The organism is Streptomyces sp. NPDC002306, from assembly GCF_053593435.1.
On the sequence record NZ_JBSFCK010000006.1, the window covers coordinates 282,044 to 338,317 of the forward strand.

52 protein-coding genes (2 of these 52 only partly in view) are annotated in these 56,274 nt (G+C 73.1%); 24 read left to right on the top strand and 28 right to left on the bottom strand.

Annotated features, from left to right (window positions below; genetic code table 11):
* Positions 1–948: the 3' portion of an O-antigen ligase family protein gene (locus tag ACWCQK_RS15205; RefSeq protein ID WP_451155709.1), read on the top strand. Its footprint begins 51 nt before the window's first position; only the last 948 of its 999 coding nucleotides appear in the window; its start codon lies beyond the left edge, outside the window; its stop codon occupies positions 946–948.
* Positions 949–965: 17 nt separating this feature from the next.
* Here ACWCQK_RS15205 and ACWCQK_RS15210 read toward each other — a convergent pair whose 3' ends face one another.
* Positions 966–1,511 carry a hypothetical protein gene (locus ACWCQK_RS15210; protein WP_451155577.1) on the bottom strand — a complete coding sequence of 182 codons (546 nt, stop codon included), beginning with the start codon at positions 1,509–1,511 and terminating at the stop codon, positions 966–968.
* A gap of 129 nt (positions 1,512–1,640) precedes the next feature.
* Positions 1,641–2,426: a glutamate racemase gene (locus tag ACWCQK_RS15215; RefSeq protein WP_451155578.1), complete on the bottom strand. Its 786-nt coding sequence runs from the start codon at positions 2,424–2,426 to the stop codon at positions 1,641–1,643.
* A 39-nt stretch (positions 2,427–2,465) separates the two neighbouring features.
* Between ACWCQK_RS15215 and ACWCQK_RS15220 the strand changes: the two genes are divergently transcribed.
* Positions 2,466–3,719 carry a glycosyltransferase gene (locus ACWCQK_RS15220; RefSeq protein WP_451155579.1) on the top strand — a complete coding sequence of 418 codons (1,254 nt, stop codon included), beginning with the start codon at positions 2,466–2,468 and terminating at the stop codon, positions 3,717–3,719.
* A gap of 19 nt (positions 3,720–3,738) precedes the next feature.
* On the opposite strand, the gene ACWCQK_RS15225 is transcribed toward ACWCQK_RS15220, so the two are convergent.
* On the bottom strand, positions 3,739–5,064 hold the full coding sequence (locus ACWCQK_RS15225; RefSeq protein ID WP_451155580.1) for a TerD family protein: 1,326 nt from the start codon (positions 5,062–5,064) through the stop codon (positions 3,739–3,741).
* A 293-nt stretch (positions 5,065–5,357) separates the two neighbouring features.
* Between ACWCQK_RS15225 and ACWCQK_RS15230 the strand changes: the two genes are divergently transcribed.
* Together ACWCQK_RS15230 and ACWCQK_RS15235 are read left to right on the top strand one after the other, a co-directional pair.
* On the top strand, positions 5,358–5,792 hold the full coding sequence (locus ACWCQK_RS15230) for a DUF6643 family protein (RefSeq protein ID WP_451155581.1): 435 nt from the start codon (positions 5,358–5,360) through the stop codon (positions 5,790–5,792).
* A 41-nt stretch (positions 5,793–5,833) separates the two neighbouring features.
* Positions 5,834–6,670: an MOSC domain-containing protein gene (locus ACWCQK_RS15235; protein ID WP_451155582.1), complete on the top strand. Its 837-nt coding sequence runs from the start codon at positions 5,834–5,836 to the stop codon at positions 6,668–6,670.
* A gap of 37 nt (positions 6,671–6,707) precedes the next feature.
* Here the strand turns inward: ACWCQK_RS15235 and ACWCQK_RS15240 are convergent, their stop codons facing one another.
* Positions 6,708–7,463 (bottom strand): nucleotidyltransferase, encoded by a 756-nt coding sequence (locus ACWCQK_RS15240; protein ID WP_451155583.1) that lies wholly within the window; start codon positions 7,461–7,463, stop codon positions 6,708–6,710.
* Between the two features lie 194 nt (positions 7,464–7,657).
* Here ACWCQK_RS15240 and ACWCQK_RS15245 point away from each other — a divergent pair, with 194 nt between their 5' ends.
* Both ACWCQK_RS15245 and ACWCQK_RS15250 read left to right on the top strand, forming a co-directional pair.
* Positions 7,658–8,263 (top strand): Rv1733c family protein, encoded by a 606-nt coding sequence (locus ACWCQK_RS15245; RefSeq protein ID WP_451155584.1) that lies wholly within the window; start codon positions 7,658–7,660, stop codon positions 8,261–8,263.
* A 125-nt stretch (positions 8,264–8,388) separates the two neighbouring features.
* Positions 8,389–10,830 carry a right-handed parallel beta-helix repeat-containing protein gene (locus ACWCQK_RS15250; protein ID WP_451155585.1) on the top strand — a complete coding sequence of 814 codons (2,442 nt, stop codon included), beginning with the start codon at positions 8,389–8,391 and terminating at the stop codon, positions 10,828–10,830.
* Here the strand turns inward: ACWCQK_RS15250 and ACWCQK_RS15255 are convergent.
* Positions 10,800–13,160, bottom strand: coding sequence for a hypothetical protein (locus ACWCQK_RS15255; protein WP_451155586.1), 2,361 nt, complete (start codon positions 13,158–13,160; stop codon positions 10,800–10,802). The two genes, ACWCQK_RS15250 and ACWCQK_RS15255, sit on opposite strands and share 31 nt — an antisense overlap.
* Before the next feature lie 286 nt (positions 13,161–13,446).
* Between ACWCQK_RS15255 and ACWCQK_RS15260 the strand changes: the two genes are divergently transcribed.
* Complete coding sequence (locus tag ACWCQK_RS15260) at positions 13,447–14,277, top strand: DeoR/GlpR family DNA-binding transcription regulator (RefSeq protein WP_451155587.1); 831 nt, start codon at positions 13,447–13,449, stop codon at positions 14,275–14,277.
* A 72-nt stretch (positions 14,278–14,349) separates the two neighbouring features.
* Positions 14,350–14,820, top strand: coding sequence for an SRPBCC family protein (locus tag ACWCQK_RS15265; RefSeq protein ID WP_451155588.1), 471 nt, complete (start codon positions 14,350–14,352; stop codon positions 14,818–14,820).
* A 118-nt stretch (positions 14,821–14,938) separates the two neighbouring features.
* On the opposite strand, the gene ACWCQK_RS15270 is transcribed toward ACWCQK_RS15265, so the two are convergent.
* Complete coding sequence (locus ACWCQK_RS15270) at positions 14,939–16,063, bottom strand: PLP-dependent cysteine synthase family protein (protein WP_451155589.1); 1,125 nt, start codon at positions 16,061–16,063, stop codon at positions 14,939–14,941.
* Positions 16,064–16,440: 377 nt separating this feature from the next.
* On the opposite strand from ACWCQK_RS15270, the gene ACWCQK_RS15275 reads away from it, so the two are divergent.
* Both ACWCQK_RS15275 and ACWCQK_RS15280 read left to right on the top strand, forming a co-directional pair.
* Positions 16,441–16,764: a hypothetical protein gene (locus tag ACWCQK_RS15275; protein ID WP_451155590.1), complete on the top strand. Its 324-nt coding sequence runs from the start codon at positions 16,441–16,443 to the stop codon at positions 16,762–16,764.
* A 179-nt stretch (positions 16,765–16,943) separates the two neighbouring features.
* Positions 16,944–17,465, top strand: a complete 522-nt coding sequence (locus ACWCQK_RS15280; protein WP_451155591.1) for an ATP-binding protein — start codon at positions 16,944–16,946, stop codon at positions 17,463–17,465.
* 518 nt (positions 17,466–17,983) lie between these two features.
* Here the strand turns inward: ACWCQK_RS15280 and ACWCQK_RS15285 are convergent.
* The 3 genes from ACWCQK_RS15285 to ACWCQK_RS15295 are packed head-to-tail and all read right to left on the bottom strand — an operon-like array spanning position 17,984 to position 21,599.
* Positions 17,984–20,545: an ABC transporter permease gene (locus ACWCQK_RS15285; protein WP_451155592.1), complete on the bottom strand. Its 2,562-nt coding sequence runs from the start codon at positions 20,543–20,545 to the stop codon at positions 17,984–17,986.
* Complete coding sequence (locus ACWCQK_RS15290) at positions 20,542–21,312, bottom strand: ABC transporter ATP-binding protein (RefSeq protein ID WP_451155593.1); 771 nt, start codon at positions 21,310–21,312, stop codon at positions 20,542–20,544. The genes ACWCQK_RS15285 and ACWCQK_RS15290 overlap by 4 nt, the downstream gene beginning before the upstream one ends.
* Positions 21,309–21,599, bottom strand: coding sequence for an SHOCT domain-containing protein (locus tag ACWCQK_RS15295; protein WP_451155594.1), 291 nt, complete (start codon positions 21,597–21,599; stop codon positions 21,309–21,311). The genes ACWCQK_RS15290 and ACWCQK_RS15295 overlap by 4 nt, the downstream gene beginning before the upstream one ends.
* A 329-nt stretch (positions 21,600–21,928) precedes the next feature.
* Between ACWCQK_RS15295 and ACWCQK_RS15300 the strand changes: the two genes are divergently transcribed.
* Entirely contained in the window at positions 21,929–22,918 is a 990-nt protein-coding gene (locus ACWCQK_RS15300; RefSeq protein WP_451155595.1) for a hypothetical protein, read from the top strand.
* A 118-nt stretch (positions 22,919–23,036) separates the two neighbouring features.
* On the opposite strand, the gene ACWCQK_RS15305 is transcribed toward ACWCQK_RS15300, so the two are convergent.
* The 3 genes from ACWCQK_RS15305 to ACWCQK_RS15315 all read right to left on the bottom strand — a co-directional run bounded on the left by ACWCQK_RS15305 (position 23,037) and on the right by ACWCQK_RS15315 (position 26,238).
* The gene (locus ACWCQK_RS15305) at positions 23,037–23,753 is read right to left on the bottom strand and encodes a tetratricopeptide repeat protein (protein WP_451155596.1); all 717 of its coding nucleotides are present in this window, start codon (positions 23,751–23,753) and stop codon (positions 23,037–23,039) included.
* Positions 23,754–23,991: 238 nt separating this feature from the next.
* Positions 23,992–25,239, bottom strand: a complete 1,248-nt coding sequence (locus ACWCQK_RS15310; RefSeq protein ID WP_451155597.1) for an ROK family protein — start codon at positions 25,237–25,239, stop codon at positions 23,992–23,994.
* Between the two features lie 345 nt (positions 25,240–25,584).
* Entirely contained in the window at positions 25,585–26,238 is a 654-nt protein-coding gene (locus ACWCQK_RS15315) for an alpha-ketoglutarate-dependent dioxygenase AlkB family protein (protein ID WP_451155598.1), read from the bottom strand.
* Positions 26,239–26,306: 68 nt separating this feature from the next.
* On the opposite strand from ACWCQK_RS15315, the gene ACWCQK_RS15320 reads away from it, so the two are divergent.
* Positions 26,307–27,443 carry a methyltransferase gene (locus ACWCQK_RS15320; protein ID WP_451155599.1) on the top strand — a complete coding sequence of 379 codons (1,137 nt, stop codon included), beginning with the start codon at positions 26,307–26,309 and terminating at the stop codon, positions 27,441–27,443.
* A 255-nt stretch (positions 27,444–27,698) separates the two neighbouring features.
* Here the strand turns inward: ACWCQK_RS15320 and ACWCQK_RS15325 are convergent, their stop codons facing one another.
* Both ACWCQK_RS15325 and ACWCQK_RS15330 read right to left on the bottom strand, forming a co-directional pair.
* On the bottom strand, positions 27,699–28,547 hold the full coding sequence (locus ACWCQK_RS15325; protein ID WP_451155600.1) for a class II fructose-bisphosphate aldolase: 849 nt from the start codon (positions 28,545–28,547) through the stop codon (positions 27,699–27,701).
* A 116-nt stretch (positions 28,548–28,663) separates the two neighbouring features.
* On the bottom strand, positions 28,664–29,557 hold the full coding sequence (locus ACWCQK_RS15330) for an SIS domain-containing protein (RefSeq protein WP_451155601.1): 894 nt from the start codon (positions 29,555–29,557) through the stop codon (positions 28,664–28,666).
* 248 nt (positions 29,558–29,805) lie between these two features.
* On the opposite strand from ACWCQK_RS15330, the gene ACWCQK_RS15335 reads away from it, so the two are divergent.
* The 4 genes from ACWCQK_RS15335 to ACWCQK_RS15350 all read left to right on the top strand — a co-directional run bounded on the left by ACWCQK_RS15335 (position 29,806) and on the right by ACWCQK_RS15350 (position 35,050).
* Complete coding sequence (locus ACWCQK_RS15335) at positions 29,806–30,585, top strand: DeoR/GlpR family DNA-binding transcription regulator (RefSeq protein ID WP_451155602.1); 780 nt, start codon at positions 29,806–29,808, stop codon at positions 30,583–30,585.
* 278 nt (positions 30,586–30,863) lie between these two features.
* Positions 30,864–32,702, top strand: coding sequence for a glycoside hydrolase family 15 protein (locus tag ACWCQK_RS15340; protein WP_451155603.1), 1,839 nt, complete (start codon positions 30,864–30,866; stop codon positions 32,700–32,702).
* Between the two features lie 311 nt (positions 32,703–33,013).
* Positions 33,014–34,186, top strand: a complete 1,173-nt coding sequence (locus ACWCQK_RS15345) for an MFS transporter (protein ID WP_451155604.1) — start codon at positions 33,014–33,016, stop codon at positions 34,184–34,186.
* A 72-nt stretch (positions 34,187–34,258) separates the two neighbouring features.
* Positions 34,259–35,050, top strand: a complete 792-nt coding sequence (locus ACWCQK_RS15350; protein ID WP_451155605.1) for a maleylpyruvate isomerase family mycothiol-dependent enzyme — start codon at positions 34,259–34,261, stop codon at positions 35,048–35,050.
* A 144-nt stretch (positions 35,051–35,194) separates the two neighbouring features.
* Here ACWCQK_RS15350 and ACWCQK_RS15355 read toward each other — a convergent pair whose 3' ends face one another.
* Entirely contained in the window at positions 35,195–35,599 is a 405-nt protein-coding gene (locus tag ACWCQK_RS15355; protein WP_451155606.1) for a MarR family winged helix-turn-helix transcriptional regulator, read from the bottom strand.
* A gap of 86 nt (positions 35,600–35,685) precedes the next feature.
* Here ACWCQK_RS15355 and ACWCQK_RS15360 point away from each other — a divergent pair, with 86 nt between their 5' ends.
* A complete protein-coding gene (locus ACWCQK_RS15360; protein ID WP_451155607.1) occupies positions 35,686–37,173 on the top strand; it encodes an MFS transporter in 1,488 nt (495 codons plus the stop codon).
* 268 nt (positions 37,174–37,441) lie between these two features.
* Complete coding sequence (locus tag ACWCQK_RS15365; RefSeq protein WP_451155608.1) at positions 37,442–37,717, top strand: DUF6332 family protein; 276 nt, start codon at positions 37,442–37,444, stop codon at positions 37,715–37,717.
* A gap of 53 nt (positions 37,718–37,770) precedes the next feature.
* On the opposite strand, the gene ACWCQK_RS15370 is transcribed toward ACWCQK_RS15365, so the two are convergent.
* The 3 genes from ACWCQK_RS15370 to ACWCQK_RS15380 form a co-directional block, all read right to left on the bottom strand.
* Positions 37,771–38,436 (bottom strand): response regulator, encoded by a 666-nt coding sequence (locus ACWCQK_RS15370; protein ID WP_451155609.1) that lies wholly within the window; start codon positions 38,434–38,436, stop codon positions 37,771–37,773.
* Positions 38,433–39,659 (bottom strand): sensor histidine kinase, encoded by a 1,227-nt coding sequence (locus ACWCQK_RS15375; RefSeq protein ID WP_451155610.1) that lies wholly within the window; start codon positions 39,657–39,659, stop codon positions 38,433–38,435. The genes ACWCQK_RS15370 and ACWCQK_RS15375 overlap by 4 nt, the downstream gene beginning before the upstream one ends.
* Positions 39,660–39,895: 236 nt before the next feature.
* Complete coding sequence (locus tag ACWCQK_RS15380; protein ID WP_451155611.1) at positions 39,896–40,681, bottom strand: TetR/AcrR family transcriptional regulator; 786 nt, start codon at positions 40,679–40,681, stop codon at positions 39,896–39,898.
* Positions 40,682–41,053: 372 nt separating this feature from the next.
* On the opposite strand from ACWCQK_RS15380, the gene ACWCQK_RS15385 reads away from it, so the two are divergent.
* A complete protein-coding gene (locus ACWCQK_RS15385) occupies positions 41,054–41,503 on the top strand; it encodes a nitroreductase family deazaflavin-dependent oxidoreductase (protein ID WP_451155612.1) in 450 nt (149 codons plus the stop codon).
* A gap of 13 nt (positions 41,504–41,516) precedes the next feature.
* On the opposite strand, the gene ACWCQK_RS15390 is transcribed toward ACWCQK_RS15385, so the two are convergent.
* Positions 41,517–42,806 carry a geranylgeranyl reductase family protein gene (locus ACWCQK_RS15390; protein ID WP_451155613.1) on the bottom strand — a complete coding sequence of 430 codons (1,290 nt, stop codon included), beginning with the start codon at positions 42,804–42,806 and terminating at the stop codon, positions 41,517–41,519.
* Between the two features lie 181 nt (positions 42,807–42,987).
* Here ACWCQK_RS15390 and ACWCQK_RS15395 point away from each other — a divergent pair, with 181 nt between their 5' ends.
* On the top strand, positions 42,988–44,343 hold the full coding sequence (locus ACWCQK_RS15395) for a M20/M25/M40 family metallo-hydrolase (RefSeq protein ID WP_451155614.1): 1,356 nt from the start codon (positions 42,988–42,990) through the stop codon (positions 44,341–44,343).
* A 92-nt stretch (positions 44,344–44,435) separates the two neighbouring features.
* Here the strand turns inward: ACWCQK_RS15395 and ACWCQK_RS15400 are convergent, their stop codons facing one another.
* The 3 genes from ACWCQK_RS15400 to ACWCQK_RS15410 all read right to left on the bottom strand — a co-directional run bounded on the left by ACWCQK_RS15400 (position 44,436) and on the right by ACWCQK_RS15410 (position 47,264).
* Positions 44,436–45,479 carry an NUDIX hydrolase gene (locus tag ACWCQK_RS15400; protein ID WP_451155615.1) on the bottom strand — a complete coding sequence of 348 codons (1,044 nt, stop codon included), beginning with the start codon at positions 45,477–45,479 and terminating at the stop codon, positions 44,436–44,438.
* A 293-nt stretch (positions 45,480–45,772) separates the two neighbouring features.
* The gene (locus tag ACWCQK_RS15405; protein ID WP_451155616.1) at positions 45,773–45,967 is read right to left on the bottom strand and encodes a hypothetical protein; all 195 of its coding nucleotides are present in this window, start codon (positions 45,965–45,967) and stop codon (positions 45,773–45,775) included.
* Between the two features lie 343 nt (positions 45,968–46,310).
* Positions 46,311–47,264 (bottom strand): ROK family protein, encoded by a 954-nt coding sequence (locus ACWCQK_RS15410; RefSeq protein WP_451155617.1) that lies wholly within the window; start codon positions 47,262–47,264, stop codon positions 46,311–46,313.
* A 170-nt stretch (positions 47,265–47,434) separates the two neighbouring features.
* Here ACWCQK_RS15410 and ACWCQK_RS15415 point away from each other — a divergent pair, with 170 nt between their 5' ends.
* Entirely contained in the window at positions 47,435–48,499 is a 1,065-nt protein-coding gene (locus ACWCQK_RS15415) for a LacI family DNA-binding transcriptional regulator (protein ID WP_451155618.1), read from the top strand.
* Positions 48,500–48,506: 7 nt separating this feature from the next.
* The gene (locus ACWCQK_RS15420) at positions 48,507–49,298 is read left to right on the top strand and encodes a hypothetical protein (RefSeq protein ID WP_451155619.1); all 792 of its coding nucleotides are present in this window, start codon (positions 48,507–48,509) and stop codon (positions 49,296–49,298) included.
* Between the two features lie 153 nt (positions 49,299–49,451).
* Here ACWCQK_RS15420 and ACWCQK_RS15425 read toward each other — a convergent pair whose 3' ends face one another.
* Complete coding sequence (locus ACWCQK_RS15425) at positions 49,452–50,756, bottom strand: DUF6986 family protein (protein ID WP_451155620.1); 1,305 nt, start codon at positions 50,754–50,756, stop codon at positions 49,452–49,454.
* A gap of 180 nt (positions 50,757–50,936) precedes the next feature.
* Between ACWCQK_RS15425 and ACWCQK_RS15430 the strand changes: the two genes are divergently transcribed.
* On the top strand, positions 50,937–51,878 hold the full coding sequence (locus tag ACWCQK_RS15430; RefSeq protein ID WP_451155621.1) for an endonuclease/exonuclease/phosphatase family protein: 942 nt from the start codon (positions 50,937–50,939) through the stop codon (positions 51,876–51,878).
* Positions 51,879–51,959: 81 nt separating this feature from the next.
* On the opposite strand, the gene ACWCQK_RS15435 is transcribed toward ACWCQK_RS15430, so the two are convergent.
* The 4 genes from ACWCQK_RS15435 to ACWCQK_RS15450 all read right to left on the bottom strand — a co-directional run bounded on the left by ACWCQK_RS15435 (position 51,960) and on the right by ACWCQK_RS15450 (position 55,060).
* Positions 51,960–52,922, bottom strand: coding sequence for an electron transfer flavoprotein subunit alpha/FixB family protein (locus ACWCQK_RS15435; protein WP_451155622.1), 963 nt, complete (start codon positions 52,920–52,922; stop codon positions 51,960–51,962).
* Positions 52,923–52,974: 52 nt separating this feature from the next.
* Positions 52,975–53,763: an electron transfer flavoprotein subunit beta/FixA family protein gene (locus ACWCQK_RS15440; protein WP_451155623.1), complete on the bottom strand. Its 789-nt coding sequence runs from the start codon at positions 53,761–53,763 to the stop codon at positions 52,975–52,977.
* 219 nt (positions 53,764–53,982) lie between these two features.
* The gene (locus ACWCQK_RS15445; protein WP_451155624.1) at positions 53,983–54,492 is read right to left on the bottom strand and encodes a flavin reductase family protein; all 510 of its coding nucleotides are present in this window, start codon (positions 54,490–54,492) and stop codon (positions 53,983–53,985) included.
* Positions 54,493–54,694: 202 nt separating this feature from the next.
* Positions 54,695–55,060: a thioredoxin family protein gene (locus tag ACWCQK_RS15450; protein ID WP_451155625.1), complete on the bottom strand. Its 366-nt coding sequence runs from the start codon at positions 55,058–55,060 to the stop codon at positions 54,695–54,697.
* Positions 55,061–55,439: 379 nt separating this feature from the next.
* Between ACWCQK_RS15450 and ACWCQK_RS15455 the strand changes: the two genes are divergently transcribed.
* On the top strand, positions 55,440–56,168 hold the full coding sequence (locus ACWCQK_RS15455) for a lysophospholipid acyltransferase family protein (protein WP_451155626.1): 729 nt from the start codon (positions 55,440–55,442) through the stop codon (positions 56,166–56,168).
* A 99-nt stretch (positions 56,169–56,267) separates the two neighbouring features.
* On the opposite strand, the gene ACWCQK_RS15460 is transcribed toward ACWCQK_RS15455, so the two are convergent.
* On the bottom strand, positions 56,268–56,274 hold the 3' end of the coding sequence (locus tag ACWCQK_RS15460; RefSeq protein ID WP_451155627.1) for a B3/B4 domain-containing protein. The gene runs 689 nt beyond the window's last position; the window shows 7 of its 696 coding nt (coding positions 690–696); its start codon lies off the right edge, out of view; the stop codon is at positions 56,268–56,270.

The following is a 56,274-nucleotide window of genomic DNA, read 5'->3' on the forward strand; positions in this document are numbered from 1 at the left end:
GACGGCCGCCCGGAGGGCGTGCTGCTGGCCGTCCTCGCCGTGGCCGCCGGCTTCGCCGCGGGACGGATCTTCGGGGCACTGCTGCCGGTGGCCGCGCCCTTCGTCGGCGCGCTGGCCGGGGTGTGCCTGGCGGTGACCCTGCCGCAGCTCGCGGCGCCGCAGCTCGTCACCCCGCTCGGGCACGCCGGGGCCACCGCCGCGCTGCTGACCCTCTCGGCCGGCGCCGCGTGCTGCGCCGCCTGGGCCGCACCCACCGTGGCGGCACGGCTGGCACTGCGCCTCGCGGCCGCCGCGATCGCCGTGACCGCCGCGGTCCTCGGCTCGGTCACCGGCGTCGTCACCTGTACCGCGGTGCTGCTGTGCTCGCTCGCCGCGGGCCGGATGCGCCACCGCGGCCCGGGCATCGCGGGACTGGCCCTGGCCGCCGCCCTGGTGACGGGGCTGACCTGGGCGGTCGCCGGAAACGCGCTGCCGGACGGGCTCGCCGCGTCCCTGGAGGGTCAGCTCACGTCACACCGGGTCGCGCTGTGGCACGACGCCCTGCACCTGGCGCACCAGGACAGCGCGCTGGGCGTGGGCCCGGGCCGCTTCGGGGACCTCAGCACGACGGCGGCCCAGTCGACGCCCGCCGACGGCAAGCCGCACTCGGCGCCGTTGCAGCAGGCGGCCGAGCAGGGTGTGGCCGGGGTGGCGCTGCTCGCGGCCGCCTTCGGCTGGCTGCTGTTCGCGCTGTGGCGCTCGCCGCGCCCGACGCCCGTCGCCCTGACCGCGGGCGCGGCCCTGACGGCGCTGGCGGCCATCGCGGCGGTGGGTGACGCGCTGAGCTTCACCACGGTGTCCGTGGGCGCGGGCCTGCTGGCGGGCCTCGCCACGGCGCGGCCGCTGTTCCAGGAGCCCGTGCGGAGCGCGCCGGACGTACGCGCGCGTGGTGAGCGGTCGAGTCCGTGACGGCGGCCGGGTGACCGTCAGTGCAGCGGACCGTGCGCGTTGGGGCGCAGCCGGTCGCGGATGACCCGTACGGCTGCCTCGGCGTCGTCCACGGTGATGGTGAACGTGTGACCGTCCCACAGGCGCAGCACCACGCCCTCGCCACGGCGGACGACGACCGCGGTGCCCTTCTCGGGCAGCCAGCGATAGCCCCAGCCGCCCCAGTGGCGCGGGGTGACGAGGGGGGCGAAGTCGGCGCCCTCGACGTGCGACAGCGGGATGCGGCGGCGCGGCACACCGATGTGGCCGCAGCGCACTTCGAGGGACTCCTTGTCGAGCTTCAGGTCGACGTGCACGAAGGCGAGGGTGCCGAAGAGAACGAGCAGCCCGGCCGCGATGCATCCGACCACGGCCATGACGAGCGCGGCCGAGCCGGACGTCCACGCGGAGTCGACGGCCAGCTGGATGCCGAGCGCCAGGCAGGCGGCGCCGCTGAGCGCCAGTAGCCACTGGAAGCGGTTGGTCGCGCGCCCGGTCCAGATGTCCGGGTGCGGGACCTTCTCGTCGTGGGGGTGGTCCCTCATGGCTATGAGGTTACTCAGGTTTCGCTGCGCGGGTAGCTCGTCGCACAAGGTGACTCCGCCACCCGGGGGTCCCGCGCGGCGAAGACGTCCGGCCGGCGGCCGGGGATCACGAAGCCGGATCGGCCGGAGTCACGAAGCGGGGCTGACCGCCGGCAGCATCCGCCCCTCGGCGTACGCCAGCGCGGCCGCGGGCAGGGTGCCCGCGCGCCCGCTGAGCAGCACGGTCAGGGAGCCGACCGGCGGGGCCTCGGGGGCGGGGAGCTCGCCGATGCGGCGCAGCGCCTGCGCGGCCACGGCACCCGCGGAGCCGTGCAGGACGAGCGGGGGACGGCCGGGGCGCTGCACGGCGGCCCTGATGCGGTCCGCGACCAGCTCGTAGTGGGTGCAGCCGAGGACCACGGTCGTCACGTCCGCGGGGGTCAGCGCGGCGGCCGCGGTGACGGCGGCCTCGATGGCCGCCTCGTCCGCGTGTTCGACGGCCTCGGCGAGTCCCCAGCACGGCACCTCGGCGACGGCCACACCATCGGCGAAGTCCCGGATCAGTCCCCGCTGGTACGGACTGCCGGTGGTGGCGGGCGTGGCCCAGATCGCGACGGGACCGCCGCCGGCCGCGGCCGGCTTGATCGCGGGGACCGTTCCGACGACCGGAACACCCGGTTCCAGGCGAGCGCGCAGGGCGTCCAGGGCGTGCACGGTGGCGGTGTTGCAGCCGACGATGAGAGCGTCGGGCCGGTGGACGGCGGCGGCCTCCGCGACGGCCACGGCGCGCCCGGTGAGGTCCTGCGGAGTGCGCGGCCCCCAGGGCATGCCGTCGGGGTCGAGCGACAGCACGAGATCCGCGTCGGGCCGCAGGCGCCGCACCGCGGCGGTGGCCGCCAGCAGACCGATTCCGGAGTCCATGAGCGCGATCTTCACCCGGCCACGATAGACGATGGGCTCCGGCGCACCGGTGGCGTGGGGCAGACTGCGCGGGTGAGCGCCATCGTGTGGACCGCCGCCGCCTCTCTCGCCGCCTGGCTGTGGCTGCTGCTCTTCCAGGGGTTCTTCTGGCGCACGGATGTCCGGCTGCCGCGCCGCCGGGATCCGCGCGTGTGGCCGTCCGTCTGTGTCGTCGTACCGGCGCGCGACGAGGCCGAGGTGCTCCCCGCGAGCCTGCCGTCCCTGCTCGCCCAGGACTATCCGGGCCGGGCCGAGGTCTTCCTCGTCGACGACGGCAGCCGCGACGGCACCGGTGACCTGGCGCGCGAGCTGGCGGCGCGGCACGGCGGCCTGCCGCTGACCGTGAGTTCGCCGGGCGAGCCACCCGCGGGCTGGACCGGCAAGCTCTGGGCGGTGCGTCACGGCATCGGCCTGGCACGCACGCGTGACCCCGCCTACCTGCTCCTGACGGACGCCGACATCGCCCACGCCCCGGACAGTCTGCGGCAGCTGGTGGCCGCCGCGGACAGCGCAGGCTTCGACGTCGTCTCGCAGATGGCCCGGCTGCGGGTGGAGAGCCTGTGGGAGCGGCTCGTCGTGCCCGCGTTCGTCTACTTCTTCGCCCAGCTGTATCCGTTCCGCCGGATCGGCAAGGAGGCCGAGCAGCGCGGGACGACCGGGACGACCGGGAAGGCGGGTAGGACGATGAAGAGGAAGGGGACCCGCACGGCGGCCGCCGCGGGCGGCTGCGTCCTGCTGCGTGCCGAGGCGGCGGAGCGGGCCCGGATCCCGGACGCCATCCGGCACGCCGTGATCGACGACGTGGCGCTCGCGCGGGCCGTCAAGCGGAGCGGCGGCCGGGTCTGGCTCGGGCTGGCCGACGGCGTGGACAGCGTGCGTCCCTATCCGCGCCTGCACGACCTGTGGCGGATGGTGTCCCGCAGCGCGTACGCGCAGTTGCGGCACAACCCCCTGTTGCTGGCCGGCACGGTCGCCGGACTGGCGCTGGTGTACCTGGTGCCGCCCGTGGCGGTGTTGGCCGGTGCGGCCACGGGCAGCGCCGCGGCCGCCCTCGCGGGCGGCGCGGCCTGGCTGGTGATGGCGGGAACGTACGTACCGATGCTCCGTTACTACCGTCAGCCGCTGTGGCTCGCTCCTCTGCTGCCGTTCACCGCGTTCCTGTACCTCCTGATGACGGTCGATTCCGCGGTGCAGCACTACCGGGGGCGAGGTGCCGCCTGGAAGGGCCGCACCTACGCCCGCCCGGACGCCGTCCCCGACGAGGGCTGACCCGGCGCCCGCCCGCCGCCTACTTCCGGCCGGGGGTCCAGTCCATGCCCCATCCGTAGGCGTGGTCGACGGTCCGCTGCGGGCTCACCCCGCGCTGGGGCACCAGGTAGCGGGCCTCGCGCTGGACGACCAGGTCGCCTCCGTTGTTGGTGATGAGCGCGAGCGCGCACACCGTGGAGGGGACGGTGCACTCGTCGAGCGAGAAGTCGATCGGGGCCCCGAACTGGGGGGTGAGGGTCACCGTCGCGTGCAGATCGGCGAAGGAGCGGGCGCCCTCGTAGATCGTCACGAAGACGAGGACGCGCCGGAAGTCCCGGGCGTGGTCGAGATTGATCGTCAGGTTCTCGCCGCTCGCCGACGCCCCGGTGCGGTCGTCGCCGTCGAGATGGATGTACGGCGGCTGCCGCAGGGCCCCGAACGCGTTGCCGAGCGCCTGGACGACCCCCTTGCGGCCGTCGGCGAGTTCGAAGAGGGCGCACAGGTCGAGGTCGAGGTCCGCGTGCATCGCGACGGCCCGGCCGCGCTTGCTGCCCCACCCGGAGAACTGCTTGCGCACCTCCCAGTTCAGGTTCACGCGCATGGCACCCGAGGTGCCGCCCTGCTTGGTCAGCGAGACCGACGGGGAGGCCTTCGTGAGCGTGACCTTGGTCAGCCGGACCGGCTGGACGGGCGGCGCCGGGTGCTGCGGCGGGAGGGGCGGCGGAGCGGGGTGGACCGGCTGCACCTGGGGCGGTGGCGGAGCGTGGTGGACCGGCGGCGGGACCGTCACCGGCGGGGCCACCGGTGGCGCGGGGGCGACCGGGCCGGCCGCCGGTGCCGCGCGCTGCGGCTCGTCCACGGCGATGCCGAAGTCCGTCGCCAGGCCCTCCAGGCCGCTGTCGTAGCCCTGGCCGACGGCACGGAACTTCCAGGCGCCCTGCCGGCGGTAGAACTCCCCCAGCACGAACGCCGTCTCGACGGTCGCTCCCGTGCTGTCGAAGCGGGCGACGACCGTCCCCTGCGCCGCCTCCCGGACCTCGATGTACAGGTCCGGGACCCGCCCGAACGTGCCCCCGTCCGAGGAGGCGGCGAGGACCACGGTCTCGACCGCGGGCTCCACGCGCGCGAGGTCCACGAGCAGCGTGTCGGTCACCCGGCCGCCGCCGTCCCGCTTGCCCTCGTGCCGGACCGCGCCCGAGGAGTGCGCGGGCTGGTTGTAGAAGACGAAGTCCGCGTCGGAGCGGACCTTCCCGCCCACGAGCAGCAGCGCCGACGCGTCCGCGTCGGGCACGCCGGGGCCGGACCGCCAGCCCAATTCGACGCGCAGCGCCGTGGTCGGCACCGGCGCATTCGATCCTTTCGGCATTGACATGTCCGCCCCCATCGCGAGTCGCCGTGCCGGTCCACCCGGCACTCCATTGGCTGCCTACAGGGTCAACCTATTCCGAGGGGCCGAGAAGTCCCACGAACAGCACAGGAACACGCGAGGTCAACCGCTGGTAACCCGCTGGGCACTTGGCTTTTACGGGATCTGAACCCTGCTTGGCGCCCCTTTTTCCCAAGTTCGCTCGCATTGGGGATACCGGGTCACTGCGGACACGGAAAACAACCCTCTTATCGGTCTCCCCAACCAGCACATCGTGGGCTTAACTTATGGCCATGACCTCCCCCCGCTCCACCTATGGCGGCGGCTACTACTCCGCCTCCTTCCCGGACACCCCGATCTACGACTCGCTCGTGGCCGAGCGGGGCACCCCGCAGATCGCCCCGATCCGGGTTCCCGCCGCGTACGACATGGGCAGTCACCTCCCCGCGCTCCCCTCGGCGCTGCCCGCCCTCCCGGCCGCCCCGTCCCACCAGTCCTACGGATACCCGCAGGCGCAGCAGCCCTCCCCGTTGCAGCAGGCGCCCACGGCGTACATCCCGCAGCAGGCGGCGGCGCCGCGCGGCTACCCCGGTCCGCAGGCGCAGCAGCCGCGTCCGGCCCAGCCCGGCATGGGCTACGAGGCGATGCGCCCCGCGGCTCCCCGGCCCGCCCCGGCTCCGTACCAGGACCCGTACAACAACCAGCAGCAGTACCGCGGCGGCTACTGAGCCGTCCGGGCACTGTCCGTATTGCCTGGCACGATGGAGTCATGGGCAATACGGAGCTGCAGTCGATCCACGTTCATCCGGTCAAGGCGTTCCGGGCTCTGTCGCTCCGGGAGGCCGTCGTGGAGCCCTGGGGGCTGGCCGGTGATCGACGCTGGGCGCTGATCGACGACGGGGGAACGGTCGTCACGCAACGCCGGTATCCGCGCCTGGCACTGGCCGCCGCCGAGCTCGTGCCCGGCGGCGTCAGGCTGTCCGCGCCCGGTCTCGAACCGCTGACCGTCCCGGTCCCGGAGCCGATCGGCACGACGACCGTCGAGATCTTCCGCGACAAGGTGGAGGGCGTCCTCGCCGTCGCCGCCGCCCACGCCTGGTGCAGCGCCTTCCTCGGCACCGACGTACGTCTCGTACACATGGACGACCCCGGCACGCGCCGCCCGGTCGACCACGACTTCGCGCTGCCCGGGGAGACCGTCTCCTTCGCCGACGGCTTCCCGCTGCTGGTCACCACGACCGCCTCGCTCGACGCCCTGAACGCACTGATCGCGCGGGACGGCCACGCCGGCGAGGGCCCGCTGCCCATGAACCGCTTCCGGCCGAACGCCGTGGTGTCGGGAACCGCCCCGTGGGCCGAGGACGACTGGTCGCGTGTCGCCATCGGCGAGGTCACCTTCCGGGTCGCCAAGATGTGCGGCCGGTGTGTCGTGACCACCACGGACCAGACCACCGCCCAGCGCGGCAAGGAGCCCCTGCACACCCTCGGCCGCCATCGCCGCATCGACGGCAGACTGGTCTTCGGCCAGAACCTGGTGCCCCAGTCACCGGGCACGATCCGGGTCGGCGATCCGGTCACCATCCTCGACCAGCGTCTTTCGTCCTGAACAGGTCGGCCGTGGACGGCGGAGTGGTTCGGCCCGGTCAGGGGCGCGCGGCCGCCAGCACGCGCTCGATCGCGGGGGCGAGGAAGGCGCGGGTCAGTTCGGCCCGGCGGGCCGGCCACCGGTCGGACGCGGACGGCGGGCCGCCGTAGCGGCGCTGTCGGATGTCGTGCACCACGTCCGCGGGGGCGCCCAGCGCGGTCAGTTCGTCGAGGGCCTGCGCCTTGCTGATCAGTCTGCCGGTCCGCAGCGTCACGGCGGCCCGCGCGAGCGTCAGCAGACCGAGGTCGACCCAGACCTCGCGCAGCCAGCGCTCCGGGTGGTCCAGGGCAGGCCGCCAGAAGCGCGCCAGGTCCTCGGCGACGAAGTCCGTGAGCTCCCGGTCGGTGACCGGCGGCAGCAGGACCGCCGGGCGCGGCCCGTGCAGCACCGTGCCGAAGGCGTGCAGCTCCCGCCGGGTCACCGGGGTCACGGGACGGCGCATCAACTCCTCGTGCGCCCAGGTGAGGTGAGCGGCGCCGTGGTCGCCCCACTCGTCGGCCGCGACATAGCTGCAATGCAGCTTCGCCGCCAGGGGGTGGGTCGCCGCCAGCTTCTCGTGCGCCGCGACGAGCCGCTCCTCCAGCTCCGGCGGACACCGGCGCTCGACGACCGCGACGAGGTCCAGGTCGCTGCGCCCCGGCTGGTAGTCGCCCCCGGCCAGGGAGCCGTGCGCCCAGACGCAGACCAGCGAGGGCACGGGTACGACCGCGCCGAGGAACAGGTCGAGCAGTTGACGGGTCGACGCATCTGTCACACCGCCAGTGTGCCGCCCGCGGTGGAGCACCGGGAACGTTTCGGGAACCCCGCGCGGGAACCCGCTCGTTGGGATTTCGTGCGGAGTTCATGAGACGTCCCGGTCAGAGGTGATTTCGCTCTCTCTTGGGCCGGACTCACGCGTGAACGGTTCCGCGGGGGGTTATCACGGAGCGGGAAAGGGGGTGCGGGCCGGTGCGAACAATCGGCGGACTCTGGCGGTGGCGGCACAATCCGCTGCGCCGCGTGACCGACCTGGTCGAGGCCTGGGTGGCCCTGGTGGCCCTGCTGTTCGTCCTGGTCGTCGCGCCCGTGACCGGCTCCCTGGTCGGCGGCGTCGCCCAGGACGCCCTGCAACAGGCGGTCCGCGACCAGCGCACGGCCCGGCACCAGGTGACGGCCACCGTGGTCCGCGGGTTGAACCGCTCCTCGCTGGAGGCCGATCCGGAGACCTCCACCGCGCGCGACGCCCGCAGTCATGTGCTCGCCGACTGGCGGGCACCGGACGGCACCACACACCGCGGCCCGGTCCTGGCGAGCGTCGACACCCCGCACGACGGCGACCACTTCACGATATGGACGGACGCGCACGGCGGCGTCGTGGCCCGCCCGCTGGACTCCGCGACGGCGACCACACACGCTGTCCTCGCCGGGTTCGGCGCGGCCATGCTCACCGCGGGGCTCGTCGAGGCCTGCCGACGGCTGGTCGTCTGGCGCATGGTCCGCCGTCGGTACGCGCGTTGGGACCAGGCCTGGGACCGAGCGGGCCCGGACTGGGGGCGGACCGGAACCGGCAGCTGACGGCGCTTCGTCACGCCGACCGCCTTCCGTCTCTGGTCAACCCATCGCCCGCGCGCACGCTACGGTGGACCGGCCGGGTCTTCGGCAACAACCCGCGTACGACGAGGTGGGGGCACAGCAACGCCATGGCACAGGGCACGGTCCAGGTGACGCACACCGGCACATCGAGGTGGCGGCGCCGCACAGGTGAGTACGCCTCGCTCGCCGCCGCCCTGGAGGCCGCGGCCGAGGGGGACGTCCTCACCATCGCTCCGGGCACCTACCGGGAGAATCTCGTCGTCCAGCGGGCGGTGACCCTGCGCGGCCCCGAGGGCTCCGCGGGGTCGGTGCGGATCGCGCCCCTGGACGGAGTGCCGCTGACCGTGCGCGCCTCCGCGGTGATCCAGGATCTCTACGTGGAGGGCCAGGACGCGGCGGCGCCGGCCCTGCTGGTCGAGGAGGGCACGCCGGAGCTGCGGGACGTCCGGGTCGTCACCCGGTCCGCGGCCGGCATCGAGGTGCGCGGGGACGCCCGGCCCACCGTGCGCCGCTGCACCGTCGACAACCCGGCGGGCATCGGCATCGCCGTGGTCGACGGCGGCGGCGGGGTGTTCGAGGACTGCGAGGTCGTGGCGGCCGGCCAGTCGGGGGTGGCGGTGCGCGGGGGCGGTCATCCCCGTCTGGAGCGCTGCCGGATCCACCACACCTCGGGCTCCGGTCTGACCGCCACCGGCGACAACTCCGCGCTGGAGGCGGTGGGGTGCGAGATCTACGAGGTGCGGGGCAGCGGCGTGCAGATCACCGCGCGGGCCACCGGCCACCTCACGGACTGCGATGTGCACCGCACCACCGCCGACGGAGTCACCCTGGACACCGACGCGGTGCTGACCCTCGCCGACTGCCGGATCCACGACATCCCCGAGAACGCGGTCGATCTGCGCTCCCGTTCCGTGCTGACGCTGACCCGGACGACGGTGCGCCAGTTCGGCCGCAACGGGCTGTCGGTGTGGGACCCGGGCACGCGGGTGGACGCCAATCAGTGCGAGATCTTCGACAGCACCGGCGACTATCCGGCCGTGTGGGTCAGTGACGGCGCCACCGTGGTCCTCGACTCCTGCCGGGTGCACGACGTGCCGGACGCCCTGTTCGTCCTCGACCGCGGCTCACGCGCGGACGTCGTCGACAGCGACCTCTCCCAGGTCCGCAACACGGCCGTGTCGGTGAGCGACGGCGCCACCGCGCAACTCGACGACTGCCGCATCCGGGACGCCGCGACCGGGGCCTGGTTCCGTGACCACGGCAGCGGCGGCACCCTCAGCAACTGTACGCTGGACGGCACGCAGACCGGTGTGATCGTCACCAAGGGCGCCGACCCCACCATCGAGCGGTGCACCGTCGACTCCCCGGCGGAGGCCGGCTTCTACGTCTCGGCGGGCGGCCGCGGCAGCTTCCTCGGCTGCCGGGTCACGGGCAGCGCGGGCTACGGCTTCCATGTCCTCGACGGCTGCCGTACGACGCTGAAGAAGTGCCGTACGGAGCGCTGCGCGCGCGGTGGTTACGAGTTCGCGGAGGGCGGTCCGGACTCGGCGTCCGGCACGGGACCCGTGGTCGAGGACTGCACGAGCGACGAGAGCGCGAGCCTGCGCACCCCGACGGCCGCGCCGGAGCCGGTCGTCCAGACGGCGGCCCAGACCCCTGGCCTGCTCGGCGCGATCCCGGGGCAGCGCGTCACCGAACAGGAGCCGTCGGTGCCCGTCGCCGAGCCGGCGAAGGAGGCCCGCACCTCGACGGCCGTCCTCGGTGAACTCGACGCGCTGGTGGGCCTGGACAGCGTCAAGCGCGAGGTGCGCGCCCTCACCGACATGATCGAGGTGGGCCGGCGCCGCCGGGAGGCGGGCCTGAAGGCCGCCTCGGTCAAGCGGCACCTGGTCTTCACGGGCTCCCCCGGCACCGGCAAGACGACGGTCGCCCGCCTCTACGGCGAGATCCTCGCCTCCCTCGGTGTGCTGGAGAAGGGCCACCTGGTCGAGGTGTCCCGCGTCGACCTGGTCGGCGAACACATCGGTTCCACGGCGATCCGTACCCAGGAGGCCTTCGAACGGGCCCGCGGTGGTGTGCTGTTCATCGACGAGGCGTACGCGCTGTCGCCGGAGGACTCCGGCCGTGACTTCGGCAAGGAGGCCATCGACACGCTGGTGAAGCTCATGGAGGACCACCGGGACGCGGTGGTGGTGATCGTCGCGGGTTACACGGCCGAGATGGAGCGGTTCCTCTCCGTCAACCCCGGTGTCGCGTCCCGCTTCTCGCGGACCATCACCTTCAGCGACTACGGCCCCGAGGAACTGCTGCGGATCGTGGAGCAGCAGGCCGAGGAGCACGAGTACCGGCTGGCTCCGGGCACGGCCCAGTCACTGCTGAAGTACTTCACGGACCTCCCGAAGGGACCCGCGTTCGGCAACGGCCGGACCGCCCGCCAGACCTTCGAGGCGATGGTGGAGCGGCACGCGGGCCGGGTCGCGCAGGTCACGGAGCCGAGCACGGACGACCTGACCCTCCTCTACGCGGAGGACCTGCCCGAACTCTCCTGAACGGCGCCGTTCGTGTGGCGCGGGCCCGGCAGGTCCGGCCGCAACCGGGCCAGCAGCCGCTCCCGTTCCACCGCGAACACCGGGTCCGCCTGGTAGTCGGAGTGTCCGAGGATCGGCGCCGGGAGCGGGTGCCGGTCGGTGCGGCCGTACGCCATCGGGTCCTTGAGGGGTTCGAGGTCGACGTCGGGGCCGCAGTCGCCGGGCAGCCGGACCGGGCCGCCGATGGGGTCGGTGAGCCGGTGGAGGTTGCGCCAGCAGGCGACCTCCCGGTGCAGGGAGCCGAGCGCGGACGGTCCGAAGTGGGCCGGGAACCAGCGGCCGTAGAGCCGCTCCAGCGGGGAGCCGTAGGTCAGCAGGGCGACCCGGCCGCGCTCGGACGGCTTGAGCTGCCAGACCGCGGCGGCGGCGAGCACGCTGCCCTGGGAGTGTCCGGAGATGACCAGGCGGCCGCCGGTGTCGCGGGTCCAGGTGGCCATCCGCCAGGTCAGGTCGGGCACGGCGCGCTCGGCGTAGCAGGGCGGGGCGAAGGGGTGGGCGGCGCGCGGCCAGAACGTGCCGACGTCCCACAGGATGCCGATGGTGCGCCGGGCGGCGGCGTCCTTGTAGGCGCGTCGGCCCCAAGTGACGAAGAGCAGGAAACCGAGGCCGATCAGCCAGGAGCCGAGTGCCTGCGCGGCGTCGGCGGCGCCGTGCACAAAGGCGGGAGCGGTCTGGGCGGCGACGGCCGGGGTCTTCCCGGTGGTCAGGGCGCCGACGAGGGCCGCGGTGCCCAGGAGCAGCGTCGTGGCGGAGGTGACGGCGAGGACGAGGGGACCGCGGTCGGTGAGGGAGGCCATCGCGCGGGCGCCGGCGATGCGGCGGGTGCGTGCCGTGTCCTTGGTCTCGCCGGGGTAGTCGCGGCCGACCTCGTCCAGCCCGGCGCGGCGCAGCCGCGCGGTGCGCCACCCCAGGCGGCCGCAGAGCACGAGCAGGACGACGAGCATCGGAGGGATGACGGACGCCTGCCAGGTCAGCAGGACCGGCGGACCGGCGATCGAGGCCCTGGTGCCGTCCAGCCAGTCGGCGACCCGCTGGGACACTCCGCCGGACATCACGCCGCCGAGGGCGCAGGCCAGCATCGCGACGGCGGGTCCGCCGAGGCCGCGCATCGCGGCCCGCGGTTCGGGCCGGGTGCGGTGCAGGAGGTGGGCGACCCCGGCCAGTGCGATGACGAGCAGGCCCTGGACCAGGGCGAGGGCCCCGAAGGTCGCGTCGCCGGGCAGCCGTCCGTGCGAGCGCCAGTGCGGGCGCTCCCAGCCGGCGTACCCGAGGGCGAGGGCGAGCAGGGTGAGGGCGGCCAGCGGCAGCCGGTGCACGAGGTGCGCGTCGAGCTCGCGGTCGAGGCGGTGCTCGCTGCGGCCCCGGCGGCAGACCACCCACACCACGGCGGCCGCCCCGGCGGCCAGCGCCCCCGACACCAGCCACCCGGCCACGTCCAGGGCGGCCGGTCCGCCCGGCGCGCGGTCGAAGCGGGCGGCCGGGGATGCGACGGCCGCGGCGACCGTGAGCAGTCCGGCGGCGGTGTGCGCGGCGCGCAGCCGGGCCACGAGTCGGCGTCCGTACCAGAAGCCTGGCCGGCCCAGCGCGGTGCGCCCGGTCTCCTCCTCGGGCTCGGCCGGCTGGAAGAGCGGCTGTTCGGATTCGTACGCGCTCCAGGTGCGGTGGGAGAGATACCACAGCAGGACGGTGACGGCGGTGGGCACCGCGGCGGCGAGGGCGAGTCTGCGGCCGGGACGGCTCCACCAGCCGCCGTCCGAGACGGTGGGCGCCAGGAAGCCCAGCCAGGAGTGGCGCGCGGCGCACGCGGGTGTGCCCGCGCACTGCCAGGCCGCGAGGTCGAGGGCGACCTCGCAGGCGGCCGCGACCAGCAGCACGGTCAGGGTCAGTCCGGCCAGTCGCACCAGCAGTCCGTACAGGCGCACCGTGCGGGTACGGCCGCGCACGCCGGGGCGCATCCAGTGGGCGAGGTTGACCACCATGAACGGCAGCAGCAACAGCCACAGCGCGCGGGCGCCGTTGCCCGAGGTGAGGTTGGACCAGACGTAGGCCTCGGGCACCGGGCCGCCCCGGTCACCGGGGCCGCTCTCCGCGTCGACGTCGTCGGCGCGCCGGTACACGGCCGCCGTGTCGTCGCCGGTGATCCGCACCGTACGCGGGTCGTTGAGCATCTTCTCGGGCGTGGCGCCGCCCACGCCGTGGACCAGGAGTTCCAAGGCGGCGCCTCTCTCCGCGGGCCGCTGGGCGGGGGTGGCCGCCCCGCCGGCAGAGGCTCGTTCCTGCGCGCGTTCCACTGTTCGCACTTCCCCCGTGACACACCGTCGGCTGCTCTGCGTGCGGGCACAAGGATCTCCGTTCCGGGCGTGGTGTACACCTCCCGTCACGGAATCTCCCCGATACGTGCGAGAACGCGGCGACACCACCCGCTCAATGACATGACCGCGTCGGAGCAGGCGGTGGCGCGACGGGGGTCACCCCGTGCGAGGATGGGACGCCCACGCACCCCGGACGGCAGGAATGTCCTCGTCGGAGCGGGTGTGCGGGGCTGAAGGCGGCCGAGGCGAAAGGACCGGAGCGTACGTGAGTGAGAATCAGAACCTCCTCGCGGAGCAGCGGCGCGCCCTGATCCTGGACGAGGTCCGGCGCCGTGGCGGGGTCCGGGTCAACGAGCTGACGCGCAAGCTCGGTGTGTCGGACATGACGGTGCGCCGCGACCTGGACGCGCTCGCCCGGCAGGGCGTGGTGGAGAAGGTGCACGGCGGCGCGGTCCCGGTGGTCGAGGCGAGCACGCACGAGCCGGGTTTCGAGGCCAAGTCGGCGCTGGAGCTGAGCGCCAAGGAGGACATCGCGCGGGCGGCGGCCGAGCTGGTGGCGCCGGGTTCGGCGATCGCGCTCTCGGGCGGTACGACGACGTACGCGCTGGCGCACCAGCTGGTGGACGTGCCGGATCTGACGGTGGTCACCAACTCGGTGCGGGTGGCGGACGTCTTCCACGTGGCGCAGCGGACCTCGGGCCAGCGGCAGGGCGCGGCGACGGTGGTGCTGACCGGCGGGGTGCGCACGCCGTCGGACTCGCTCGTGGGGCCGGTGGCCGACCAGGCGATCGCGGCGCTCCACTTCGACGTGCTGTTCCTCGGTGTGCACGGGATATCGATCGAGGCCGGCCTGTCGACCCCGAACCTGGCGGAGGCCGAGACCAACCGGCGTCTGGTGCAGTCGGCGCGGCGGGTCGTCGTGGTCGCCGACCACACCAAGTGGGGCACGGTGGGCCTGAGTTCGTTCGCGGCGCTGGAGCAGGTGGACACCTGGGTGACCGACGCCGGGCTTGCGGCCCGGGTCCGCGCCGACATCTCGGAGCACGTTCGGCGCCTGGTGGTGGCGGGCGAGCCCGACGAGGATACAGACATCTGACGGTACGTCAGCTAGGGTTCTGTCGGCTCAACCGCCCGCTCTCCTTCGCCTGTTGACCTGAGGGGCTTGTCGATGGCTCGTCGTCTGCGCCCGGTGGGGCTCGACTTCGTCGAGACCGCGCCGGTCCGTATGGTCTTCGCGCGGGATGTCGCCGCCGCCCCCGGTCCGCTCTTCCGGGCGCTCGCCGAGGACGTGCCGGGCTGGGTCGCGTGGTTCTCGGCGGTGACGCTCGCCCGGCCGACCGACGACGGCGCGGGACGGGAGATCCGGCTCAGGGGCGGCACCCGCTTCGAGGAGACCGTCCTCGCGGCGAAGGGCCCCGAGGTCTACGCCTACCGGGTGGACGCGACCAACGCGCCGGGTGCCCGGGCACTGGTCGAGGAGTGGCGGCTGACGCCGACGGACACCGGCACCCGCGTGCGGTGGACCTTCGCCGCCGACGGTACGGCGAGCTTCCGCTGCGTCCTGCGGCTGGCCCGGCCGGGGCTCGGGCGGGCCTTCCGGAACGCGGTCACCTCGCTGGACGGACGGCTGGCGCGGTAGCCGGCGGCTCCTGGCTCGGTGGCTCGCGGCTCCTGGCTCGGCATGGAGCGGCCGGCCCGGTCACGCGGCCGGCCCTGCGGTGGCGTCGCTCCCGGACCGGCGAGTGTGCGGCGGCCGGTCAGTGCGGCCACACGCCCGTCTCCAGCAGCGAGTCGATCGCGGCCGTGTAGGGCTCGATGTCCAGGCCCTGTTCGGCCAGCCACGCGTCCGCGTAGTACTTGTCGAGGTAGCGGTCCCCGTGGTCGCACAGCAGCGTCACCACGCTCCCCCGGTGCCCCTGCGCCACCATCTCGGCGACGATCTTCAGGGCGCTCCACAGCCCGGTGCCCGTGGAGCCGCCCGCCTTGCGGCCGATGGCCCGCTCCAGGGCCCGCACGGCGGCGACGCTCGCCGCGTCGGGGACCTTCATCATGCGGTCGACCGCGCCGGGCACGAAGCTCGGTTCCATCCGCGGCCGGCCGATGCCCTCGATGCGCGAACCGCAGTCGCAGGTGACGTCCGGATCGCCGGTGGTCCAGCCCTCGAAGAAGCAGGAGTTCTCCGGGTCGGCGACGCAGATACGGGTGTCGTACTGCATGTAGTGGACGTAGCGCGCGAGGGTCGCCGACGTGCCGCCGGTGCCGGCCGTGGCGACGATCCACGCGGGTTCCGGGAACCGCTCCAACTCCAGCTGCCGGAAGATCGATTCGGCGATGTTGTTGTTGCCGCGCCAGTCCGTGGCCCGCTCGGCGTAGGTGAACTGGTCCATGTAGTGGCCGCCGGTCTCCGTCGCGAGGCGTGCGGACTCCTCGTACATCCGGCGCGAGTCGTCGACGAAATGGCACTGGCCGCCATGGAATTCGATCAGTCGGCACTTCTCCGCGCTCGTCGTGCGCGGCATCACGGCGATGAACGGCACGCCGATCAGCTTCGCGAAGTACGCCTCGGAGACGGCCGTCGAGCCGCTGGACGCCTCGATCACCGGGCGGCCCGGCCGGATCCAGCCATTGCACAGACCGTAGAGGAAGAGTGAGCGGGCCAGGCGGTGCTTGAGGCTTCCGGTGGGGTGGGTCGACTCGTCCTTGAGATACAGGTCGATCCCCCACCGTTCCGGCAGCGGAAAACGCAGCAGGTGAGTGTCGGCCGAGCGGTTGGCGTCCGCCTGGACCTTGCGGACGGCCTCTTTCAGCCAGTCCCGGTAGCTGGTGTCGCTGCGGTCGACGTCGAGGGTTTCGCCGGTCCGGGTCTGCTGGGTGGCGCTCACGGCGGTGCTCCTTACGGTCCACGCCGACGGCGCGTCGCGCGGCCGACCTCCCGATCATAGGCATCTTCCGCACCACTTCTCACCTGCATAAACACAGCTTTGGGCCACCCAAAGGACAGCTGGGGAACGGGCGTACGGGCGCGCGGGGCGGACACCGGGGGGCGCATTCGGGCGAGTGCTCCGGGTGGCCGCCGCTCGGGCCTGGTGCGTACTGGTGCTCACCGCGGTACGCGGGCAGACTTCAGCGGGCGGGACGGAAGGTCCCGGACGGGGGCGGACACTGGATCACGGAATCGGGCTGGATCACGCCACGGGGTGGGTCACCCACGCGGGAGCGCGGTCCAACCGGACCCACGCGCACAAGGGGGCGGAACGGCATGGCGGAGCCGGAGTTCACGGCGACGGGCGTGCGGATCGGGAAGAGACTGCGCTCGCTCACCCGGGCCGGGCAGGTCCGGATCAGCGGCGGCAGGCTGGAGTTGCTCACGAGTTACGGCAGCGAGATCGACAGCGCGCCGGTGCAGGCGGTGCGGGCGTCGAAACCCTGGTTCGGGCCGGAGGACCGCGCCTCGGCGGACGTCAACGGCACGCGGTACTCGCTCACCCTGGGTGACCACGACCCCGCTCCCGGCGAGCCGGGGCCGCCCGCGGCACGCCGGTTCATCGAGGCCGTGCGCAGGGCCGCGGGGCGTGGCGGCTGAGTCACCGCGAGTTGCGGCGGCGGACCCCCTGGGCCACGCTGGTCTCACGTCACTCTGGGTTTACCGGCGATAACGCTGCGAACCAGCCCGCCGGACATGACAGCAGGCGGCCCTTTCACACAGTCCTGCTGGATCCGAACTCCGTGTTCTTCCGGACCTCACGTCGGGGAGTCGCAGCCGTGATCAGTCACCCAAGCAGGCACTGCACGGTGGAGCTCCAAGCCCTGCCGTCGCGGATCGGCCAGGTCCGCAGAATCGTATCTGCGCAGTTGCGCTACTGGCATATGGATCCCCTCATAGACCGCGCCGCGCTCGGTGTGACCGAGCTCTTGACGAACGTCCACCGCCACGCCCAGCCCGACAAGACATGCACCGTCGAGATGGAACTGGTGGTCGACCGGCTCACGGTCTCGGTGCACGACCACGACCCCCGTCTTCCGGTGGTCGACGAAGCGGAACCCCTGGCCACCTGCGGGCGCGGGCTCGCGCTGGTGGCCGCCGTGAGCGAGAGCTGGGGCGTCCGGCCGGACGGTGAGTCCGGCAAGGTCGTCTGGTTCACGCTCCCGACGTCCCCTCCGCCCGCGCGCCCGGCGCGCCGTACGGTCGCGGACAAGCCCGCGCACCGGTTCACGGAGGTCGAGGTCACGACCGACGACCTCAGGCCGGCCCACGCTCCCGCCCGGTCGGCCGTCGCCGGCTGACCGAGCGGTGATCGGTGGGTGCGTCCGCCGGTGATCGGTGGGTGCTTCACCGGTGACCGGGCCGGGGCCGGTGCCTGTCCCCCTCATCAGGGCAGGCGTTACGACCGGCTGACGCCTCCCGTCGGGGACCGGCGTGTTCCCACGGCTTCCCACGGCTTCCCACGACGGGGGACGGGGCCACGACTTTCGTGTGGCCGCCTCGGCGAACCGGGCCACGGGCCGCCCGAGCACACCACCGCGACCCGCATCACGGCCCGCGCGTGCTCACCTCTGCGACCCGGGCCACGGCCCGCCCGTGCTCACCTCGGTGAAGCGGGCGACGACCGGCGCATGCGCCTCCTGCCGAACCGGGCCACGACCACACGTCCCACCCCGGCGAACCCGGCCACGGGCCGCGGCGGCCCGCCGAGCCGGACCGGGCCACGGCCCGCCCCGAGCCCACCCTGCGACCGGGGCCACGACCCGCCCGTCCCCATCACGGTGATCGACGCGCGGTTCGTCGTGCGGGACGCGGTGGGTCACTCGGTGGCGAGTGCCCGCAACACGTCGAGTCGTGCCGCCCGCCGGGCCGGACGTACGCCTGCCACGACTCCGGCCGCGAGGCCGACCAGCGCCACCACCGCGAGCCGCACGGGCGGTATCGCGAAGGCGAAGGCGCTGTCGCTCGCGCCGTCCGACGCCTTCACCAGCACCCAGCCGAGGAAGGCGCCGAGGCCGAGTCCGCCCGCGGTACCGAAGGCGGCGACCAGGACCGACTCCCAGCGGACCATGGCGCGCGACTGGGATCGGGTCTGCCCGACGGCGCGCAACAGACCCAGTTCCCGGGTGCGTTCGTGGATCGCCAGCGTCAGCGTGTTGGCGATGCCGAGCAGCGCGATGAGCACCGCGAGGGCGAGCAGCGCGTAGACCAGGCTGAGCATCATGTCGATACCGCCCGCCGAGGAGCGCGCGTACTCGGCACGGGTCTGCACCTCCGGGGCGCCGTACCGCGCCGCGACCCGCTGTACGGCCGCCTTGCCGTCGTCCGCGCTCACTCCGTCCTTGAAGGAGACGGCGAGGAGGGTGTCGGAGTCCTGGGTGCGGTGCGGGGCCCAGGCGGCGCGGGTGATCACGTAGTCACCGACCAGTTCGGACCGGCCGTAGACGGCGCGCACGGTGAAGGTCCGCCGCTCGCCGTCGGTGAAGGTGAGGCGGGTGATGTCGCCCGTCGTCAGGCCCCGCTCGTCGGCTTCCTGCCGGGTGACGGCGATGCCGTCGGTGCCGAGGTCGCGCAGGGACCCCTGGACCGAGCCGAGGTCGAAGGTGCGGGCCAGGGCGTCCGGGTCGGTGACGGTCAACGCCCGTCCGTCGCCGTCGACTTCAGCGACTGCGCGGCCCAGTCCCACCGCGGTGTCCACCTCGGGCAGCGCGCCGACGGCCGCGGCGAGCCGTGGACTGAGCCCGCTGCCGCCCGCCCCGAACGACGGTGTGCTCACGGCCACATCACCCGCGAAAGACCGTGACACGGTCTGGTCCATGGTCGCCTTGAGCGAGGCGCCGAACACGGTGAACAGCGCGACGACGGCGACCCCGATCATCAGGGCGCTCGCGGTGGCGGCCGTACGCCTAGGGCTGCGCAGGGCGTTGCGTAGGGCGAGGGCGCCGGTGACACCGCGCAGCCGGTCGACGGGGCCGCCGAGCAGCCGCACGGCCGGGCCGACGGCGACCGGGCCGAGGACCACGAAGGCGACCAGCGCGAGGACCGCGCCGAGTCCCGCGGACCACAGGGACGGGGACACCAGGACTCCGGTGAGCGTCAGGGCCACAGCCAGGACGGCGAGCCCCGCGCCGAGGACGGCTCGCGCGCGGGAGGAGCCGGACCGTTCGACCGCCGTCTCGCGCAGTGCGGCCAGCGGCGCGGTACGGCCGGCCCGTACGGCGGGCAGCACGGCGGAGCCGAGGCACACCACGACGCCGACCGCGAGGGGCAGCAGCAGGGACAGACCGCCGATCACCAGGTCGCCCTCGGGGAAGGGGAATCCGATGGCCGGGAACAGCGCCTGGAGCCCGGCGGCGATACCGATGCCGCCCGCCAGGCCCGCGGCGGACGCCGTCACGGCGACCACGCCCGCCTCCACCAGCGTCGCCTCGGTCACCTGTCGGCGCGCGGCGCCGAGGGCACGCAACAGCGCGTTCTCGCGGGCGCGTTGGGCGACGACGATGGCGAAGGTGTTGTGGATGGAGAAGGTCGCGACGAGCAGCGCGATGCCGGAGAACACCAGCAGCAGGGTGGTGAAGACGGTCAGGAACTGGCTGGCGATCATGTCGGTGTTCTCCTGCGCCGCCGCCTGACCGGTGATGGCCTCGACTCCGGCCGGGAGTACGGGAGTCAGCCGCGCGACCAGTTCCTTCTCGCTGACGCCGGGGTCCGCCCGCACCTTGATGCTCGACGCCTGGCCGGGCCTGGCGGTGAGGTACCTCTCGGCGTCGGCACGGGTCATGCCGGTGAAGGTCACCTGTGCCATGCCGTCCGCGCCGCCGAAGGTCGCCAGGCCGACGACGGTCACCTCGACCGGGTCGGGGGTGCGCAGGACGGTCCTGTCGCCGAGCTTCAGACCGCCCCTCTCGGCGGCGCCGCGGTTGACGACGACCTCCCCGGACCTCACCGGGGCACGGCCTTCGGCGAGGCGGTACGGGTTGAGCCGCGTGTCGGTGATCCAGTTGCCGGCGAGGGTGGGCGGTCCCTGGCCGCCGACGGGATCGCCGTCGCTGCCGACGAGCTGGCCCGCGCCCTGGATCTCGGGGGCGGCGGCCGCGACACCGGGGATCCGCTCGACGGTCGCGGCCAGGGAGGTGGCGACGGGCTGTCGCACACCCTGGCTCTCGCCGGGCGTGGTGATGGCGTCGGCGCCGCGCACGACCGCGTCCGTCCCGGCCGTGGCCTCGCCGAACATCGTGCCGAAGCTCGCGCGCAGGGTGTCCCCCATGACGAGCGTCCCGGCGAGGAAGGCGACTCCGAGGAAGACCGCGAAGAAGGTGCCGGCGAAGCGCCGCCGGTGGGCGCGCAAGGAGGACAGGCTCAGGCGTACGGAGGCGTTCACGAGGGCACCTCGAAGGCTTTCATGCGGTCCAGGACCTTGTCGGCGGTCGGGGCGTCCATACGGTCGACCAGGCGTCCGTCGGCCAGGAACACCACCTCGTCCGCGTGGGCGGCGGCGACGGGGTCGTGGGTGACCATGACGACCGTGCGGTCCATCCGGCGCACGGCGTCACCGAGGAGACCGAGCACCTCCGCGCCGGAGCGGGAGTCGAGGTTGCCGGTCGGCTCGTCGGCGAAGACGACGTCCGGCCGGCCGGCGAACGCCCGTGCCACGGCGACACGTTGCTGCTGGCCGCCGGAGAGTTCGGACGGCCGGTGGTGCAGCCGGTCGCGCAGGCCGACGGTGTCGACGAGCTCGTCGATCCACTCCGCGTCGTGGCCGGCGCCCGCGAGGTCCAGCGGCAGCGTGATGTTCTCGGCCACGGTCAGGGTGGGGACCAGGTTGAACGCCTGGAACACAAAGCCGATCCGGTCGCGCCGCAGCAGGGTCAGCCGACGGTCGTCCAGCGTACCCAGCTCGGTGTCGCCGAGGTACGCGGCTCCGGAGCTGAGCGTGTCGAGTCCGGCCGCGCAGTGCATCAGCGTGGACTTGCCGGAACCCGAGGGCCCCATGATCGCGGTGAAGCGGCCGGCCGGGAAGGCGACGTCGACGCCGTCCAGGGCCCGCACCGCGGTGTCGCCACCGCCGTAGACCTTCACGGCGTCGACGACACGGGCGGCCGTCCGGGGCTTGGTGGTGACGGCCGTCGACGTCCTCGACGCGTTCACGCCGCACCGCCCTTGCCCGGGCGGCCGAACTGCTCGTCGAGGACGGACAACCGGCGCCAGTACTCGTCCTCGTCGATCTCGCCGGAGGCGAAACGGCGGCCCAGGACCGCGACGGGCGAGTCGCCCGACGGCCGGGCCTCGCCGAGCGCGCTCCACGGACCGCGGCGGCCCCGCGGGGCGGTGCGGCGCAGGACGGTGACCACGCCGATCACGACCACCGCCCAGATCAGCGGGAAGAAGAGGATCCACGGTCCGGGACCGCCGTCCCAGTCGGCCAGGGTGTTCATCTCGGGGCATCTCCTCGGTGAGGTCCGCGGTGGGGTGGGTCTGTGGTGAGGCCCGCGGAACGTCTGCGGTGGGGCTCGGGGCCCTCGGCGCGACCTTCGGCGCGGCCTGTCGCGGGTCTTCCGCGATGTCTCGAGACTCGCCCCTGGACAGGGGCCGGGTCGTCGTACGGCCAGCGGCAGTGCGCGTACACCAGCGGGAGTACGCGGGCCGTCCACCCCTGCTCCCCGAAGCCCCGCGGCTTCGTCACCGAAGCGACGGCGGCCATCGGCGCGTCAGTTGAACCAGGCTCCTGGCGGGTTGGCCTCACGGTCCCGGTACGGTGCGTCCCGTGGAGACAGACGTGAACGGGTGGGAGTCGAGGCACTGGGCCGCGTACGGCTGCGGGGCATGGGAGCGGGCCTGTCACCAGGCAGGCCTCCTCATCGCCTGGTACGAGGAGCAGGGCCTCCTCCTCGGCGCCCCGCCCGCCCGCCGGTTCTCCGCGCGTCGTGCCCCGTGGCCCAAGTGGCCCTGGGGAAGCCGCCGTCAGAACCTGGGCCTGCTGCTGTGGCGGGCCGCCCACGACGCCGGAACCCTCGTCGACCAGGTCCCCCTGGCCGACACCACGCGCTTCTACGATCCCGGCGCCCGACCGCTCGCCGACGGGCCCGTACCCGAAGGCGCCCGCACCGGCGGGATCGGGATCGGCAGCGCCGAATCGATGGCCGGCGTCGAGCCCGTACTGCGGGCCCACCTCGCCGCCGATCTCCCGCGGCCGCGCCCGGCCGAGGTGCGGCCGACGCTCGGTTACCGGGTCCGGGAAGTGCGGGCGACGCCCGACTGGGAGGGCGGCGACTGGCCGGCGGCCCTCGTCCTGGCCCGCGAGGCCATGCGGCGGGCGGACGACCTCCGGCAGCGGGGGACATGGCAGCCGACCGCACAGGAACGGTCCACCGGGACGCGGACCGGGCTGGACCGAGAACTGACGACCCGGCACACCACCCCGGCGGACCCGGCGCCGAGCTGGCTGACGCGGGCATCGCACCTGCTCCACGTCACCGCGTCCCTGTCCGGCGCCGCCGACACCCTGCCGCGCGACAGCCACGGGAACCCGGGCCCGCTGGCGGAGGTCCTCACCACGACGGCCCGCGCCTGCGCCCGGCTAGAGCCCAGCACCGCCGAGGTCGAGCGCCTGTGGGCGGCCGAGCCGCAGCCGCCCGCGGACCCGGCGTCCTGGGAACCGCACCACGTGCCCGACGCGCTGCGGGACCAGACCGAGGAGACGGAAGACCTGGTGCGGGCGACCGCCGTCTTCCTCTGGATCCTGGCGTGCGGCTGAATCCGGACAAGGGGATCGATCCTGACAGGAGGCCGCATCCTGACTGACGGCCACATCCTGACTGACGGCCGCATCCTGGCAGGCGGCCGCATCCTGGCAGGCGGCCGACCGGCGCCGCTCAGTAGAAGTCGCCGCGAGAACGCGGGGGGTTGACGGCGTCGCGCCGCTGCTGCTCCAGACGGGCGGCCCCCGTCGCCGACATCTCGCGCAGGTGGGCTTGACTCTGCAGCGTCATCATCGACCCCAGGGCGTGCCGGCCGGTCATCGGGTTGTCCACGCAGGCCCGGTACAGCGCGGCGGCGCGCTCGACGTCCTGGTACAGGGTGCGGTAGAGCTCGGCGGCACGGTACTGGGCATAGGGGTGGTCGCGCGCGGCGGCCGCCAGGAAGTACTCCAGGGCGTGCTGGGCGGGAGCGTGGGTCAGGGGCAGCAGCCGTTCCAGGTACAGGTCGCCCAGGGCGAGCATCGCTTCGGGCTCGCCCAGTTCGGCCGCGGCCCGGTACCAACGGCCCGCTTCGTCGTACGACTGTGTGATGCCCGCCTCGGGGCAGCCCTGGTGGTACAGCGAGCCGAGGTAGTAGGCCGCCCGCGGCGATCCGGTGCTCTGCCGCAGTCGCGGCACCGCTCGCGCGTAGTGCCCCCGCACGTAGTCGGCGTGCCCCAGGAGCTCCACGGCGGCGCTGTGGCCGGTGGCCGCGGCGGCTTCCAGGAAGTAGGAGGCGGCCGCGCGGTGCTGCGCGCTGTTCCAGCAGTGCAGACCGATCTGGTAGTGGTCCTCGGCGCTGGTCGGCTCGCGTCCGTCGACGGTGAAGTCGGTCCCCTGCCACTGCACCACGTCGCCCCCTCCTCGTCCGGCTCACGGCGCCGGACGTTCCCCCGTCATCAGCCATTGTGCCGCAGTCGTCGGCGGCGCGATGCTGCGCGTACCGGCGGCACACCACCCGACGCAGCGGCGGTCGCGCGTGCCGCACGAAGCAGCGGTCGCGCCCGCGCCTCACGAGTCACCGGTCGCGTCCCGCCCGACGAAGCACCTGTGCCGCAACCGCCCTGCGAAGTGCCTCCGGCACCCCGCTTCACAGGGCCGCCAGTGCTCCCAGCGGATCGTCGAGCACCGGCTGCCACGCCAACTCCGCGGCTCCGACGAGGCTGTTGTGGTCCAGCGAGCAGGCCAGGATGGGCACGCTTCCGCTGCGGCCCCACAGGCTGCGGTCGGCGACCACCGCGCGCAGCCGGTCCGGGTCGGCGTCGATGAGGGTGCGGTGCAGGCCACCGAGGATGATCCGGTCCGGGTTGAGGATGTTGACCAGACCGGCGAGTCCCAGACCGAGGCGGTCGATCAGGTTCTCGACGGCCCCGCGGACCGTCGGGTCGTCGTACTCGTCGCGGATCAGGTCGTCGGCCTGCTTCAGCAGCGACACCTCGGGACCCGGCGCCCGGCCCGCCGCGGTGAGCAGGGCCAGCGGGTCCGTCTCGACGTCGAGGCAGCCGCGGCTGCCGCAGTGACAGGGGCGTCCGCCGTCGGGGTTGACGGTGAGGTGGCCGACTTCGAGCGCCAGGCCCGAACTGCCGGTGTGCAGACGCCCGTCGAGCACCAGCGCGCCGCCGACGCCCCGGTGCCCGGTCGCCACGCACAGCAGGTCGCGGGCCCCGCGTCCGGCGCCGTGCCGGTGCTCGGCGAGCGCCGCGAGGTTGATGTCGTTGCCCGCGAAGGCCGGTCCGGTGATGCCCGAGGCGCGCACGCACTCGGCGAAGATCTCCCGCACGGGCGCCCCCGCCGGCCAGGCCAGGTGCAGCGGGTTCAGCGCCAGGCCCTCCGGTTCGGCGACCGCGGACGGCACGGCGAGCCCGGCGCCCACGCACCGCCGCCCGGTCTGCCGCAGGAGTTCGGCACCCGCTTCCACGACGGATCCGAGCACCTTCGCGGGGTCGGCGTCGACGGTCTCGCAGCCGGGGGCGGTCGCGACGATCCGGCCGCCGAGCGCCACCAGCGCGGCGCGGAACCCGTCCGCGTGCACCTGGGCGGCGAGCGCCACGGGGCCGTCCTCGGCGAGGCCGAGCCGGTGCGAGGGGCGGCCCTGTGAGCCGGCGGCGGAGCCGGGCCGGGCGTCGACCCTGATCAGGCCCAGCGCCTCCAGTTCCGCGGCGACCGCGCCCGCCGTGGCGCGGGTGACGCCCAGTTCGACGGTGAGCACCGCCCGGGTCGGAGCGCGCCCGGTGTGCACGAGCTCCAACGCGGGCCCGAGTGCTCCGCGCCCCCGGTCCAGTCGCGTCCTCGAGGTGGTCCCTTCCCCCGCCTGCCGGGGGTCCGCCTTGCCGCTCATGAGGGGGAGTCTCCCATGATCCGCTCGGCCGCCGACGTCCGCGGCCCTGTCACCTCCGGGAAGGGCCGTCGGGGCACGGCGGCGCAGGGTGCGCCGGGCGGGAGCCGGACGGTCGCGGGAGCCGCGATCGGGGTGGCTGTGGACGGCGTACGCGCCCATCACGTCCGGGGCGCGGTCGGCACGCGTGCGACGTGTGCGACGCGTTCGCTCTGGTCGATCTGGTCACTCTGGGCGCACCGGTCGCTGTGGTCGCGCCGGGCGCGATCCGGGTGCCGCGCGCCGGGAGTACGGACGCCGACCGTTCTCCCGGCGCTTCCCCGAAGGAGCCCGCGTCGCGGGAGCGGCTCACCGCAACCCGCTCACCCGCAGGGTGACGTTCAGCCGTCCCGTCAGTCCGAGTCCGGCCGGAGCCGTGCCGGGGTGGACCCGGGGCACCCCGTGATAGGCGAGCCGCGAAGGGCCGCCGAAGACGAACAGGTCACCGCCGCGCAGCTCGACGTCCGTGTAGGGGCGCGTGCGCGTCTCGGTGTTGCCGAAGCGGAACACGCAGGTGTCGCCGAGGCTCAGGGACACCACCGGCGCGTCGGAACGCTCGTCGGCGTCGCGGTGCATGCCCATGCGGGCGTCACCGTCGTAGAAGTTGATCAGCGCGATGTCGTACGGCTCCGACGCGACCGCCGTCGGGCCGAGCGCGTCGGCCACCGCCCGCCGGCCGAGCTCGCCGAGCCAGGCGGGGAAGGGCTTGACCGGGGAGCCGTCGCCGTCGGCGACCGTGCGGGCGTAGGCGTACGGGTACCAGTGCCAGCCCAGACAGACCTGCCGGGCCGTCATGGTCCCGCCGCCGGGGGTGACGACCGTGCGCAGCCCGGCCGGCGGGCGGGCCCACTCGCGGCAGGCGTCGAGCAGTTCCCGCTGCCGCCGGGTGTCGAGCCAGTCCGGCATGTGCACCGCGCCCGGCGCCACCTCCGTACGCTCCCGGGGGAACAGTTCGGCGTCCATGGCCACCATCCTCCCCCACCAGTCCTGAGCTGCGGCTCGGCTAGCCTTGAGACACGATGGACGACCGTATGACAACTCCCTGGGGCGAGCTCGCGCTGGCCCGGTTCCCCGAGGACCCGCGTGAACGGCTGCGGGCCTGGGACGCCTCCGACGCGTATCTCCTGCGGTACCTGGCCGAGCAGCGCGTCCCGCTGTCCGGCACGGTCGTCGTGGTCGGCGACCGCTGGGGCGCCCTGGTCACGGCGCTCGCGGCCCACGGGCCGACGCAGATCACCGACTCGTTCCTGGCGCAGGAGGCGACGCGGGCCAACCTCGCCCGCAACGGTGTCGAGACCGGGACGGTACGGCTGCTCACCACCCAGGATCCCCCGCCCGAGCGCGTCGACGTGCTCCTGGTGCGGGTGCCGAAGAGCCTGGCGCTCCTGGAGGACCAGCTGCTGCGGCTCGCGCCCGCGGTGCACGAGGGCACGGTCGTGGTCGGCACCGGCATGGTGAAGGAGATCCATTCCTCGACGCTTCAGCTGTTCGACCGGATCCTCGGCCCGACCCGCACCTCGCTGGCCGAGCAGAAGGCGCGCCTGATCTTCTGCACCCCGGACCCGGCGCTGGAGCGGCCCGCGAACCCATGGCCGTACGCCTATCCGCTGCCCGAGGGCGTCGGTCCCGCTTCCGGTCACACCGTCGTCAACCACGCGGGCGTCTTCTGCGCCGACCGACTCGACATCGGCACCCGGTTCTTCCTCCAGCACCTGCCCGCGAGCAGGGGCGACCGGCGGGTGGTGGACCTCGGCTGCGGCAACGGCGTCGTCGGTACGGCGGTGGCGCTGGCGAACCCCGACGCCGAAGTGCTGTTCGTCGACGAGTCGTTCCAGGCGGTGGCGTCGGCGGAGGCTACGTACAAGGCGAACGGGGTGCCGGGGCACGCCGAGTTCCGGGTCGGGGACGGTCTCGCCGGGGTACCGGCGGGCAGCGTGGACATCGTCCTCAACAACCCGCCGTTCCACTCCCACCAGGCGACCACCGACGCGACGGCCTGGCGGATGTTCACCGGAGCCCGGCGCGCGCTGCGGCCGGGCGGCGAGTTGTGGGTGGTCGGCAACCGGCACCTCGGCTACCACCTCAAGCTGCGACGCCTGTTCGGCAACAGCCAACTGGTCGCGGGTGACCCGAAGTTCGTGGTGCTGAAGGCGGTCAAGCGGAACTGACGGGGACGGCCCACGCGTCGGTTCGCGCGCAGGCCGACGCGTGAACTAGTGCGCGAACCCGTCCCGCAGGACCGTCCGTGCCACCTCGCCGCGCACGGCACTGAGCTCCGCCGTGATCCGGCGTTCCCGGTCGTCGTCGACCCCGACGGCCGCGGTCACCGGCGGACCGACCAGCAGGCAGGCACGCCGTAGATGTGTCGGCGGATGGGTCGTGTCGATACGCGACCGGCTGAAGTACCGGGCGTCGGCGCCGGTTCAGCCCAGGACTCCGATGATCCGGGTCACCGCTCCCGCCATCGCCTCCCTGCCCACACCGAGGTATTCGCGTGAGTCGACGGCCTCGGGGTGCGCGGCGAGGAAGTCCCTGATGGCCCCGGTCATGGCGATGTTGAGGGCGGTGCCGACGTTGACCTTGGCGATACCGCCGGAGACCGCCGCGGTCAGTTCGTCGTCCGGGACGCCGGAGGAGCCGTGCAGGACGAGCGGGACGTCGACGGTGCCGGAGAGGCCCTTCAGGAGGGCGTGATCGAGGGCCGCGGTGCGGGTGGTCATGGCATGGGAGCTGCCGATCGCGACGGCCAGCGCGTCGACACCGGCGTCCGTCACGAAGGCGCGGGCATCGGAAGGGTCGGTGCGCGCGCCGGGCGCGTGGGGGTCGAGCGGCGGTACTCCGTTCTTGCCGCCGACCTGCCCCAACTCCGCCTCGATCCAGAGCCCTTGGGAGTGCGCCCAGTCGGCGGCGGCCCGGGTCGCGGCGAGATTCTCCGCGTACGGCAGCCGGGCGGCGTCGTACATCACGGAGCTGAAACCGGCGGCCGGCGCCTGCCGCAACAGAGCGTCGCTGTGGACGTGGTCGAGGTGCAACGCGACCGGCACGGTGGCGCGTTCGGCGGCCGCGGCCGCGGCACGGGCGAGCGGGAGCAGCCGCCCGTAGCGGAACTTCACGGCGTTCTCGCTGACCTGGAGGACGACGGGCGACTCGGCCGCCTCGGCGCCGGTGATGACGGCCTCGACGTGTTCCAGCGTGATGATGTTGAAGGCGGCGACGGCGGAGCGGGTCGCGGCGGCGCGGGTGACGAGCTCGCCGGTGGTCGTGAGCGGCACGGCCGTTCCTTTCCGGTGCGGGAGGGGCCGGGAGTCCTGCGGCTTCGGGGCTCAAGGAACGGAGAACTCAAGAAGCCGGGGCTCAATGAGCAGGTGGCTCAAGAAGCTGTGGGGCCTCAGCGTGCTTTTCCGGGGGTGAGGATCACCGAGCGGGTGAGGTGGCGCGGGCTGTCCGGGTCCAGGCCACGGGCCGCGGCGACCGCGACGGCGAGCCGCTGGGCGCGGACCAGTTCGGCGAGCGGGTCCAGGCCGCCCTCGACCCAGAGGCCGCCGGTGGATCCCACCTGTCCGGCCAGTCCTGCGGGTGCCTCGCCGAACATCCAGGTGGCCGTCCCCCGGGTGGTGACGCTGATGGGGCCGTGCCGGTATTCCATGGCGGGGTAGGCCTCGGTCCAGGACAGCGAGGCCTCGCGCATCTTCAGCCCGGCCTCATTGGCCAGACCGACGGTCCAGCCGCGACCGAGGAAGGTGAACTGGGCGCAGGCGACCAGCTCTTGGGGCAGGTCGGCGGTGAGCGCCGTACGGGCGTCGGCGACGACGGCGTCCGCGTGCCGTCCGAAGTGGGCACGCAGCAGCGTGAGGGCCGTGGTGGCGAAGCGGGTCTGGACCACGGAGCGCTCGTCGGCGTAGTCGAGCACCACCAGGTCGTCGGCCGCGGCCATGACAGGTGTGTCCGGGTCGGCGGTGAGCGCGGTCGTGCGGGTGCGGCCCCGCAGTCGTGCGAGCAGCTCCAGCACCTCCGTGGTGGTGCCCGAGCGGGTGAGGGCGACGACCCGGTCGTATGCCCGCCCGTGAGGGAACTCCGAGGCCGCGAAGGCGTCCGTCTCCCCCAGTCCCGCCTCCTCCCGCAGGCCCGCCGCCGCCTGCGCCATGAAGTACGAGGTGCCGCAGCCGACGAGCGCGACCCGCTCCCCCGCCGCCGGCAGTGCCGCGCGGTGCCCCGCCGCCTCCGCGGCGGCGCGTGTCCAGCACTCCGGCTGGCTGACCAGCTCCTCCTCGACATGCGTCATGCCGTGCCCCTCCCCGGAGACGAGTGATCGGGTCGTTCGTTCAGGTCGTGCTGGTTCGTTCAGGTCGTTCGTTCCGGTCGTGCTGGTTCGTTCACGTCGTTCGTTCGGATCGCCGTCGAAGCGGATGGCCCTGTGATTTTTCATGCAAGATATCGCCAGCTTCCGAGCATCTTCAAGCATCTGGACGGAAGTGGGGTGCGCTAAGGTCGCCGGGAGATCGAGTGCCGTGGACGAACGGAGAGATGCGGATGTCGCGCGACGCCCGCTGGCAGGCGCTGCTGGAGCTGCTCGTCGAGCGCGGCCGGCTGGACGTCGAGGAGGCCGCCGCCGACCTGGACGTCTCGTCCGCCACGATCCGCCGTGACTTCGACCAGCTCGCCGAGCAGCAGATGCTCGTCCGCACCCGGGGCGGCGCGGTCGTGCACGGGGTGTCGTACGAACTGCCGCTGCGCTACAAGACCGCCCGCCGCGCCTCCGAGAAGCAGCGCATCGCCAAGGCCGTGGCCGAGCTGATCGCCCCCGGCGAGGCGGTCGGACTGACCGGCGGTACGACCACCACCGAGGTGGCGCGGGCCTTGGCCGTGCGCGGCGACCTCGCCACCGGCTCGCCCGCGCTCACCGTGGTGACGAACGCGCTCAACATCGCCAACGAACTCGCCGTACGGCCGCAGTTCAAGATCGTGGTGACCGGCGGGGTCGCGCGGGCGCAGTCGTACGAGCTGGTCGGACCGCTCGCGGACGGCGTGCTGGGACAGATCACTCTGGATGTCGCGGTCCTTGGTGTCGTCTCCCTCGACGTCACCCACGGCGCCGCCGCCCACGACGAGGCGGAGGCCGCGATCAACCGGACGCTGTGCGAGCGGGCCGAGCGGGTGATCGTCGCCGCGGACTCCAGCAAGCTGGGCCGCCGGGCCTTCGCCCGGATCTGCCCGGCCGAGTCGGTGGACACGCTCGTCACGGACACCGCGGCCGGGACCGACACCGTGCGACGGTTCGAGGAGGCGGGGGTCCGGGTCCTCGTCGTCTGAGCCGCCCGAGCCGCCCGAGCCGCCTGAGCCGCCCGAGCCGTCTGCGCGGCCCGAGGCGCCCGCCGCCTGAACCGTCCGCCGAGCCCTCCAAGCGGCACGAGCCGCCCGAGTGGCACGAGCCGCCCACCCTCCGAGCAGCCTGAGCAGCCCAGGCCGCCCGGGCCCACCGAGCGGCCCGTCCAGCAGTACGCCCAGCCGAGCGACTTCCCGGCGCTCCCCGGACGGGATCGTCCTAAGCTGGAGACCTGCGTGGTGCGGGCCGGCCCAGGGAGGCTGCGATGACGGAGACGTCGTTCGACAGAGACGCGCCGGATGGCGCGCGGTACCTGCCGATCTCCGAACACGGGCTGATCGGTGACCTGCGCAGCGTGGCCCTGGTCGGATCGAACGGCACGATCGACTGGTACTGCTGCCCCTCCTTCGACGCCCCCAGCGTCTTCGGGAGCATCCTGGACGCCGACCGGGGCGGATCCTTCGAGCTGGCGGCGACCGGACCGGCCCGGACCAAGCAGTTCTACTTCCCCGATACCAACGTCCTGATCACCCGCTTCTTCACCGAGGACGGCGTCGGCGAGGTGCAGGACTTCATGCCCGTCACCAGCGACCAGTGCGCCGAGGCAGAACGCCACCGGCTGATCCGGCGGGTGCTGTGCGTCCGCGGCTCCGTCCCCTTCCGCATCCGGGTGGCTCCCCGCTTCGACTACGGGGCCGAGCCGCACACCCTGCGACTGGCCGAGGACATGGCCGTCTTCGAGTCCGCCAAGCTCTCGCTCGGACTGACCGCCACGGTGCCCCTGGAGGCGCACGGGCAAGACGCGCACGCGGACTTCAAGCTCGCCGAGGGCGAGTCGGCGGTGTTCGCCCTCGACCAGCTCGGCACCCGGGTGATGCCGCGCCGGTGTGCGCATCTGGAGGCGGAGGAGCAGTTCAACTCCACCGTCGCGTACTGGCGGCGCTGGCTGTCCGCCTCCAAGTACCGGGGCCGCTGGCGGGAGATGGTGCACCGCTCCGCGCTCACCCTGAAGCTGCTCACCTATGCCCCCACCGGCGCGATCGTGGCCGCGCCGACCACGAGCCTGCCCGAGCAGCTGGGTGGCGAACGCAACTGGGACTACCGCTACGTCTGGGTGCGCGACGCGGCCTTCGGCGTCTACGCCCTGCTGCGGCTGGGCTTCTCCGGCGAGGCCGAGGCGTTCATGAAGTTCGTGACCCGGCACATCAGTCCGGGCGACGGCAAACCCTCCGGGCCGCTCCAGATCATGTACGGCATCGACGGCCGCACCGACCTGGAGGAACGTGAGTTGCTCCATCTGGAGGGCTACGAGGGCTCCGCGCCGGTCCGCATCGGCAACGCGGCGGCCGATCAGCTCCAACTCGACATCTACGGCGCGCTGATCGACTCCATCTACCTCTACGACAAGTGGGCGGAGCCCATCTCCAGCGAACAGTGGGACGACGTGTCCGCGCTGGTCCACTGGGTCTGCGAGCACTGGGACCAGCCCGACGAGGGCATCTGGGAGACCCGCGGCGGCCGTAAGAACTTCCTGTACTCGCAGCTGATGTGCTGGGTCGCGATCGAACGGGCCATCCGGATGGCCCGCCGGCGCGGCCTGCCCGCCGACCTGATCCACTGGCAGCGGAGCCGCGACACGATCTACCGGCGCATCCACAGCCGGGGCTGGTCCGAGACCCGCCAGGCCTTCGTGCAGCACGAGGGCAGCGAGGTGCTGGACGCGGCCGTACTGATGATGCCGCTCAGCAAGTTCATCGCCCCCACCGACCCCAAATGGCTGTCCACCCTCGACGCCCTGACCCAGGACCTGGTCTCCGACTCGCTGGTCTACCGCTACGACCCCCAGGCCAGCCCCGACGGCCTGCAAGGCGACGAGGGCACGTTCTCCATCTGTTCCTTCTGGTACGTCGAGGCCATGGTGCACGCCGGCCGCGTCGACGAGGCACGCCTCGCCTTCGAGAAGATGCTGACGTACGCCAACCATCTCGGCCTGTACGCCGAGGAGATCAGCCACACCGGCGAACAACAGGGCAACTTCCCGCAGGCGTTCACCCACCTGGCGCTGATCAGCGCGGCCTTCAACCTGGACCGCGCCCTGGGCTGACGGGTCCGCCCCAGGACCGCCCCCGCCGACCGAGGCGCACGGTCCACGAACACCACCCGCCCGACGGACCCGGACGGCCCGGAGGTCCGCCCTTACCCGCCCCCGTCCCCGCCCCCACTCGGTACGGAGGTCATCCCTAGCCCGACCGCGCCCGACCGCGCCCGACCCGGACGGGGCGCCCGGCCCACGGGGTCCGCCTTGGCCCGCCTCCCGCCCCGCCCGGCCCGGAGCCGCCCCTCTTGCCCGACCCCGTCCCCGCCCCCTAGCCTGAATTTGTGCCGCTAATAAACAAAACCCGAACGCACAGCGCCGTGCCGGGCAAGGGCAGCGACCTCACCCGCCTCCGCGTCGCCCTGACCACGTTCTTCGCCCTCGACGGCTTCGTCTTCGCGGGCTGGGTCGTCCGTATCCCCGCCATCAAGCACCAGACGGGCGCCTCGGCCGCCACCCTCGGCCTCGCCCTGCTCTGTGTCTCCGCCGGAGCGGTCGTGACCATGACCCTCACCGGCCGGCTCTGTCACCGCTACGGCAGCCACCGCGTCACCGTGGTCTGCGCCGTGCTGCTCTCCCTCAGCGTCGCCCTGCCCCCGCTCGCCCACTCCGCGGCCGCGCTCGGCGCCGCACTGCTGCTGTTCGGCGCCGCGTACGGCGGTATCAACGTCGCCTTCAACAGTGCCGCCGTCGATCTGGTCGCCGCGCTGCACCGGCCCGTGATGCCGACGTTCCACGCGGCCTTCAGCCTCGGCGGCATGGTCGGCGCGGGGCTGGGCGGACTGGTCGCGGGCTCCCTCTCGCCCACCCGGCACCTGCTCGGCCTCACCCTGATCGGGCTGCTCGTGACCGCGATCGCGGGGCGCGCGCTCCTGCGCCACGAGCCCCCGGCGGTATCCACCGACGCGCGCGCCGGCCGCAACCGCTCCCGCCGGCCGGACGCGCGCACCCGGAGACTGGTCGCCGTCCTCGGCCTGATCGCCCTCTGCACGGCGTACGGCGAGGGAGCCATGGCCGACTGGGGCGCCCTGCATCTCGAACAGGACCTCGACACCTCACCGGGGATCGCGGCGGCCGGCTACTCCTGCTTCGCGCTGGCGATGACGGCCGGGCGGCTGTCGGGTACGGCGCTGCTCCAGCGGCTCGGCCGGACCCGAACCGTGGTCGCGGGCGGTACCGTCGCCACCGTCGGCATGCTGGTCGGCGCCCTCGCCCCGTCCGCGTGGGCGGCTCTGATCGGGTTCGCCGTCACGGGGCTCGGTCTCGCCAACCTCTTCCCGGTCGCGGTCGAACACGCGGGCAGTCTCGCGGGACCGACCGGCGTCGCGACCGTCTCCACGCTCGGCTACAGCGGCATGCTCCTCGGCCCGCCCGCCATCGGGTTCATGGCCGACTGGTTCTCCCTGCCCTTCGCGCTCACCAGCGTCGCGCTGCTGGCCGGGGTGGCCGCCTGCATCGGGTTCGCCACGCGCCGGGCAACCGCGACCGAGTGACCACGGGGGAACCGGACGGCGGTGCCGGTCCCTCCTGCCCCCCCGCCCGGCCCCATCCGGCACACTCACCCCATGGAGACTGCCGAGTTCGTCGAGTTCGTGGATCAGGAGGGCCGGTCGCTCGCCGCGGCGGCCGAGGCGGCGGGGGTCGACGCCGAGGTGCCGACCTGCCCGGAGTGGCGGGTGCGGGACCTGCTGCGGCACACGGGTGCGGTCCATCGCTGGGCGGCTTCCTTCATCGCCGAGGGCCACACCTCGCCCAGGCCCCTCGGCGACCATCCGGAACTCGACGGCGCCGAGCTGCTCACCTGGTACCGGGACAGCCACCGTCTCCTCGTCGACACCCTGGCCGGGGCGTCCGCCGACACCGCGGCCTGGACGTTCCACCCCGCACCCGCGCCCTCACCCCTGTTCTTCTGGGCCAGACGGCAGGCCCACGAGACGGCCGTCCACCGCTACGACGCGGAGTCGGCGCTCGGCGGCACGCCGGGCCCGGTCACCCCGGGCTTCGCGGCCGACGGCATCGACGAGCTCCTGCGCGGGTTCCACGCCCGCTCCAGGAGCCAGGTCCGCACCGAGGCACCGCGCGTACTGCGGGTGCGGGTGCTCGACGCGACCCCGGACGCGGCCCCGGGCGCGGTCGTGGAAGCGACCCCGGCCACGGACCCCGACGCGGTGTGGACCGTACGCCTGTCGCCTGAGCCGCCCGTGACCACGCGGGACGAGGCGGGAGACGCCGACTGCGAACTGGGCGGCACGGCGGAGCAGTTGTACCTGGCACTCTGGAACCGCCGTACCGTGCCGCACGTGACGGGGGACGCCTCACTGGCCGCGCTGTGGCGGGAGAAGTCGGCGATCGGCTGACCCGGACAGCACACCGTCCAGCCGACTGCCGAACGGTCGACCGCCCACCACTCATCGGCCGTTCGGCGGCCGACGGTCGGCGCCTAGGGATCCCCAGCGTCCGCACGTCGCGCTCGCCCGTCCGCGGCCGCACAGTCGTGACCTTCAGTCGGCGGGCCCGTCCGTCAGCATCCGGGTCAGCACCGCGCGCTGCACCGGCCGCACCTCGCCGTGCAGTTCGCGGCCCTGCTCGGTGAGGGCCACCCGTACGCCCCGCCGGTCCTCCGGGCACATGGCCCGCTCGACGAGGTCGTCCTTCTCCAGGCGGGCGATCAGCCGCGACAGCGCGCTCTGGCTGAGGTGGACGCGCTCGGCGATCTCCTGGACGCGGTAGGCGCAGGAGCCGTCCGCCGCAGCACCCTCGGACAGCACGTCCAGCACCTCGAAGTCGCTGGCGCACAGACCGTGCTGGTGCAGTACCCGGTCGAGTTCGCACTGGGTGCGCGCGTGCAGCGCGAGGATGTCCCGCCACTCGTCCACGAGCTGCTGCTCGGCCTTCTTCGCCGCCATGTCCGGCACCGTAGCAGAGGATGGCGATTGTTGCATCGGAATTAAATGCATTTGCATTCGATGCACGTGCATGTAGTGTCGGCCTCATGACCTCTCCGCTCACCGCTTCGGCGTCCGACGGACGCTGGACCCCGCGGCTGTGGGGCACCCTGCTGGTGCTCTGCGCCGCCATGTTCCTCGACGCGCTCGACGTGTCGATGGTCGGCGTCGCCCTGCCGTCCATCGGCTCCGACCTCCACCTGTCGACCTCGACGCTGCAATGGATCGTCAGCGGCTACATCCTCGGCTACGGCGGCCTGCTGCTCCTCGGCGGCCGGACCGCCGACCTGCTGGGCCGGCGCCAGGTCTTCCTGGTGGCCCTGGCCGTGTTCGCGCTGGCGTCCCTGCTCGGCGGCCTCGTCGACTCGGGCCCGCTGCTGATCGCCAGCCGCTTCATCAAGGGCCTGAGCGCCGCCTTCACGGCACCGGCCGGCCTGTCGATCATCACCACGACGTTCCCCGAGGGCCCGCTGCGCAACCGCGCGCTGTCCATCTACACCACCTGTGCCGCCACCGGCTTCTCCATGGGCCTGGTGCTGTCCGGCCTGCTCACCGAGGCCAGCTGGCGCCTGACCATGCTGCTGCCCGCGCCCATCGCCCTGGTCGCGCTGGCGGCGGGGCTGAAGCTGCTGCCGCGCAGCGCACGCGAGAAGGACCACCAGGGCTACGACATCCCCGGCGCCGTCCTCGGTACCGCCTCGATGCTGCTGCTCGTCTTCACCGTGGTCCAGGCACCGGAGGCGGGCTGGGCATCGGCCCGCACCCTGCTGTCCTTCCTCGCCGTCGCCGCCCTGCTGACCGCGTTCGTGCTGGTCGAGCGGCGCTCGCCGGGGCCGCTGGTCCGGCTCGGCGTACTGCGCTCCGGCAGCCAGATCCGCGCCCAGCTCGGCGCGATGGCCTTCTTCGGGTCGTACGTCGGCTTCCAGTTCCTGGTCACGCTGTACATGCAGTCGCTGCTCGGCTGGTCGGCGCTGCACACCGCGCTCGCGTTCCTGCCGGCCGGCGCGCTGGTGGCGGTGTCGTCGACGAAGGTGGGCGCGATCGTCGACCGGTTCGGCACCCAGCGGCTGATCGCCTCGGGCTTCGCGCTCATGGTCGTCGGGTACGTGCTGTTCCTGCGGGTCGACCTCGACCCGGTGTACGCGTCCGTGATCCTGCCGAGCATGCTGCTCATCGGCGCGGCCTGCGCGCTGGTCTTCCCCTCGCTCAACATCCAGGCCACCAACGGCGTCGAGGACCACGAGCAGGGCATGGTCTCCGGTCTGCTCAACACCTCGGTCCAGGTGGGCGGCGCGATCTTCCTGGCCGTCGTGACGGCCGTGGTGACCGCGAACACCTCCGCCGACGCCACTCCGCAGGCGGTGCTCGACAGCTACCGCCCCGGGCTCGTGGTGGTCGCCGGCATCGCGTTCGTCGGACTGCTCGTCAGCCTCACCGGACTGCGCACCCGCAGGCCCGCCCGGCAGACCCTCGTGGTCGCCAAGTCCACCCCGAGGGAGGCGGAAGCGGACCACCGCGTCGCGGTCCGCGACTAGGACCGGTCCGGCGGACGGGACCGACGGATCGGGCCGACGAATAGGGCCCACGGATGTGGCCATGGATGAGGCCCATGGGTGAGGGCCATGGGTGAGGGCCATGGGTGAGGCCCACGGATCGGGCCGGTCGATCGGACCGGTGGCCAGTCGCGGTGCCTGATCAGCGCGTCTCCGGCGTGATCCGTCGGAGAGGTCCTGGGGAAACGCCTCCAGCGTGTGCCCGGCGGGGTCCCTTGCCCGCCGGGCACACGCCTGTTTCACTCGCGGTATGACGGGTCACGGGGGACGACGGACACAGGACGAACGGGACGCGATCACCGTCGAGATCGGGTACGCGCTGTGCAGCGCGGCCTTCGCGGCGGCGCTGCTGTTCGGCGCGGTCGCCGGTCCCGCGATGCTGTTCGAACTGCCGGGCACGATGGAGTGGTTGCTGCCACGCGCGGGCCTCGTGCTCGCGCCCGTGCTCTTCACCGCCCGCGTGGTCAGCGTGCTGTTCCGTTTCCGGGGCCGCCCCGCGCCCGCGGCCGGTGACGACAACCACTAGGTCACGCCCACCTCGCGACACCGGACTGATCGGAACGGTCGGCCCTGAGCGTCTCAGCCCAGCCAGCCGGGCCGTACCAGCCCGGACTCATAGGCCAGCACGACCAGTTGGGCCCGGTCACGGGCGCCCAGCTTCACCATGGTGCGGCTCACATGGGTCTTCGCGGTCAGCGGGCTGACGACCAGCCGACGGGCGATCTCCTCGTTGGACAGGCCGATACCGACCAGAGCCATCACCTCCCGTTCCCGCTCGGTGAGCCGGGCCAGGGCGTCGGCCGCCGCGGGCTCCTTGGACCGGGCCGCGAACTCGGCGATCAGCCGACGCGTCACACCGGGCGAGAGCAGCGCGTCACCGCCGACCACTGCCCGGACCGCGCGCAGGAGTTCCTCCGGCTCGGTGTCCTTGACCAGAAAGCCCGAGGCGCCCGAACGGATCGCCTCGAAGACGTACTCGTCGAGCTCGAAGGTCGTCAGCATGACCACCTTGACGTCCGTCAAGTCGGGGTCGCCGGTGATGCCACGGGTCGCGGCGAGGCCGTCCAGGCGGGGCATGCGGATGTCCATCAGGACGACGTCGGGGCGCAGTTCACGTACCGCGCGCAACGCCTCCTCGCCGTCGGCGGCCTCCCCCACGACCTCGATGTCCGACTGCGCGTCGAGCAACGCCCGGAATCCCGCCCGGACCAGGGACTGGTCGTCTGCGAGCAACACACGGATCACCGGTCCTCCTCGACCTGCAACGGCAGTACGGCGAGCACCCGGAAGCCTCCGTCGGCGCGCTGTCCCGCCTCGATCGTGCCACCGAGCGCCGCGGCCCGCTCCCGCATCCCGGCCAGGCCGTTGCCGCTGCCGCCCGCGTCGGCGCCGGTCGCGGGCCCGTCGTCGTCGACGTACAGCCGCAGCGCGCCGCCCCCGTGCTCGACCCGCACCCGCGCGCGCCGTGAAACGGAGTGCCGTACGACGTTGGTGAGCGCCTCCTGGACGATGCGGAACGCGGCGAGGTCCATGCCGGGCGGCAGTCGGGGCGGCTCCCCCGCGACCTCGACGGCGAGGCCCGCGCCCGCCGCCTGTTCCACCAGTTCGGGCAGCCTGTCGAGGCCGGGCGCGGGCGCGCGCGGTGCGTCACCCGGCATACGCAGCGTGTCGAGCACCTGCCGCACCTCGCCGAGCGCCTCCTTGCTCGCCTCCTTGATGGTGGTGAGCGCCGTACGCGCCTGCTCCGGATCCGTGTCCAGGAGCGCCAGGCCCACGCCCGCCTGCACGTTGATCACGGAGATGCTGTGCGCGAGGACGTCGTGCAGTTCGCGGGCGATCCGCAGCCGCTCCTCGTCGGCTCGTCGCCGGGCGGCCCGGGCGCGCTCGGCCCGCTCACCGGCCCACTGCTCACGCCGTACCCGGGCCAGTTCGGCCACCGCGACGATCGCGACCACCCAGGTGGCGACGGCGGCCTCCTGCCACCAGGAGGCCGACGTGTCACCGGTCGGCGGCAGCCACCGGTAGAGCCAGTGGGCCACGAGCACATGCCCGGCCCAGAGCATCCCCACCGCCGACCAAGCGGCCCGGCGGTGCCCCGCGACGATCGCGCCGAAGCAGGCGACGGCGACGGTCAGGAAGACCGGCCCGTACGCGTACCCGGCACCCAGATAGACCATGGCCGCCGCCGCCGTGCCGAACGCGACCGCCACCGGATACCGCTTCCGCCACAGCAGCATCCCCGAGCCCACGAGCAGCAGCACCCGCGCGAAGACGTCGAGCGAGGCCCGCTGACCCTCCTGCGCCTCGGCCGCGAAGTTCGAGCCGCCGAGGACGAACACGGTGATCAGCAGCGTGGAACGCCACGGCCATCGGGTGCCCCGCTCGGCCATGTCCCGAAGGCGCCCCCACGGCGACCCGTGCCGCCACCGTCGGGGCGGGCCGCCGCCGGCCCCACACTGCTCGTCCATGCCCGCCACGCTAGACGCCACAGGTCGCGGGGGGCGTCCACCGGGCGGGGCGATCACACGTACTCCCGAGGGAGTACACGCACGTCCGGCGAGCGAGTCTCCCGACTCCCGTCCTCCGTCTCCCGGGTCCTGAACCCCCGAGTCCCGTGAGCCCTGGGTGTCAGCCCTGGGCGTCCCCCGCGCCTTCAGGTTCGGGCATTCCTGGCCTCTCCCCGGGCCCCTCCGGGTACGGAGCCCTACTGCGCCCGCCCCCGCTGCGGGTACACCAGCCCCACACCGTGGGCGAGCTGGGTCACCGCGTGCCGGAAGAACGGCTCGCGGTCCTCCACCACCCGGTGGAACTGCCCGAACAGCTCGAACCCGATCAGCCCGAACAACTGCGCCCAGGCCGCGACGAGTGCCGTGGCCACCTCCGGCGGAAGGTCGGGCGCGATGTCGGCCGCGATCCGCCGGGCCTCGACACGCAGTTCGGCCGGCAGCGGCGGCTTGGCCAGACCGAGCCCGCGGTGCGCGTCCCGCACGATGTCGATGAGGACGATGCCGACCCGGGCGGCGGCCGGGACGGTCGTGTCGGGGGCGGAGTAACCGGGCACCGGCGATCCGTAGATCAGCGCGTACTCGTGCGGCTGCGCGAGCGCCCACTCGCGTACGGCCTCGCAGACCACGGTCCAGCGCCGCGCCGGACCCTCCTCGGCCACCGCGGCCTCCGCCGCCTCCGCGCTCGCGCCGAGGGAGTTGTAGGCGTCGATGATGAGTGCGGTGAGCAGGTCGTCGCGGCTGGGGAAGTAGCGGTACAGCGCGGAGGAGACCATCCCGAGCTCGCGGGCGACGGCCCGCAGCGAGAGCTTGGCGGCGCCCTCCGCCGCGAGCTGTCTGCGCGCCTCGTCCTTGATGGCCGCGGTCACTTCGATCCGGGCACGGGCGCGGGCGCCGCGGGTGGCGCCGACATCGGTATCGGAGTCGGCTCCGGCATCGGCTCCTGTTCCTGCTCCATGCGGGGTGCTGCGTGCCGTGTTGCTCATAAGAGCGAGTGTGCCACGTTTCCGGAGCAGTGCACACAATCGAGAGCGGTGCACGCAAGACGGAGCAGTGCACGCAAGGAAGAGCAGCGCGCGCAAGTCAGAGCGGCACACCCACATGGGAGCAGTGCACGCAAGAGAGAGCGGCACGCCCGCCTGAGAGCAGCGCACGCAAAAGAGAGCGCCGCACAAAAAAGAGAGCACTGCTCTTGCCTTGGGTCACCGATCTCCAGCACACTGCTCTCAAGCGAGAGCAGTGCTCACAACTGCACTGCTCACAACAAGCTCGCCCCGTTCACGTTCCGCGTCCCCCGTACCGCGCCCCGCGCCCCGCGCCCCGCCGCCGCTTTCGAGAACTTCCAGGAGGAAGTCGCCATGTCCACGCACGTCAAGAAGCCCGGCTGGTTCACCAACAACGTCCTCAACCGTCTCGTCGCCTGGATGACCCGCCGCGGCATCAGCTTCTGGGGCTCACGGGTGCTCGCGGTCCGCGGGCGCAAGAGCGGCGCGTGGCGGACCACGCCCGTGAACCTGCTGACCGTGGACGGCCTCCAGTACCTCGTCGCCCCCCGCGGTCACGTCCAGTGGACGCACAACATGCGCGCGGCGGGCGGCGGTGAACTGCGCCTCGGCAAGAACGTGGACGAATTCACCGCGACCGAGGTCGCCGACGACGACAAGGTCCCGCTGCTGCGCGCCTACCTCAAGCGCTGGAAGGCCGAGGTCGGCGTGTTCTTCAACGGGATCGGCCCCGACTCCCCCGACGCCGACCTGCGTCGGATCGCCCCGGACCACCCGGTCTTCCGCATCAGCGTCAAGAGCTGAACCAGCATCGGGATCAGGCCTCGTCGGCCTCGCGCACCTCGGCGACGGCGCCGTCCGCGACGGTCGCCGTGTTCGTGCCGCCGGCACCCGGGACGGGCCGGCGGTCCAGCGCGGTCAGGGCGCGCTGGGCGAGGGGGTGGCCGCGCATGAGCTCACCCAACGAGGTCGCCCCCCGGGTGATGTCCGTGAACGCCCGCCAGGCGGGCCGGAACCCCGTCAGCGCCGCGTGGAAGACACCCGGCCGCCGCTCGAACGCCGCCAGCATCCGCTTGCCGACGCTCATCTCCACACCGAGCCCGGCCTTGATCGCGAACGCGTAGTTCAGGGCCTGGCGGCGGGCGTCCACGGCGTCGTGCGCCTCGGCGATCCGCACCGCCCACTCGCCCGCGAGCCGTCCCGAGCGCAGCGCGAACGAGATGCCCTCGCGCGTCCACGGCTCCAGGAGCCCCGCCGCGTCCCCGCACACCAGCACCCGCCCGCGCGACAGCGGCGAGTCGTCGGCCCGGCAGCGGGTCAAGTGGCCCGAGGAGATGCTCGGTTCGAACCCCGCGAGGCCGAGCCGCGCGATGAAGTCCTCCAGGTAGCGCTTGGTCGCCGCGCCTTCGCCACGGGCCGAGATCACGCCGACCGTCAGGGTGTCGCCCTTGGGGAACACCCAGCCGTAGCTGCCGGGCATCGGACCCCAGTCGATGAGGACCCGCCCCTGCCAGTCCTCGGCGACCGTGTCCGGAACCGGGATCTCCGCCTCCAGGCCGAGGTCCACCTGGTCCAGCTTCACCCCGACGTGCGCCCCTATCCGGCTGGCGCTGCCGTCGGCGCCCACCACCGCCCGCGCGAACACCGTCTCGCCGCCCTGGAGGACGACGGCGACCGTGCGCCGGTCCGGCACGGTCGACCCGTGCTGTTCGACCCGCTGCACGGTGACGCCCGTCCGCAACTCGGCGCCCGCCTTCTGGGCGTGCTCGACCAGCTGCTGGTCGAACTCGGGCCGGTTGATCAGCCCGAAGAGCATCTGCTTGGAGCGGCGGGTACGGGTGAACCGGCCGTTGTTGGAGAACGTCACCGCGTGCACACGGTCCCGCAGCGGCAGTTCGAAGCCCGGCGGCAGGGAGTCGCGGGACGGGCCGATGATGCCGCCGCCGCACGTTTTGTAGCGGGGCAGCTCCGCTTTCTCCAGCAACAGGACATGCCGCCCCGCGACCGCCGCCGCGTAGGCGGCCGAGGCCCCCGCGGGTCCCGCGCCCACCACAACGACGTCCCACACCTGCCGTACGTCGTCCGCCGAAGAGTTCTCGCTGCTCACGATGGTCTACTGCTCCCGATCCAGCCGCTACCGCACCTGTCCCCCGCATCCTACGGCGGCTGTCGCCGCAGGCCGCTGTGGGAGGATCAGCAGCGTATGCGACCTGCGCACCAGGTGCGCCTACGCTGACACGATCATCCGTACTCATCCGTACAACGTCGCACCCACGAGGAGCGTGCCCATGTCGTCGAATCCGGTCGCCGAGACCGTCGCCTCGCTGATGCCCAGGGCGAAGGCGGAGCTCACCGAGCTGGTGGCCTTCAAGTCGGTGGCGGACTTCGACCAGTTCCCCAGGAGCGAGAGCGAGGGTGCCGCGAACTGGGTCGCCGAGGCCCTGCGCGCCGAGGGGTTCACGGACGTGGCCCTGCTCGACACCCCCGACGGAACGCAGTCGGTGTACGGCTACCTGCCCGGCCCGGAGGGCGCCAGGACGGTCCTCCTCTACGCCCACTACGACGTGCAGCCGCCGCTGGACGAGGCCGCGTGGGCCACCCCGCCCTTCGAGCTGACCGAGCGCGACGGCCGCTGGTACGGCCGCGGCGCCGCCGACTGCAAGGGCGGCGTGATCATGCACCTGCTCGCGCTGCGGGCGCTGCGGGCGAACGGCGGCGTCCCGGTGCACGTCAAGGTGATCGCCGAGGGCTCCGAGGAGATGGGCACGGGCGGCCTGGAGCGGTACGCCGAGGAGCACCCCGAGCTGCTGACGGCGGACACCATCGTCATCGGCGACGCGGGCAATTTCCGCGTCGGCCTGCCGACCGTCACCACCACCCTGCGCGGCATGACCATGCTCCGCGTGCAGGTCGACACGCTCGCGGGCAACCTGCACTCCGGCCAGTTCGGCGGCGCCGCGCCCGACGCGCTGGCCGCGCTGATCCGCGTACTGGACTCGCTGCGGGCCGAGGACGGTTCGACGACCGTCGACGGGCTCTCCCCGGCGTCCCGCTGGGACGGGCTCCAGTACGACGAGCAGCAGTTCCGCGAGGACGCCAAGGTGCTCGACGGCGTCGGACTCATCGGCGGCGGCACGGTGGCCGACCGCATCTGGGCCCGCCCGGCCGTCACGGTCCTGGGCATCGACTGTCCGCCGGTCGTCGGCGCGACCCCGTCCGTGCAGGCGAGTGCCCGCGCGCTGGTGAGCCTGCGGGTGCCGCCGGGCGTCGACGCGATCGAGGCGACGAAGCTGCTCCAGGCCCACCTGGAGGCGCACACGCCGTGGGGTGCGCGGGTGCGCACGGAACAGATCGGTCAGGGGCAGGCGTTCAGCGCCGACACGACGAGCCCGGCGTACGCGGCGATGGCCGAGGCGATGGCCGTGGCCTACCCCGGGCAGGAGATGCAGTACGCCGGCCAGGGCGGCTCGATCCCCCTGTGCAACACGCTGGCGTCCCTCTACCCGAACGCCGAGATCCTGCTCATCGGCCTGAGTGAGCCGGAGGCGCAGATCCACGCCGTGAACGAGAGCGTGTCCCCCGAGGAGCTGGAGCGGCTGTCGGTGGCGGAGGCGCTGTTCCTGCGCAACTACGCGGCCGGCTGAACCGTTTCGCCTGTAGCGCAGGAGTCATACGGCACGGTGCACGGGAGTTCGTACGTCCGCCCCGGCGGCGAACGTACGAACCCCGTCAGGTGTCAGCCGCCGACGGGTGTCCCCGCCTCCAGGTAGAGCGCCGCCCCGCGTTCCTTGGCGCGCAGGGCCCAGCGCAGCCGTTCGTGGCGGACCGGCGGGAGCAGGTCGGCGGCCTCCTGTTCGGTGACGAAGCGCCAGCCGCGCAGTTCGGGTCCGGGCAGCAGCAGCCCCGCGGCCCGGTCCGCGTCGAGCCGGCCGCCGTCGAAGAGGAGGCGCAGGCCGCCGTAGCCGGGCGGTACCGGCCGCTCCCAGTCGACGACGAGCAGGCGGGGCAGGTCGTCGAGCCGTATCCCGGTCTCCTCCGCCACCTCGCGCACCCCGGCCCGCGCGGGCGCCTCGCCGGGTTCGACGACGCCGCCGGGAAACTCCCAGCCGGCCTTGTAGGTCGGGTCGACGAGCAGGACCCGGTCCTCCTCGTCGAAGAGCAGCACCCCGGCGGCGACCGTCTCGGCCGTGGGTTCCGGTGTCTGTACGATGTCGCAGGTGGCCACGGCACCGTTGCCGACGGCCTCAGCGATCCGGGCGGCCGTCTCGTACGGGGTGAGGGCGCTGGTGTCGACAAGGTGGGCGTCGGCGGTGAGCCAGCCGGCGAGGGCGAGGCGGTAGGGCTCGATGTGGTCGTAGCACCACTGGCGTACCCGCATCTCCCCGTCGGGCAGGTCCGGCGGGACCTCCCGGGCGGCGATGCGCTCGCGCAGGATCGTTTCCGCCGGGGCCAGGAGGACATGGCGTACCGCGATCCGGCGAGCGGCGAGGCCGCCGAAGATCTCGTCGCGGTACTCCTGGCGCAGCAGGGTCATCGGGACCACCAGGGTGCCGCCGAGCTCGGCGAGCATCGCGGCCGCGGTGTCGATCACGAGCCGTCGCCAGATCGGCAGGTCCTGGAAGTCGCCGACCTCGGCGAGGTGTTTGGTCGGCAGCAGGTGCGTGAGTGCCGCGCCGATGACCTCGGGGTCGAAGAGCGTGCTGTTCGGGATCAGTTCGATCAGTTCCCGTGCGGTTGTGGTCTTCCCCGCACCGAACGCACCGTTGATCCAGACGATCACGGTTCCCCCTCTTCTGTTGGCCCCCTGTGGCTTGCCCGCTCCACCCTGCCACGGAAACCAGCCCCAGTTGAGGGTGCGCGTGCACAGGCCCGGAGCCCCGGTGAGGGTGCTCCGGCGCCCTGTGCCGCGGCGGGGCCGATCCGCACGGGCGGCCCGGCCCCCGGCCGGCCGCCGCGTCCGTCGGTCGTTCGGGCCGGGGCGTCAGCCGTTCTCGACGGGTCCGTCGGCCGTTCCGGCTGAGGCGTCAGTCGTTCTCGACGGGTCCGGTCCGACGGTCGCTCCGCCCGGGCCCGTCAGTCGCTCTGGCCGAGGGCTTTCTCCCCGCCGTTCAGGCTGTCAGCGGCGATGGTGTGGTCGAGGGTGCTGACGGTGTCCCCCACGTGCAGGTCGCCCAGGTCGTCGGCGCCCGCCCCATGGGACGGGGTGATCGCGGCGACGACGAACCCGGTGGCGAGGGAGGCGATGGCAAGCATGCTGCGCTTCTTCATGCCCGGCTCAACTGGGCAAGGGGCTACGGGGTCACGCCCACACCCCGGACGGCGCACGCCGGGAACGGCACGGACGCACCCACACCCCGGACGGGCGCACGCCAGGAACGGCGCCGACGCGTCCCGGCCCCACGACGGGAACACCACGCGGACACCTCGGGCCCCACGACGGGAACGCCACGCCGACACCTCGGGCCCCACGACGGGAACACCACGCCGACAACTCGGGCCCCACGACGGGAACACCACGCCGACACCTCGGGCCCCACCCCGCGCACGCCCCGGACGACGGGGACCGCCCGCCCGTCGCGCGCCTGAACGCTCGCGCGGCCGGCGCGGGCTCTCAGACGCCCGCCGCCGTGCCCGCCCGCCCCGCGAGCGCCGCCGCGGCTGCGCCGACCAGGCCGGCGTCCGTACCCATCTGGGCCGGGGCCACGGTCAGGCGCTGGACGAAGGACAGGGTCGCGTAGTCGCCGAGGGCCTTGCGCAGCGGCGCGAAGAGCACGTCCCCCGCCTTGCCCACGCCGCCGCCGACGACGGCGATGTCGATCTCGACGAGCGTCGCGGTGGCGGCGATCCCGGCGGCCAGCGCCTGCGCGGCCCGTTCGAAGGAGGCGACGGCGACGGGGTCCCCGGCCCGGGCCGCGGCGGCCACCGCGGCGGCGGAGGTGTCCCCGTCGGGCCCGGGACGCCAGCCGTTCTCCAGGGCACGGCGGGCGATGTTGGGCCCGCTGGCGATGCGCTCGACGCACCCGCGCGCACCGCACGGGCACAGATCGCCGTCCAGGTCCACACTGATGTGACCGATGTGGCCGGCGTTGCCGGTGGGGCCGGAGTGGAGCTGTCCGTTGAGAACCAGGCCGCCGCCGACGCCGGTCGAGACCACCATGCACAGCGCGTTGTCATGGCCGCGGGCCGCGCCCTGCCAGTGCTCGGCCGCCGTGATCGCCACGCCGTCGCCGATGAGCTCGACGGGCAGGTGCTCCCCGGCCTTCGCCCGGACCCGCTCGACGAGCGGGAAGTCGCGCCAGCCGGGTACGTTCACCGGGCTCACCGTGCCCGCGGAGGCGTCCACCGGGCCCGCGCTGCCGATGCCGATGGCGTGCGCGCGCTCCCACAGCGGCGCCGCCCTCAGCTCGCCGAGGACCTCCTCGACGGCCCGCATCACGATGTCGCCGGACTCCTGCGAGGGTGTCGGGCGCTGCGCGCGCACCAGGATCGCGCCGTGGCCGTCGACCAGCGCTCCGGCGATCTTGGTGCCGCCGATGTCGAGCGCGGCCACGAGGTCGGTGTGCATGAGTGTGGGATCTCCCCGTCAACCATGGGAAAAGGGCTCGCCGGTCCATCGGTTGGGGGACCTGGTCCGGAGATTGCGGTGGACAGTCTCTCCCGCACCTGACAACGTTGTCCAGGCCCTATGCTCGACGCCACATCCTCATACATGCCCATGGACCGACGCATTCTCCCGTGGCCGACAGGACAGGACCTCGCACCGTGCCCGACACGCCCCGCCGATCCGAGAACCGCTACGGCAATCGTCCCACGATGAAGGACGTGGCCGCACGAGCGGGGGTCGGGCTCAAGACGGTCTCCCGTGTGGTCAACGGCGAGCAGGGTGTCACCCCGGAGACCGAACGCCGGGTCCAGGAGGCGATCGACTCCCTGGGCTTCCGGCGCAACGACAGCGCACGGGTGCTGCGCAAGGGGCGCACCGCGAGCATCGGCCTGGTGCTGGAGGATCTCGCCGACCCGTTCTACGGCCCGCTCAGCCGCGCGGTCGAGGAGGTGGCCCGCGCGCACGGCGCCCTGCTGATCAACGGCTCCAGCGCGGAGGACCCCGACCGGGAGCAGGAACTGGCGCTGGCGCTGTGCGCGCGCCGGGTGGACGGACTGGTCGTCATTCCGGCGGGCGACGACCACCGTTATCTGGAGCAGGAGATCCGGGCCGGCGTCGCCACGGTCTTCGTGGACCGTCCGGCCGGGAAGATCGACGCCGACGTCGTGCTGTCCGACAACTACGGCGGTGCCCGTGACGGCGTCGCCCACCTGATCGCCCACGGACACCGCCGGATCGGCTTCATCGGCGACATGCCCCGCATCCACACGGCCGCCGAGCGGCTGCGCGGCTACCGGGCCGCCATGGAGGACGCCGGCATATCCGTCGAGGATTCCTGGATGTCCCTGGGCAACACCGACCCGGTGCGGGTGCGTGAGGCCGCCGAGGAGATGCTGCGCGGCCCCTCCGCCGTCACCGCGGTCTTCACGGGCAACAACCGGGTGACCGTCACCGTGATCCGGGTGCTCGCCGAGCAGACCCGTCAGGTGGCCCTCGTCGGGTTCGACGACATCGAGCTCGCCGATCTGCTGCACCCGGGCCTCACCGTCGTCGCCCAGGACGCGGCCGCGCTCGGCCGCACGGCCGCCGAGCGTCTCTTCCGCCAGCTGGACGGCTCCCTGATCGTGCCGGACCGGATCGAGCTGCCGACCCGGCTGATCACCCGCGGCTCGGGCGAGCTGCCGCCGTCGGACTGAGCGGCCCGTGGACGACCGTACGCTCGGGGCCCTGGGACTGGCCGAGGCGCCGCGTGACCATCCACTGACCTATCCCGGCGCCTGGCCCGCGGCCTCGGGGCTGCTCGCCGGCGACCGGCTGCTGCCCCTGGACCGGCTCACCCACGACGACCGCACCCCGGTGCTGTCCGTCGGCTCCAACGCCTGCCCGGCGCAACTGCGCCACAAGATGGCGGAGTTCGGGATCACCTCGCCCGTCCCGATGGTGCGTACCCGGGTCACGGGCGTCGGCGTGGGCGTCTCCGCGCACGTCAGCCGCATGGGGTACGTCTCCGCTTCGCCCTTCGAAGCTCCGGGCGCCGTCCGTGAGTTGTTCGTCATCTGGCTGGACGCCGAGCAGTTGGCCGTCGTCGACGCGAGCGAGGGGGTGCCGGTGCCGGGCGGCAACTACGACCGCGCGTGGCTGCCCCGGACCGAGGTGCGCATCGAGCTGGAGACGGGCGAGCCACTGCCCGGCGCCCACGTCTACGTCAACCGCCACGGCGTCCTGCACGACGGCGCCGGCGCCCCGCGCGAGCACCCCGGCCAGCGTGCGCTGATCGACGAACTCCTACTGGCGTCCGCGCGGTTGAGGGAACTGTTCGGCGACACGGCCGAGGACTTCTGCGCTCGGGCCCGCGCCGACGCCGGGCTGTGCGCGCGGGGCACCTGGCTGCTCACGGAGGAGCGGCGGGTGACCGCGTCCGGTCTGGAGAGGTTCGTGGGCGCGCGGCAGGACGGCCGGCCGGGAACCGGCGCGCCACCGCTGCCCTCGTCCTAGAGGTCGTCGGCGGAGTCGGGCGGTCTCGTCGTGAGGATCACCCGCGGGGCCCGGGTGACCCTCGTCGTAGAGGCCGTCGGCGAAGTCGGTCGGCTTCGTCGTGAGGGTCACTCACGGGCCCCGGGTGCCGGTGTCGCGGCCGTCCCCCGCCGCCTACCCGGCGGACGCGGTCAGGCCGCCCCGCCGCGGTGCCGCGAAGCCGTCCAGCTCGGCCCGGGTGAGCCCGGTCGCGCCGGTCACCTCGGCGAGGTCCAGGGCGCCGCAGTCGAGCCCGCGCAGCAGGTAGCCGCTGAGGGCCTTGGCGGTCGCGGGCTCGTCCATGACATCGCCGCCGGCCCGGTCGGCGTAGCGGGCGAGCCGGGCCGCCGCCTGCGCGAAGCCCTCGCGGTAGAAGGCGAAGACGGCCGCGTAGCGGGTGGGGAGGTGGCCGGGGTGCATGTCCCAGCCCTGGTAGTAGGCGCGGGCGAGGGCGCGCCGGGTGAGGCCGTAGTGCAGCCGCCAGGCGGCGTGGACCTGCGCGGTCGGGCCGACCGGGAGCACGTTGGTGGAGCCGTCCGAGACGCGGACGCCCGTGCCCGCCGCCGCGACCTGCATGACCGCCTTGGCGTGGTCGGCGGCGGGGTGGTCGCTCGCCTGGTGGGCGGCGGAGACGCCGAGGCAGGCGCTGTAGTCGAAGGTGCCGTAGTGCAGGCCGGTGGCGCGGCCCTCGGCGGCCCGGATCATTCGGGCGACGGTGGCGGTGCCGTCGGCGCCGAGGACGGACTGGCTGGTCTCGATCTGGATCTCGAAGCCGATCCGGCCGGGCTCGACGCCGCGCGCCTTCTCGAAGGCCTCCAGGAGCCGCACCATGGCGGTGACCTGCTCGGGGTAGGTGACCTTGGGCAGGGTCAGCACCAGCCCGTCGGGCAGTCCCCCGGCCTCCGCCAGGCCGGTGAGGAAGATGTCGAGGGTGCGGATCCCCCGGTCGCGCACGGCCGCCTCCATGCACTTCATGCGGATGCCCATGTACGGGGCGGCCGTACCGTCGGCGTACGCCCCGGCGACCAGCCGGGCCGCGCGGGCGGCCGCTCCGTCCTCCTCGGCGTCCGGGCGGGGCCCGTAGCCGTCCTCGAAGTCGACACGCAGGTCCTCGATCGGCTCGCGCTCCAGCTTGGCGCGCACGCGCGCGTACACGGGTTCGGCGAGGTCGTCGCCGAGGCCGAGGACGGCGGCGAGGGAGGCCGCGTCGGGCGCGTGTTCGTCGAGGGCGGCCAGCGCCCGGTCGCCCCAGGAGCGGATCGTGTCGGCCGCGAAGACGTCGCCGGGGACGTAGACGGTGTGGACGGGCTGGCGGGTGCCGGGGTCGCCGGGGTAGGTGCGTTCCAGCTCGGCGTCGATCGGCGCGAGGGACGCGCTGATCTCCTCACTGACCGCGCCCGCGAGGCTCGTCGTCACCTGCTCCTGTCGGCCCTGACCCATCGCACAGCCTCCATTTTCCGCACCACGGAATCAACAATCCGTTGAAGGAAGCTATCCGTCATGCTTCCCGCGGGTCAACACCCTGCCCACGGCCCGGCCCCTCGCGGTTCACCGCGCCGCGCGCCCTCTTCCGTACAAGCGATCTTCCCTTCATCCTGACTCCCAAGGGGAGGGGAACACATGGCGAGCACCAATGGGCCCACGCGGCGGGAGGGGCTGAGAACCATCGTGGCCGCCGTGGCCGCCCTGCCCCTGCTGGGGTCGGTACGGGCCTCCGAGGCGCGCGACGAGGACCGGGACGAGGACACCCCCGAGGGACCCACGCCGGTGCCGCGGCGGCAGCCCGTCCCCCCGCTGGACGTCATGACGTTCAACCTGCGCGTCGCCGGTACCGCCGAGCCCAACAGCTGGGCCGACCGGCGCCCGGTGATGCGCGCGCTGCTGAGCAGGGCGGCCCCGCACATCATCGGCACCCAGGAGGGCCAGCTCCCCCAGTTGAGCGACATCGGCGCGGACCTCGGGCCGCACTACGCCTGGCTCGGCACCCCCGGACACGGTCGCGAGGAGTCGGTGGCCGTCTTCTACGACACCCGTCGGCTCGCCCCGGTCGAGCACACCACCTTCCGGCTGTCCGACACCCCCGACGTGCCCGGCTCCAACACCTGGGGCGCCGCCTTCCCGCGCCTGGTCACGCGGGTCCGCTTCCGCGACCTGCGGGCCGCGGGACGGCAGTTCCACGTGCTCAACACCCACCTCGACCACCGCAGCGCGTACGCACGCGCGCGTGCCGCCACGCTCATCGCCGAGCGGGTCACCGCCCTCGGCCGCTCCGTGCCGGTCCTGCTCACCGGCGACTTCAACGCCGTCGCCCACGACAGCACGGCCTACGACACCCTGCTGGGCGCCGGTCTCGTCGACACCTGGGACGCCGCCCGGCGGCGCGGCCCCGCCTACGGGACGTTCCACGCGTACGGCCCGCTGACGCCGGACGGTGGGCGCATCGACTGGATCCTGGCGACACCGGAGGTGACGGTCCACCGGGCGTCGGTCGACGCCTTCTGGGTCGACGGCCAGTACCCGAGCGACCACCTGCCGGTGCTCGCCTCGCTGAGCCTGGGCTGAGCCGGACCGGGCCCGGCCCGGAACAGGCCGAGGCCCCCGTGACCGGTGCGGTCACGGGGGCCTCGTACAGCCGGACGGTGATCAGCCCTTGCGGGTCTTGACCTCGTCGGTGAGCTGCGGGACGACGTCGAACAGGTCGCCGACGACGCCGTAGTCGACCAGGTCGAAGATCGGGGCCTCGGCGTCCTTGTTGATGGCCACGATGGTCTTCGAGGTCTGCATACCGGCGCGGTGCTGGATCGCGCCGGAGATGCCGGAGGCGATGTACAGCTGCGGCGAGACGGACTTGCCGGTCTGGCCGACCTGGTTGGTGTGCGGGTACCAGCCCGCGTCCACCGCGGCGCGGGAGGCGCCGACGGCGGCACCGAGCGAGTCGGCGAGCGCCTCGATGATGCCGAAGTTCTCGGCGCCGTTCACGCCACGGCCGCCGGAGACCACGATCGCGGCCTCGGTCAGCTCCGGGCGGCCGGTCGACTCACGCGGCGTGCGGCCGGTGACCTTGGTGCCGGTGGCCTTGTCGGAGAAGGAGACGGACAGCGCCTCCACCGCGCCGGCGGCCGGGGCGGCCTCGACGGCGGCCGAGTTCGGCTTGACCGTGATGACCGGGGTGCCCTTGGCGACCCGGGTCTTGGTGGTGAAGGACGCGGCGAACACCGACTGCGTGGCCACCGGGCCCTCGTCGCCGGCCTCCAGGTCGACGGCGTCGGTGATGATGCCGGAGCCGATGCGCAGCGCCAGGCGGGCGGCGATCTCCTTGCCCTCGGCGGAGGACGGCACCAGGACGGCGGCCGGGGAGACGGCCTCGTAGGCGGCCTGGAGCGCCTCCACCTTCGGTACGACGAGGTAGTCGGCGTACTCGGCGGCGTCGTGCGTGAGGACCTTCACCGCGCCGTGCTCGGCGAGCGCGGCGGCGGTGTTCTCGGCACCGGCGCCCAGCGCGACGGCGACGGGCTCGCCGATGCGACGGGCGAGCGTCAGCAGCTCCAGGGTGGGCTTGCGGACGGCACCGTCCACGTGGTCGACGTAGACGAGGACTTCAGCCATGGGATTGCTCTCCTGCGTGGATGAGTTGAGGGGCGGTCAGCGGCTGCGGGCCTCAGATGAACTTCTGGCCCGCGAGGAACTCGGCGAGCTGCTTGCCGCCCTCGCCCTCGTCCTTGACGATCGTGCCGGCGGTGCGCGCGGGGCGCGCGGCCGCGGCGTCGACCTTCGTCCAGGCGCCGTCGAGGCCGACCTCCTCGGCGTCGATCTCGAGGTCGGACAGGTCCCAGGCCTCCACCGGCTTCTTCTTCGCCGCCATGATGCCCTTGAAGGACGGGTAACGCGCCTCGCCCGACTGGTCGGTGACCGACACGACGGCCGGCAGGGCGGCCTCGAGCTGCTCGGAGGCGGCGTCGCCGTCCCGGCGGCCCTTGACGGTGCCGTCCTCGACCGACACCTCGGACAGCAGGGTGACCTGCGGGACGCCCAGACGCTCGGCCAGCAGTGCCGGGACCACGCCTGCGGTGCCGTCGGTGGAGGCCATGCCGGAGATCACCAGGTCGAAGCCGGCCTTCTCGATGGCCTTGGCCAGGACCAGGGAGGTGCCGATGACGTCCGTGCCGTGCAGGTCGTCGTCCTCGACGTGGATCGCCTTGTCGGCGCCCATCGACAGCGCCTTGCGCAGCGCGTCCTTGGCGTCCTCCGGGCCCACCGTCAGAACGGTGATCTCCACGTCGTCGTCCGAGTTCTCGGAGATCTGCAGCGCCTGCTCGACCGCGTACTCGTCGAGCTCGGAGAGCAGACCGTCCACGTCGTCCCGGTCGACGGTCAGGTCATCGGCGAAGTGCCGGTCGCCAGTGGCGTCGGGCACGTACTTCACAGTGACAACGATCCTCAAGCTCACGCCGGCTCTCCTACTGCATCGTCTCTTCTTCGGCTGCCTACTTGCAGGCAGCATAGGCGCCCCAAGCGGCCGTTCCCGCTCGGAGCGGCCCGCGCCCCGAGCGAAATATTACTCGTCAGTACACCCAGTTCGTTCCCGCTAAGCAAGCGCTTTGAACTGTGACCTGTGCAACGCAGCGTAATCGGAATCCGACGGCTTCGCAGGGGCACCCCCGCGTGATCAGTCACGCAGTGCGTTGAACCGGCCCTGGTGGTAGACGAGCGGCCCGCCGGGCCCCGTGGAATCGCCGAGGACGACCTCGCCCAGGACGATGCGGTGGTCACCCGCGGGCACCCGGGTGACGACCCGGCACACCAGCCAGGCGGAGACGTCGCCGAGGACGGGGACCCCCTCGGGCCCGTCGTACCAGGCCGTCGGCGCGCCGAACCGGTCGGCACCGCTGCGCGCGAAGGTGGCGGCCAGCTCCTGCTGATGCTCCCCCAGGATGTGCACGCCGACGTGGGCTGCCGCGGATATCGCGGGCCAGCTGGAGGCACCGGTGTTGATGCCGAAGGAGAGCAACGGGGGTTCGGCGGAGACGGAGGTGAGGGAGGTGGCGGTGAAGCCGACGGGGCCGGCGTCACCGCGCGCGGTGATCACCGCCACACCCGCCGCGTGCCGCCGGAAGACGGAGCGCAGCAGGTCGGGCGAGGCGAGCCGGGGGTTACCGAGACCGGGCATGGCCGTCATGGGGATGTCCTTCTGCGGGCGGGGACGAGCGGGGCCGTGACTGCTCAACAGCCCGGACAGCGCGCGCTCGCGGTGCGGGCGAGGTCGACGTGGACCCGCCCGACGAGAAGGAGTTCCGTAGGCATACAGTCAGGCTGACGATAGGTGGTACGCGCAGTCAAGTGCGTCCCGGCATATGGGAGATGCCTCACCGTTCGCCCCGTCACCCCTCCATCGCCACCCCGAGCGCCGCGATGACGTCCGCCGTGCGCGGTTGGCCGGTGGCCCGCCGCACGACGCGCCCGGCCGCGTCGAGGACCAGCACGGTCGGGGTCTTGAGGATGCCGAGTTCGCGGACCAGCTCCAGGTGCGCCTCCGCGTCGATCTCGACGTGGGCCACGCCCGGGACCAGCCGGACGACCTCGCCGAGGACCCGCCGGGTGGCCCGGCAGGGCGCGCAGAAGGCGCTGGAGAACTGCACGAGCGTGGCACGCTCTCCGAGTTCGCCGCCCAACCGGTCGGCCCCGAGCCGCCTTTCGTCGTCGCGCCCGTGCACGCACACCCTCCCGCCCCACCGCCGCCGCGGCACTCGTCTTCCCTACGTCCGGTCCTCCTTCGCACAGCGCCCGTGCGGCCGCGAAGATTCCCCGGCACTACGGGCCGGGTGCGAACGCCAGGCCGCGGAGAACCGCGAGCCTCCTCATTCCGCGCGCCGTTGACGTACGGCCCGGCCCGTGAGTTGTACCTTCTCGTCCGGTGCGTCACGATCCGCGCGCAGTAAAGGCAGTTTAAAAGCGCAGGTGGATCATGCGGCCGACGTGACGAGGATCTCGCCGGACCCGGGCACCAGGACTGGCTCCCCGGCCGTTCTTCGGGCACGATCTGCGGGATGCCGTAAACCTACGGCTGCGTAAGTTTGCCGCTGGGAGATCCCTTCCCAGACAGAGAAGGAAGGGTCCACTCCGTCCATGGCTGAACTGGTCTACCGTCCCGTCGTCGGTCTCGCGCGCACCCTGTTCAAGGCGTGGGACCTCAAGATCGACTGCAAGGGGTCGGAGAACATCCCGCGCTCGGGCGGCGCCGTGCTGGTGAGCAATCACATCAGTTATCTGGACTTCATCTTCGACGGTCTGGCCGCGCTCCCGCAGAAACGTCTCGTTCGCTTCATGGCGAAGGAGTCGGTCTTCCGGCACCGGATCTCCGGTCCGCTGATGCGGGGCATGAAGCATATTCCCGTGGACCGCAAGCAGGGTGACGCGGCGTACGCGCACGCCCTGGACTCGCTGAAGTCCGGTGAGATCGTGGGGGTCTTCCCGGAGGCGACCATCTCGCAGTCGTTCACCCTCAAGAGCTTCAAGTCGGGTGCCGCCCGGCTGGCCCAGGAGGCGGGCGTCCCGCTGATCCCGATGGCCGTGTGGGGCACGCAGCGACTGTGGACCAAGGGCCAGCCACGCAACTTCAAGCGCAGCCACACCCCGATCACCATCCGCGTCGGCGAGCCGGTGGAGGCCCCCCGCGACCAGTACGCGGGCGCCATCACCCGCCGGCTGCGCGAGCGGGTCCAGGAGTTGCTGGAGGCCGCCCAGCGCGCCTATCCGGTACGCCCCAAGGGCCCCGAGGACACCTGGTGGATGCCGGCACACCTGGGCGGCACGGCGCCGACACCGGAAGAGGTCCGGGCGGCCGAGGCCCGCTGAGGTCCGGTCGGCCCGGGTCCCGCGGGCTCGGGCCGCGCGGGTGGAGTTCCTTGCCGGGTACGCCGTACGGCGGGGCGGGTGTCGTCGGGACGGCCGCGCTCACTCA

Bases quoted from the DNA above. Each gene is read 5' to 3' on its own strand.
- ACWCQK_RS15210 (WP_451155577.1), bottom strand. From the start codon at position 1,511: ATGAGGGACCACCCCCACGACGAGAAGGTCCCGCACCCGGACATCTGG.
- ACWCQK_RS15225 (WP_451155580.1), bottom strand. From the start codon at position 5,064: ATGCCGAAAGGATCGAATGCGCCGGTGCCGACCACGGCGCTGCGCGTC.
- ACWCQK_RS15230 (WP_451155581.1), top strand. From the start codon at position 5,358: ATGACCTCCCCCCGCTCCACCTATGGCGGCGGCTACTACTCCGCCTCC.
- ACWCQK_RS15235 (WP_451155582.1), top strand. From the start codon at position 5,834: ATGGGCAATACGGAGCTGCAGTCGATCCACGTTCATCCGGTCAAGGCG.
- ACWCQK_RS15250 (WP_451155585.1), top strand. From the start codon at position 8,389: ATGGCACAGGGCACGGTCCAGGTGACGCACACCGGCACATCGAGGTGG.
- ACWCQK_RS15265 (WP_451155588.1), top strand. From the start codon at position 14,350: ATGGCTCGTCGTCTGCGCCCGGTGGGGCTCGACTTCGTCGAGACCGCG.
- ACWCQK_RS15275 (WP_451155590.1), top strand. From the start codon at position 16,441: ATGGCGGAGCCGGAGTTCACGGCGACGGGCGTGCGGATCGGGAAGAGA.
- ACWCQK_RS15295 (WP_451155594.1), bottom strand. From the start codon at position 21,599: ATGAACACCCTGGCCGACTGGGACGGCGGTCCCGGACCGTGGATCCTC.
- ACWCQK_RS15310 (WP_451155597.1), bottom strand. From the start codon at position 25,239: ATGAGCGGCAAGGCGGACCCCCGGCAGGCGGGGGAAGGGACCACCTCG.
- ACWCQK_RS15315 (WP_451155598.1), bottom strand. From the start codon at position 26,238: ATGGACGCCGAACTGTTCCCCCGGGAGCGTACGGAGGTGGCGCCGGGC.
- ACWCQK_RS15320 (WP_451155599.1), top strand. From the start codon at position 26,307: ATGACAACTCCCTGGGGCGAGCTCGCGCTGGCCCGGTTCCCCGAGGAC.
- ACWCQK_RS15330 (WP_451155601.1), bottom strand. From the start codon at position 29,557: ATGACGCATGTCGAGGAGGAGCTGGTCAGCCAGCCGGAGTGCTGGACA.
- ACWCQK_RS15335 (WP_451155602.1), top strand. From the start codon at position 29,806: ATGTCGCGCGACGCCCGCTGGCAGGCGCTGCTGGAGCTGCTCGTCGAG.
- ACWCQK_RS15340 (WP_451155603.1), top strand. From the start codon at position 30,864: ATGACGGAGACGTCGTTCGACAGAGACGCGCCGGATGGCGCGCGGTAC.
- ACWCQK_RS15350 (WP_451155605.1), top strand. From the start codon at position 34,259: ATGGAGACTGCCGAGTTCGTCGAGTTCGTGGATCAGGAGGGCCGGTCG.
- ACWCQK_RS15355 (WP_451155606.1), bottom strand. From the start codon at position 35,599: ATGGCGGCGAAGAAGGCCGAGCAGCAGCTCGTGGACGAGTGGCGGGAC.
- ACWCQK_RS15360 (WP_451155607.1), top strand. From the start codon at position 35,686: ATGACCTCTCCGCTCACCGCTTCGGCGTCCGACGGACGCTGGACCCCG.
- ACWCQK_RS15365 (WP_451155608.1), top strand. From the start codon at position 37,442: ATGACGGGTCACGGGGGACGACGGACACAGGACGAACGGGACGCGATC.
- ACWCQK_RS15375 (WP_451155610.1), bottom strand. From the start codon at position 39,659: ATGGACGAGCAGTGTGGGGCCGGCGGCGGCCCGCCCCGACGGTGGCGG.
- ACWCQK_RS15380 (WP_451155611.1), bottom strand. From the start codon at position 40,681: ATGAGCAACACGGCACGCAGCACCCCGCATGGAGCAGGAACAGGAGCC.
- ACWCQK_RS15385 (WP_451155612.1), top strand. From the start codon at position 41,054: ATGTCCACGCACGTCAAGAAGCCCGGCTGGTTCACCAACAACGTCCTC.
- ACWCQK_RS15395 (WP_451155614.1), top strand. From the start codon at position 42,988: ATGTCGTCGAATCCGGTCGCCGAGACCGTCGCCTCGCTGATGCCCAGG.
- ACWCQK_RS15405 (WP_451155616.1), bottom strand. From the start codon at position 45,967: ATGAAGAAGCGCAGCATGCTTGCCATCGCCTCCCTCGCCACCGGGTTC.
- ACWCQK_RS15410 (WP_451155617.1), bottom strand. From the start codon at position 47,264: ATGCACACCGACCTCGTGGCCGCGCTCGACATCGGCGGCACCAAGATC.
- ACWCQK_RS15425 (WP_451155620.1), bottom strand. From the start codon at position 50,756: ATGGGTCAGGGCCGACAGGAGCAGGTGACGACGAGCCTCGCGGGCGCG.
- ACWCQK_RS15430 (WP_451155621.1), top strand. From the start codon at position 50,937: ATGGCGAGCACCAATGGGCCCACGCGGCGGGAGGGGCTGAGAACCATC.
- ACWCQK_RS15435 (WP_451155622.1), bottom strand. From the start codon at position 52,922: ATGGCTGAAGTCCTCGTCTACGTCGACCACGTGGACGGTGCCGTCCGC.
- ACWCQK_RS15445 (WP_451155624.1), bottom strand. From the start codon at position 54,492: ATGACGGCCATGCCCGGTCTCGGTAACCCCCGGCTCGCCTCGCCCGAC.
- ACWCQK_RS15455 (WP_451155626.1), top strand. From the start codon at position 55,440: ATGGCTGAACTGGTCTACCGTCCCGTCGTCGGTCTCGCGCGCACCCTG.